Here is a 55,791-nt window from a genome sequence, read left to right on the forward strand (position 1 = left end):
GGTCGAGGGCTTCGACCAGGCGGCGTTCGGTGCGGCCGCCGTACCGGGTCGGGTGCTTGGTCTCAACCGCCAGCTCGACCGGCCGGCCGGCGTCCCGGACGGTCTCGAGCAGCGTCTCCAGGGTGAGAACGGGCTGGACGTCGTCCCCGTTCTTCCACGAGCCCCAGTCGTACCGCTGGAGCTCCGCGAGGGTCATCTTCGACACCACGCCGGTCCCGTTCGAGGTGCGCTCGATCGTCCGGTCGTGGAGGCAGACCAGGTGCCCGTCCGCGGTCAGCCGGACGTCGCACTCGAGCCCGTCGGCACCCATCTCGATGGCTCGCCGGTACGCCGCCTGCGTGTGCTCGGGATGCTCCGCACTGGCTCCGCGGTGCGCGACAACGCGCGGGATCGTCGGCATGGAGAAACTCTTTCACAGCGTCGGCCAAGATGGAGGCCATGGACATGCGGGCGATCGTGCTGGACGGTCCGGTGACGCCGGAGGAGCTGCGGGTACGGCGGGTCCCGGTGCCGGAGCCGCCCGCGGGGTGGGTGCGGATCAAGGTTGGAGGCGTTCGGGCTGAACCGGTCCGAGTACCACCTCCGCGCCGGGCTCGCGAGCAACGCGACGTTCCCGGTGATCCCGGGCATCGAGGCGGCCGGCACGATCGACCTCGCACCGGGCGGCGAGTTCGCCCCGGGGCAGCAGGTGGTCGCGATGATGGGCGGGATGGGGCGCGTACGACGGCGGGTACGCGGAGTACACCGTCGTCCCCGCGTCGTCGGTGATCCCGGTGCGGACCGACCTGGACTGGGCGACGCTCGGGGCACTGCCGGAGATGCTGCAGACCGCCCACGGCTCGCTCTACACGGGCCTGGCGATCGAGCCGGGGCAGTCGCTGCTCGTTCGCGGCGGTACGTCGTCGGTCGGCGTCGCGGCGGCCGTGCCCGCGAAGAAGCATGGGCTGACCGTGCTGTCGACGACCCGCAATCCGGAACGTCTGCAGGTGCTTCGCTAGCTCGGGGTCGATCATCCGATCGTTGACGACGGCAACGTTGCGGAAAAGGTCCGGGCCATTCTCCCGGGCGGCGTCCAGGCGGCGCTCGAACTGGTCGGGACCAACGTTCTCCCCGACACTCTGAAAGCGACAGCGGTTCACGGCACGGTGTGTTTCACCGGAATGCTCAGCGACTCCTGGACAATCCCTGACTTCTACCCGATGGACTACCTCCCGAACGGGGTCCGGCTGACCGCGTACGGCGGCGAGAGCTCCGACCTGCCCGCCGAGGCGCTCCAGCGGTACGTCGTGGTGCGGATCTCCAGGCCATCACAATGAGCGCCCGCGCGGCCCGTTGAGCGGGCGCCCTCGGGGCAGCGGGCGATTGTGATGGCGTGGCGGTCCGGGCCGGGGTCCCGCCACCTGACGGGACCCCGACGGCTCAGGCGGTTGCCTCCTGCAGTGCCGGCGTCCGTCCCGCGGGCCGGGCCAGGCCGTAGTGGTCGCGCAGGGTCGTTCCGGAGTACGCCGTCCGGAACAGGCCGCGGGCCTGCAGGATCGGGATCACCTCGTCGACGAACGTCTCCAGCCCGGACGGCAGTACCGGCGGCATCACGTTGAACCCGTCCGCCGCGCCCGCCTCGAACCAGTGCTGGATCGCGTCCGCGACCTGCTCCGGCGTACCGGTGAACGTCCGGTGCCCGCGTCCGCCGCCGAGCCGGCCGATCAGCTCGCGGACGGTCAGGTTCTCCCGGCGGGCGAGCGTGACGATCAACGTGTACCGGCTCTTCGCGCCCTCGATCTCGTCCTCGTCCGGGAGTTCGGCGGGCAACGGCTGGTCGAACGGCAGGTCCTCCGGCGCCACGCGCAGCGTCCGGGCCAGCTGCAACCGCGCGTACTCGGGCCGGATCAACGAGTCCAGCTGGTGCTCCAGCCGTTCGGCCTCCTCGACCGTCGACCCGATCACCGGCACGATCCCGGGCAGGATCTTCACCGTCGACGGATCCCGCCCGAGCGCCGCTGCCCGTGCCTTGAGGTCCTGGTAGAAGTCCTGCGCGTCCTCCAGCGTCTGCTGCGCGGTGAACACGGCCTCGGCGTACCGCGCCGCCAGTCCCTTGCCGTCCTCCGACGACCCGGCCTGCACGATCAACGGATGCCCCTGCGGCGACCGCGGCAGGTTCAGCGGCCCGCGGACCTGGAAGTGCCGTCCGACGTGGTCGATCGGTACGACGCGGTCCTGCACGGCCCACACGCCCTCGGACTTGTCCGCGATCGCCGCGTCGTCCTGCCAGGAGTCCCAGAGCTCGTACGCGACCTCGAGGAACTCCGCGGCCCGCTCGTACCGTTCCGCATGCGCCGGCTGGTCCGCCAGGTTGAAGTTCCGCGCCGCCTCCGGGCCGGCCGTGGTGACGACGTTCCACCCCGCGCGGCCACCGCTCACGTGATCGACACTGGCGAACCGCCGGGCCAGGTTGTACGGCTCGTTGTACGTCGTGGACGCGGTCGCGATCAGCCCGATCCGCGAGGTCACGGCCGCGATCGCGGTCAGCAGTACGGTCGGCTCCAGCGACCCGGCGGGCCGTCGTCCGACGTTCCCGAACAGCACCGGCGAGTCCGCGAAGAAGATCGAGTCGAACAGTCCGCGCTCGGCCAACTGCGCGAGCTTCTGGTAGTGCGCGACCGACGTGTTCGCGAACGGGTCGCTCTCCGGCAGCCGCCAGGACGCCTCGTGGTGCCCGGTGCTCATCAGGAATGCGTTCAGGTGCAACTGCCTGCTCATACCGAAACTCCCAAGGCGTCGAGAAGCCGCGAGCGAACCGCGGCGAATCCTGGATCGGCCGCACTCCGCGGCGCACTCAATTCGATGGTTTCGGAGGCGACGATCCGGCCGGCCTCCAGCACGATCACCCGGTCGGCCAGCACGATCGCCTCGTCGACGTCGTGCGTCACCAGCAGTACTGCGGGTTGGTGGGCGGCGCACAACTGCCGCAGCAGCGCGTGCATCTTCAACCGGGTCAAGGCGTCCAGCGCCCCGAACGGCTCGTCGGCGAGCAACAGCTCGGGCTCCCGGACCAGCGACCGGGCGAGGGCGACCCGCTGCTGCTCACCGCCGGACAACTCGTTCGGCCAGGCGTTCTCACGACCCGCCAGGCCCACCTCGTCGAGACTCTTCCGCCCTCGGTCGGAGGCACCGCTCAGCCCGAGCACGACGTTGTCGAGCACTCTTGCCCACGGCAACAACCGCGAGTCCTGGAAGACCACCGACACGTTCTCGGGTACGGCGAGCTCACCCGAGCCGTCGACGTCGTAGTCGAGGCCGGCCAGCGCCCGGAGCAGCGTGCTCTTCCCGGACCCGCTCTTCCCGAGCAGCGCCACGAACTCGCCCGGCGCGATGTCCAGGTCCAGCCCGTCGAGTACCGCGCGGTCGTCGTACCGGCGGACGAGGTCGCGGACCTGGACGGTTACGAGGCCAACGTTCGACGCCATGAGAGCGCCCTCCTCTGGATCAGCCGGACGACCGCGTCGGAGAGCAGGCCGAGGACGCCGTACACGACCAGGCCGACGATGATGATGTCGGTCTGCCCGTACGTGCGGGCGAGCTCCATCATGTAGCCGATGCCGCTGGTCGAGTTGATCTGCTCGACGACGACCAGCGACAGCCACGCGCCGGTGACCGCGAACCGCAGCCCGAGCAGGAAGCCGGGCAGCGCCCCCGGCAGGACGACCCGGCGGATGAACTCCCGCTGCGACAACCCGACGGTCTGCGCGAGTTCGACGTACCGGCTGTCGATCGTGCGCAGGCCGTTGTGGGTGTGGATGTAGATCGGTACGAACACGCCGAGCAGGATCGTGACGACCTTCATCGACTCGCCGATGCCGAGCCAGAGGATCAGCAGCGGCAGCAACGCCAGCGACGGGATCGCCCGCTTGATCTGGATCGGGCCGTCGAGCAGCGCCTCGCCGAGCCGGGACAGGCCGGAGATCAGCGCGAGCAGGACGCCCAGCACGATGCCGAGCGCGAGACCGAGCAGCGCCCGTTGCGCGGACGTCCACAGGTTCGACTGCAGCCGACCGTCGGAGATCAGTTCGGCGGCCGTACTGACGACCGTCCACGGCGCGGACAGGATCCGTTGGTCGATCCAACCAGCGGCGGACCCGATACTCCAGATCACCAGCAGCAGCACCGGCCCGAGCGCGGCGCCGAACCGGATCGGCTTCCCCGGCCCGAGCCGCCGGCGGCGGACGACCGGCGTCGCCGCGGTCCGGGTCCGGAGCCCGGGCAGCGTGGTCGCGCTCATTTGGCGGCTCCCTTGATCGCGTCCGCGGCGACGGACTGGAACCGCAGGTCGAACAGGTCCTTCGCCTGGATCACCGGGTTGCCGGTCTCCTTCGCGAGCAGCTCGATCGTCTCCTGCTGGCGCTGGATCGCGGCGCTCCAGTCGGCCGGGATGTCCGGGTGCCCGGCGTTGTCGACGAGCCACTGCCCGTCGGCGGCGCCGAGGCCCTGGTCCTTCACGTAGTACCCCTCGATCCACTCCTTGGGGTGCTGGTCGATCCAGATCTGTGCGACGCCCCAGGCCGCGACGTACGCGCGGATCGCGGCTGCCTTCGCGGGATCCTCGAGCGACTCGACCGGGCCGTACAGGTGGCCGGCGTCGTCGCGCAGCCCGTGGTCGATGGTGGCGGCGCCGTCCTTGCCGTACTTCGCGAGGTACCGCTTGATCTGCACGCCGCCGATCGGGGCGACGTCCACCTGCTTCGAGGCGAGCGCGTTCGAGTAGACGTCACCGGTCGACGGCAGCTCGACCAGCTTCACGTCCTCCTTGGTCAGGCCGGCCTTCTTCAGCACCTTGAGGATCAGGGCGCCCTGCGCCTGCCCCGGGCTGTACGCGATCTTCTTCCCGCGCAGGTCGCCGAGCGTCTTCACCGACACCCCGGGCGCGATGCCGAGCTTGTAGATCGGGTGGCCGATCGGGTCCTGGCGGAACTTCGAGGCGACGATCTTCACGTGCAGGCCGGTCCAGGTCGCGTTGATCGACGGGATCTCGGCGACCGATCCGAGATCGAGCGCGTGCGCCCGGAACGCCTCGGTGGTCTGCGGTCCGCCGCTCAGGTTCGCGAACTGGACGTACTTCGCGACCTTGTCGTACTGGCCGGACAGCTTCAGCGCGACCTCGGTGGCCGGATCGCCGACCACGATCCTGGTGCCGTCCGGGATCGTGGTCGGGAGCGCGGCGTCGAGCGCCAGCTTCTGCTCGGCGCCGGCCTTCGAGGCGCAGCCGGTGACGGCGACCGCGAGCAGGGCGAGGGTGGTCAGGAGACGTCTACTGGACATGGTGGGCTTTCGCGTAGGAGCCGTCGTGGTAGAGCAGCGAGTCGTGCTCACGGCGTTCGGTGTGGGTGGCGAGGCGGGCGACGACCAGGTAGTGGTCGCCGACCGCGAAACGGTGCTCGACCTGCGCACGCAGGAAGCTGGGGGCGTCGTCGAGCGCAGGTTCGCCGGTGGCCAGCCGGGACCAGCGGGTCGGCTCGGCGAACCGGTCGATCCCGCTGGTCGCGAACCGGCCGGCGATCGCGTGCTGGTCGGCGGACAGGAAGTTGATCACCAGGCTGGTCGCCGTACTCACGGTCGGCCAGCTGGAGGCGCCGGTGGCGATCGCGAACGAGACCAGCGGCGGCAGCAGGCTCACGGAGACGAGTGAGGTGGCGGTGAAGCCGACCGGGCCGTGGCCGGCATCGGCGGTGATCACCACGACGCCGGCGGCGTGGCGACGGAAGACGGACTTGTAGACGTCGGCGTCCACGATCCGTTCTTCAGCGCAATCGGGTACGACGGAAAGGGCGGGTACGGACATGACTCTCCCTTGGATAGGAAGGGGTGTGTGGCGAGAGCTCGCCGAGAGACTGGGGGCGCGTCACCGACAGGTGGCGCTCGCCGTCCGCAGCAGATCGATGACGCGACGGCGGGTGAGGTGGGTCGTCGTCATGTCAGCTATCTTCGCACCAATGTCTACTGGCTAACTAGACAATCTCGTGATCCGGACTCACACGCCCGGCGGTGCATGCGTTCTACTTACGTGATGACTACGGGGCTGCCGCCGTTTCAGGCATTGGTCGACGAGCACTGGCGCGACGTCGCCCGGCTGGCGCGGGCGATGGCCGGGCAGGACGGTGACGACGTCGCGCAGCGCGCCTGGGAGAAGGCGTACGCGGCGTACCCGACGCTGAAGTCGGCGAAGAACCTGCGCAGCTGGCTGCTCACGATCACCGCCCGGTGCGCGACCGACGTCCACCGGGCGCGGAAACCACAGCGCCCGCTGGACGACGCGCCGCCGGTCGCGGTCGACGGCCCCGAGGCCGCGGACTGGCCGGACCCGGACCTCTGGCGGGCCGTCAACGAACTGCCGGAGCGGCAACGCTTCGCGATCACGCTGAAGTACGTCGGCGACCTGGACCACCACGGTGTGGCCGCCGCTCTGGACACCACGCCCGCCGCGTCGCGCCGACTGGTCAGCGACGCGCTGGCGACCTTGCGCACGAAACTCGGAGTACACGATGACTGAACTCGAGAGCCGGCTGACCCGGCTGACCACCCCCGACCTACGACCGCCCGTCCTGCCGGACGCCGACGTCGCCTACACCCTGCACGACACGCCGATCGGGACGATGCTGCTCGCGGTCGCGCACGGCCGCGTCGTCGCGAGCTCGTTCGGCGACGAGGAGACGATGACGAACCGGCTCGCCCGGGCGGTGTCCCCTCGGGTACTACGCCAGCCGCGGCCGCTGGACGACGTACGACGGCAGCTGGACGAATACCTGGACGGGCGGCGGCATACGTTCGACCTGGACGTCGACCTGGTGCTCGCGTCGCCGTTCCAGCGGCTCGTACTGGAGGACCTGCCGGAGCACACCAGCTACGGGCGGACCACGACGTACGGCGCCGTTGCCGTCGGCATCGACAAGCCGAAGGCGGCCCGCGCGGTCGGTACGGCGCTGGGCGCGAACCCGGTGTGCGTCGTACTGCCGTGCCATCGGGTGATCGGCGCGAACGGCGCGCTCACCGGGTACGCGGGCGGGCTGGACGCGAAGCGCTTCTTGCTGAATCTGGAAGCAAAACGCTGACATTTCCGGAGTCGTCCGGAATGGATCTAGACTCGCTCCCCAAGGAGCAGATCCCCAGTGTGGAGTGGGGATCTGCTTCTCTTACCTGTCAGGCAGCTGGGGCGTGGATCTCCAGGATGAGCCGACGACGACCGCCCCAGTCGCGTTTGTAGACCTTGTAGTCGTCGATCCCCGCGGCCGCGCAGAGTCGGCCGTAGCTGATCTCGTCGTGGATGAAGTGCACGCTGCTGCGGTTGTCGTCGTGCTCGGTGGTGACGATTCGGTGCTCGGGCCCCTGGCGCATCCCGTTCGCGATCTCACCCGCGGTCGCCGGCCCCCAGACCGGCCCCTCGATGATCGCGATCCCGCCCGGCTTCAGCACCCGCGAGATCTCGCAGATCGTCGAGATCTGCTCGTCCTCGGCGAACAACTCGTGGAACGCCGTCCACAGACAGATCACCGCGTCGAACGAGTCCCACTTGTACGGCAGATCGGTCATCGACCCGATCGCCCAGTCGATCGCCAGTTCCTCCTCGACCGCCTGCGCCCGCCCGGCCTCGAGCAGATTCGGCGAGATGTCCAGCGCCCGGACGACCTTCCCGGCCCGCCGCAACGGCAACGCGATCCGCCCGTACCCACAACACAGGTCAAGCACAGACTCCCGCCCGACCAGCAACTCCTCCACCGCCTTGACAATCACCGCGTCCCGCTCAGGCGTAGTACGCGCGGCCAACCCGTCGGCCCCTAGTTCCGCGTACTCGGCCCGGCTACGCAGTGCGGAGTTCAGCATGAGCGTCAGTATCCCGTTCCCCCCGGGTCAGCTGTCCAGCGGCCCAGCCATACAGAGGAAAGAGAGCGGTGCGACACAAACGCTCACGACCTGGCAGGTTCTTCGGAAGAAAGTTTGCGCCTGGTGCCGGAAAAGTTCCGCAAAGGCGCGGCCAGCCCCGAGTTATCCCCTCTTGGTTGTTTTTCCTACCTGGCCGAGGAGTACGGCGGCGACCATCGAGACCACGATGGAGGTGTACGTCGCGCCTAGCCAGGTGGGGGCTGGGTGGTGGTTGAGGAGGGTTTGTTGGAGGTTGGTCCAGAAGGGGGACCAGACGGCTACGGTGCCGGGGTTGACCAACTGGTAGGCGATGAAGCCGATCAGCCAGGCGGCCGTTGGTTGCCAGCGGAACTTTGCGGTGTTCGAGACGTCCCAGCGCATCTTGCTGACCAGGAAGAAGTCGGCGATGGCGACGGCGAAGAGTGGGATGAAGACCGAGCCGATCAGGTAGAGGAACTGGGTGTAGTTGCCAAGGTCAATGAACATCGCGATGCCGGTGGCGACGACGCCGATGGCGACCGAGATCCAGCGGCGGTCGATGTGACCGACGAGGTTGTGGACCGCCATCGTGGTCGAGTAGACGTTCGCGTAGGCCTCGTCGACCTCGTCGACCAGCAGGACGAACAACGCGATCGCTCCGGCGGGCAGCGTGACGAGGGCGGTGATCACGTTGTCGCTGGTGGTCTGCAGGGTGGCGACGGCAACGACGCCGAGGGCGTAGTACCCGATCGCGGCCAGGCCGTAGCCGAGGGACGAGCCGGCGAAGGCGGCCTTGTTGGTGCGGGAGTGCCGGGTGTAGTCGGCGGCCAGCGGTGCGAACGAGACGACGCCGGCGGCGGCGAGGTCGACGGCCGGCCAGAAGCCGAAGACCTGGTCCTGCGGCAGCGCGTGGGACGGCTTGCTGAGGACCTGGACGAAGAGATAGATCGACGCGGCCAGCACCAGCCAGACCATGAACTTGCGCAGGATCTTCACACTGCCGAGCGGGCGCACCGCCATCGTGGTCGCGATGGTTCCGGCGAGCAGTACGAACAGCCAGCGCCAGCGGTCGCTCGTCACCGCGACCGCGGCCTGCGAGATGACGATGATCTCCATCGTCGCCCAGCCGACGTTCTGCGCGATGTTCAGTACGGTCGGCGCCATCGAGCCGCGCCGGCCGAACAGCCCGCGCAGGCTCGCCATCGCCGGCGCCCCTGTGTGCGACCCGAAGACCGCGGCCCCGCCGAGCACCAGCGCACCGATCGCGCAGCCGACGACCACCGCGAGCAGTCCCTGCCACAGCGACCCGGTGTACGCCGCGACCAGCGCGCCGGTGACCGGGCCGAACAGCGAGATCCCGAAGTTGCCCCAGAGCGTGAACTGGTCGAAGAAGCTCAGTGTCCGCGGCGCGTCCGTGGTGAGGACGAGCGGCGCCTCGGTGGTACCGGCACGACGAACAGCTGTATCGGTCATGAGTGACCCCACTCCCTACGCCGGCATTACCCGGTCAGGTTCAGGCGGTCGGCGACCCAGCTGTCGCCCTCTCAGCCCGCGCTTCTCGGTGCGAGCTCCCGCATAGGTTTTGTGCCTGCCGAGTTTAACGCGTCAGGTACTTTCCGGAAGGGCGGCTGCTCGTTCTATGAGAGCGGCGAGCTCCGGGCCGTTCGTGACGACCGGCATGTGGGCGCCGGTGTCCAGCGTGCGGGCTTCGCCGTGGCTGAGCTGTGCGAGGCGCGCGAGCCACTCCGCCGTACACACCAGGTCGTACCGGCCGCGGACCAGCACGACGGGCGCCCGGACCTGGGGCATCACCGCCGTCAGGTCGTGGTGCCGCGACGCCTCCCCGGCGCGGGCGATCGTCGGCAGCGTCGTCCGGGCGTACTGCGGAGTGATCCGGACCAGCTTCGGGGCGTCCGGGATGGCCGAACCGACGAGCCGGACCGCCCGGTCGACCCAGCTCGACAGGCGGACGTCTCCGGTCGGCGCGATCAGGACGAGAGCGTGGACGAGCTCCGGGTAGCGGACCGCGGTCTCGACGACGACCTGGCAGCTGGCCGAGTGCCCGACCAGGACCGCCCGCTCGCGGATCTTGCCGGACAGCGCGACGGCGAGCGCCCGCGGGTGCAGGTCCTCCCGGGCGCCTGCCGGTTCGCCGTACCCGGGGAGCGTGACCACGTGGTACGGCGTGGTGAGGTGTTCGACTGTCCGTGCGTACGACTCGGGGCCGAGGCCCAGACCGGGTACGAGGACGACCGGCGCGCTCACTCCCAGGGAGCCTTGACCGGCGGCGCCTTGACGACCGGGTTCGGTACGTCGGGACGCAGCTCGCGGTACCCGAGGAAGAACCCGGCCGCGAGCAGCAGCAGTCCGAACCCGCCCCAGCCGTACGCCGTCGGCAGCCGGTGGACGGCGCCGTCGTCGGAGCCGAGACCGGTGGACAGTACGACGACCAGCCAGACCAGGATCGGGATCAGGGACAGCGCCACCAGCCCCAGGCCGACCAGCTCCGGCGGCTTCGGGTTGGCGCCGGTCTTCCGGCGGGCGAGCAGGTCGCGGACCCACATCACGAGCGCGGCGACGCCGACGACCACGAGGAGCAGCTGGCCGATCGCATCCAGTACGTCGGTCCGCAGCGGGTGGTTGAGCGGGGAGCCCGGCGCCTGCGAGATCTCCCGGAGCGCCACCCGCTGGACGGTCAGCACGAGCAGGCCGTAGATCGTCGCGATGAAGGCCGCCAGCGCGAGCACGCGGGAGGTCCGTGGGTCGTGCGCCGCGGTGGGACGCCCGTACGTCGGGAGCTCGTGCGGCTGCGGGTTCGACTCCGGACCGTACGGCGCGCCGGGGCGGTACGCCGGCGGCTGGACGTACGCCGGGTTGCCGTCCGCCAGCGGCTGCTTCCCGTAAGGCTGGGTCCCGTAAGGCTGAGGTTGCGCGTACGGGAACTGCTCCGGCGGCGGCTGGTGCCCCGGGCCGTACGATCCGCCGCCGTACGGCGCTGGGGGAGCGTAGTGGTGCTCCTCGCCGGGCGGCTGCTGCGCACGGGGCTTGTCGTCCCGGCCGTACGTCGGGAAGTCCTGTGACGACATCGGCTGCTCCCTCCCGTCCGTAGTCAGTGTCTCAGGTGGCCTTGACCGTCGGCCAGGCGTTCGGCAGGCAGCCGGCCAGGCCCTTGGTCTGCTGCATCATCACCGGCGCGGGGGTCTTCGGGGTGGTGCACGTCGAGTGCCCGTGGCCGAGCGCGTGCCCGACCTCGTGGTTCACCAGGTAGCTGCGGTACAGCTCGATGTTGCCGTTGTACGCCGGGATCGCGTAGATCCAACGCTTCGCGTTCAGTACGACGCGGTCCTCGACCCGGCAGGAGACCTCACCGCCGGTGTCCAGCGGGAGGCACAGCTTGTCGGTCAGGGACGGCGTCGCGAGGATGATGCGGAGGTCGGCGTCCGGCTTGTCGGTGCGCTCGAAGCTGACCGGGTGCAGCGCCTGCCAGCCGCGCGGATCCGTGAGGGTCTTGTGGATCTTCGCCGCGACCTCGGCGCCGTTCACCGTGACACCCTGCTCGATCTCGACCCGGTACGTCAGCTTGTCGCGGACGCCGTTCGCCTTGCTGAGCCCAGGCACGACCGCGAGCTTGCCGCTGGACACGAACACCTTCGGCTTCTTCGTCAACGACGGCGCCGGCCGCTGCGGCGTGGTGAACTTCTGCGTCGGCGTGGGCACCGGCGTCGGAGTCACCGACACCACCTGCTCCTCGTCCGGCCGGTCGTTGACGCCGGCAACCGCCTGCGCCGCGAGGCTGTTGCGGTGGGTCACGTCCGGATGCGCGACCACGACCGTCGCCAGCACCGCCAACGCGGTCACGACCAGCCACTGTCCCTTATGGGACTTCCGACGACTGTGCTGGCCGCGCCGTCGGGTGGTCATGGCACTTGACCTTACCGATTGCTGCGGGGGCACGAAAGTCGCGTTGTGTTAAGCCGTTCGGGTGCGGAGGAATTTTCCGAAGTGCGGGACGGTGAAGGCGACGGTGCCGCGTTCGGCGGAGAAGACCAGGCCCTTCTTGATCAGGCCGTCGCGGGCCGGGGAGAGCGACTGGGGTTTGCGGTTCAGGGTGCTGGCGACCTCGGAGGTCGGCACCGAGCCGTCGTCGACGCCGATGCCCAGCTCGGCCATCGCACGCATGTACTCGCGTTCGGCCGGGGTCGCGCGTTCGTACCGGGAGCCGAAGAAGCCGACGGTCAGTTCGGCCGAGGCCTCGGGGCCGGCCACGGCGACGTCCTTGATCGTGATCGGCGAGGTCGGGGCGTGGTCCCAGGTGGAGTGCGCGAACGCCTGCACGAAGTACGGGTAGCCGTCGGTCTGCGCGTACAGCTCGTCGAGCGCCTCCTCGTCGTACTGCACGCCTTCGCTCTCCGCGGGGATCATCAGCGCGCGGTCGCAGGCGTCCCGGGCCAGGCGGTCGACCCGGATGTAGCGGAAGAGCCGTTCGGAGTACGACTTGCTGGCCGACAGTACGGCGGGCAGGTGCGGCAGGCCGGCGCCGACGACCACCAGCGGGGCGCTCTGCTGCGAGATCTCGTGGCAGGCGGCACACAGCGCGGACAGGTCATCGGCGCTGATGTCCTGCATCTCGTCGATGAACAGCCCGACGCCGACGGTCAGGTCACCGGCCAGGTCGGCCGCGTCCGTGAACAGCTCGATCAGGTCCATCTCCAGGTCGCCGGAGTCGGCGCGGCCCTTCGCCGCGGCCACGTCGACGGGCGGATGCCAGCGGATGCCCTTGCGGTCGTTGGCCGCCGTACGCAGCGCAAAGGCCTTGAGTACGGCGCTGAACTGGTCGACCTTCTCGTCGTCGCGGTGCCGGTGCCCGAGCTCGCGCATCGCGGTGTGCAGCGCCTGCGCGATCGGCAGCCGGATGCTCTGGTCCGGGCGGGCCTCGATCTTCCCGGTGCCCCAGGCGCGCTTGATCGCCTGTGAGCGGAGCGTGTTGAGCAGCACGGTCTTGCCCACGCCCCGGAGTCCGCTGAGCACCAGGCTCCGCTCCGGTCTGCCTGCCGCGACCCGTTCGAGCACCACCTCGAACTGCCGCACCTCGGTGTCGCGTCCGGCCAGCTCAGGCGGCCGCTGACCGGCGCCGGGCGCATAGGGATTCCGGATCGGATCCATGCTTTCACTGTATGAGGCCGTCTAGCGTTTTCCGTAGATTGACCGATCAACGACCAGAGCGTGTCGCTCGGGCTGTCTACAACTCTCTACCGAAATCACTAGAAAGCGATAGACACCACGATCCAGCGCAAGACCACTATGGTTCCGCCCATGGTGGACTGGGCTCCGCAGGCAGGGGCGTTGTACGAGCGGGTGCATCAGCAGTACGTCGGCGGTGCGCGCAAGCTCGAGTCGCTGATCAACGAGTTGATCGGCGAAGAGGAAGGCATCAACTACCTGAGCGCGACGGCCCGGGCCAAGGACCCGGAGTCGTTCCTCGCGAAGGCGTCGAAGCCGCACCCGGACGACCCGGCCCGGCCGAAGTACGACGATCCGCTGAACCAGATCACCGACCTGGTCGCGGCCCGGGTGATCACGTTCCTGGTGGAGGCGGTGGACCGGGTGTGCGAGGTGATCGAGGAGGAGTTCGAGATCGTCGAGCACACCGACATGGGCGCGCACACCCGGGCGCAGGGCGTCTTCGGGTACGCCAGCAAGCACTACCTGGTCCGGCTGAACGAGCACCGCCGGGAGCTGCCGGAGTACGCCGTACTGAAGAACCTGGTGATGGAGATCCAGGTCCGTACGGCGGTCCAGCACGCGTGGGCGGAGTTCGAGCACGACATCCGGTACAAGCTGGACATCCCGCCGGACCGGAAGCCCGAGTTCGACCGGCGGTTCCTGCTGGCGGCGGCGTTGATGGAGCTGGCCGACAACGAGTTCACCGAGATCGACCGGCTGTACCGCGAACTGGCCGCGACCGCGTCGGACAAGGCTCCGCGGGACCTCACGACGGCCACGTTGACGACGTACCTGAACCGCCGCTACCCGGACGCGCCGCACGCGAAGACCACGCACTACGCGTGGATCCTGGGCATCCTGCACCGCCTTGGCGTCACGACCGAGGAACAGCTCACCGATCTGCTCACGGGCATCGACAGGGAGGCCGTCCAAGCAGCCATGACCCACCGAGCCCCGGCCGGCACCGTACGCCGCCTCGACGACGACCTGCTCGCCGCGAAAGGCCCTGCCTACCTGGACCTGTTCCCGGAGGAAGAGCGCCGCCAGAAGATCCTGAAGGGCCGATTGAAGGCCCTCACCCGCGCGGGGCTCATCCAACCTTGAGGACGGTGCGTCGGGCCCAAGCGCCAGTGGTGAGCAGGCCCAACGCGAGCACCAGCACTCCGCAGCCCGCGATGATGAACCAGCAGACCTTGGCCGCGCTGACGAAGCCTGTCTCGAACGGACCGACCAAACGGGCCGTCAACACAGTCCCAGCGACCGCAACGCCCAGCGACGCACCTACCTGACGACTGGTCGAGGCAATGGCGGCTGCAACGCCGGCCTGAGCGCGAGGCATGCCAGAAACGGCTGCGTTGGTGATTGGGGCGTTCAGCATGCCGAAACCGAGCCCGAACACCAGATAGGCGACCAGCAGGTGCAGTGTGGTCGTAGTGGTGCTGATCTGCGACAGGATCAGCCCGGACACCGCCAGCATCGTCCCGGCGACCGCCAGCGGTATGCGCGGACCACGGTGACCCACCAGCCACCCGGAGATCGGCGCGAACACCACGGTCATCGCTGCCATCGGCAACGTGAGCAGGCCGGCGTGTAGCGCGGTAAAGCCGCGTACGGTCTGCAGATAGAGCGAGTTGAGGAACAAGAACCCCGACAACGCCGAGAACCCGCACACCGCGATCAGCGTGGCCCCGGAGAACGGTGCGCTCCGGAAGAACCGTGGATCGAGCAGGGGCTCCTCCCTGCGGCTCTCGTAGTACACCAGCGACACCAACGCTGTCACGCACACGACGAAGCACCCGATGATCAGCGGCGAGCCCCACCCTGCCGACCGTCCCTCGATGATCCCGTACGTCAGCCCGCCGAGCAGCAGTACGACGAGCACCTGCCCGACCGGGTCGATCCGCCGCGGTACGGCGGCCCGCGACTCCGGCACGAAGAACGCGGTCAGCAGTACGGCGGCCACCGCGACCGGCACGTTGATCCAGAAGATGAACCGCCAGCCGGCCGCGTCGACGAGCGTGCCGCCGACGACCGGGCCGACCGCCATGCTCAGCCCGACCACGCCGCCCCAGATCCCGATCGCCTGGGCGCGCTCCCGCGGGTCGGTGAACGTGTTGGTGATGATCGACATCGCGACCGGGTTCAGCATCGACCCGCCGACCGCCTGCAGCACCCGGAACAGGATCAGCAGGTCGATCGTCGGCGCCACCCCGCAGAGCAGCGACCCGATCCCGAACAGCACCAGCCCGGCCTGGAACGTCCGCCGCCGGCCGATCCGGTCCGCGGTCGAACCGGAGACCATCAGCAGGCTCGCGAGCACCAGCGTGTAGGCGTCGATCGTCCACTGGAGCTTCGCGACCGAGGCGCCGAACTCGGCCCGGATGGACGGCAGTGCCAGGTTCACGATCGTCGAGTCCAGCCCGACGATGAACAGACTCGAACAGCAGATCGCCAGCACCAGCAGCCGCCGCCCGCGGCTGGTCTCGTTGTTCATCGCCCACGAATGTATAACGTTGAACAACTTGACCGGCCACGGGCGGCGGATCGTCTCAGCGGACGCCGACCAGCGAGTCGATCGTCTGCGTGACGGTGTTGCCGTTCAGATCGGTCGCCTCGACGTGCACCGACACCGTCGCCGCGCCCCGCGGCGGCGTCAGCAGCGCCTGGTACGACGTCCGCAGGTTGGCGCCCACCACGGGTTTCCAGGTCGCCCCGCCGTCATAGCTGGCGGTCACCTTCACCGACCTGAACGCCGCCGTACCACCTGTGGTGGAGCGCTCGTAGTACGGCTTGAGCTGCAGCGGGACCACCCCGTGGCGCACGGTGTTGGTGCCATCGGTCGGGGCGGAGTATCTGAGGTAGAGCAGTTGTTGCGGGGAGCAGCTGACACCGGACTCGGCGTACGCCTGGACGCACGTCGTGTTGCCCATGGTCGACGTCGAGGAGTGGGCCGAGCCGAAGGTCCACTCGCTGTGCTGCTTGGCGCCGTACTTGTACAGGTTGAGCCCCTTCTGCGGGCCGGTGTTCAGGTCCGAGTCGAGCACCAGCCGGTACCGGCCCTGGCCGGGCGGCAGTGTGAAGGACGGGAAGCCACCGAGGTACATCGTCCCCGGGAGCTCCTGCCCGTCGCGGTACAGCTTGGCCTGCGCTCCGCTGACCAGCAGCGTCGCGTTCACCAGCGGATCCGGCCCCGCGTACTCCGGTACGACGATCAGCCGGTCGCCGTCGCGGCACGCGAAACAGAAGCCCATGTGGCCCGTGTTCGTCGACACCGGCGGCACGTCCGACGGCCCGAGCGCGCGGGGTGCGGCCAGCCAGCGTTCGTCCGGGTTCCGGCCCTGGTGGAGCGTCGTCCGCCGGTCCTCGAGCGTGTTCTGGCGGGTGTCCATCCCGGCCGCGCGAATCCACTGCACCTTCGGCCCGACCGGCCCGTACAACTCCTCGCGGGCCTGTGGATAACGGTCGAGGTGGTTCGGCCAGATGAAGAAGGTGTGCGGCTCGTCGGCCGAGTCGAACCGGCTGCCGACGAGCTCCTGCCCACCGCCGTACGGCGTCGGCTGCCACTCCGGCGTGTAGCTGGTCCGGACCCGGGCCATGTCCCGGTCGCGGACCTGGAACGTCGCGGAGTCCGGGAACCGCCCGGACGACAGCTGCGACACGTGGTACACGACCGGCGAGTTCGGCGTACCGGTCAGCGAGACCGTCACCGGACCACGCGCCAGTACGTCCCGCAACTGCTGGCCCTCGGTCGCGTCGATGCCGGCGACCGGGAGCACGACCGGGGCGTCCCACGCAATCGGCACCGGGTACAGGTCGCAGCTCCCGGCCTCCTGCAGTACGCCGACCGCGCCGGCCGCCTTCAACGCCGCCAGGTCGTCCTGGTGCAGCTCGCACTCCCACCCGCCGTGCCCCCAGGTGAACGACATCAGCACGAGCTTGCCGCGGACCTTGGCCAGCTCGTCCGGTTCGAGCGACCAGCCGACGTCGATCAGCGGCAGCTTCCGGTACCGCCCGTCGAAGCGCACCGACGGCGGGACGGCGTCCCAGTAGCTCGGGTCCATCGCGAGCCCGCGGCCGTTGGCCGAGTCCACAGCCAGCTGGACCGGCGGCACGGCGCGGGTCGCGCTGAACTTGATCGAGAACAGCCCGGCCGTCACCTTCTTGGTCGGCGCCACGAAGAAGTCACCGTCGCGGTACTTCGTGAACGGGTAGGTGACCGTCAGCCGATCGGTCCCGTCGGCCGTCGTCCGGTAGGCGGCGACGCCACCGCCGACGCTCTGCGTGTGGATGTCGGTGTCGACCCGGTACGGCACGGCGTCCTTGTCGTCGAACGTCAGCGACACCGGTCCCTGCACGGACAGCTCGGGCTCGGAGAACATGACGTTCTCCAGCCGCTTGCTCGCCGGCTCGCGGTCGTGCGTCACGAAGAGCGCCCACCGTCCGGGCACCAGGTTGAGCGTGAACGAGCCGCTCAGCCGGTCCGGCGCGATCTGCGCGTCCCGCAGCACCACCGGCGGGGCCGTGTGGTCGTCGAGGTTGATCGCGCTGATCAGTGCTCCGAACATCACCTGCGCACTGAAGTTCACCTGCACCTTCACCTGGTAGCTCAGGCGCGCCTTGTTCATCGCCACCGCGGTCCGTACCTGTACGCCGTCCGCGGTCGCCACCACCGCACCGGACGAGAACCCGGTCTGCAGCTGAGCCGCGTGGACGGTCACGTCGACGCTCGCGGTCGAGTGCGCCGGTACGACGACCTGCCCGGGCACGCTGGCCGCGGGCAGCGACGTGCTGAGGTTCAACGTGACGTCGGAGTCGCCGTCGTTGCGGTAGCTGATCGGCCGTACGACGTCTCCCTCCTCGGTGTCGACGATCCGTCCGAAGTCGACGGCCCCGGTCACGCCGTACACGTGCTGCGAGACGGCGCGGGCGACGTCCACCCGGCCGGCGCCCTGCTCGAACACGGAGTACCCGTCGTCCTTGCTGCTGCTCATCAGTGCGGCCTTGAGTTGCGCGGCCTGCCAGTCCGGGTGCTCCTGCGCGAGGATCGCGGCCGCGCCGGCGACGTGCGGGGTCGCCATCGACGTACCGGAGAGTGAGGTGTAGTTCGCGTCGACCGGGTCGCCGAGGCTGGTACCGGCGGCGCGGGCGGCGACGATGGCCGAGCCCGGTCCGGCGATGTCGGGCTTGCTGACCCGGTCGGGGTAGAGCAACGGTCCGCGGCTGGAGTAGTAGGCGAGCTTGTCGCTCTTGTCGACCGCGGCGACCGTCAGCGCGGACGCCGCGACGCCCGGCGTGCTGACGGTCGAGGTCGCGCCGTTGTTGCCGGCCGCGACCACGAACAGTGCGCCGGTGGCGGCGGTGATCCGGTCGACGGCGAGCGCGCCGATGTCGTCCGCCTCGTCGACGGTCGGGTCACCGCCGAGGCTCATGTTGATCACCTTGGCGCCCTGCGCGGCCGCCCACTCCATCCCGGCGATGATGTCGGAGTCCTGGCCGAAGCCCTTGTTGCTCAGCACCTTGCCGATCAGCAGCTGGACGCCGGGCGCGACACCCTTGTACTTGCCGCCGGACGCCGCGCCGGAGCCGGTGATGATCGAGGCGACGTGGGTGCCGTGGCCGAACCCGTCGGAGGTGTCCGGGTCGGCGGTGAAGTTCTTCGACTCGACCACCTTGCCCTGCAAGTCCGGGTGCTTCGGGTCGAGGCCGGTGTCGAGGATCGCCACCTTGACCCCCTTCCCGTCGTACCCGGCCGCCCAGGCCTGAGGTGCGCCGATCATCGGCACGCTCTGGTCCAGCGTGGCGTGCAGCTTCCGGTCGAGCCAGACGTGCGCGACGCTCCGGCCGAACGCCCGCTGCCCGGTCTGCGCGATCGACCCCCAGAACGCACTCGCCTGACTCTTCGGTACGTCGGCAGCCGTCGCGTGCACGCTGTCGAGCTGCACCGTGGGCTTCAGACCCGGTACGGCGTCCGCCTGGGCGCGGAGCTTCGCCGTCGGGACGGCCGTGGACAGCTGGGTGATCACGGGCAGCTGGGAGGTCGCGTCGTCGGCGTACCCGTTGGCGACGAGGTAGTTGACGTCGAACAGGCTCCGGTCGAGCACACCGGCCGACAGGTACGGCAGGGCGTCGTCGGGGACGACCAGGCGCTGCTTTGTGGTCTCCACCATCTGCAGGTGCGGCATGTATCCGTTGGGGCGGGCAACGGGCTGCAACTGGACCTGTGAGGTCCCGTCCGGGTCAGGGGTCAGCGTGACCTTGTCGCCGGTCACCAGGGTGACCGTGGTCGGCTTGGCGACGTGTGTCAGCTCGGGTGCGGCCTGCGGTGGAGGTGGCGCAGCGGCGGTGGGATCAGGGCTGGACAGGATGCTAGCCAGCAATACCGCGCTAAGGACGGCGGACAGGGCTGTGCTTGACATGGGCGGCTCCTGCGATATCGATTTCCCAGGAGCATCAGATGCCGCGTCAGCGGTGTAAAGCGGTCTCCGCGACCTGTCTAGGCCAATGGCTGAGATCGGTCATACGCTGATCCGGTGCTGGAGCGGCTGGGGATCGACGCGGAGCAGGAGCAGGCGTACGAGCACGTGCTGATGCGCCCGGGTCGTACCGCGAAGGAGCTGGCTCTCGGGGACCTGCCCCTCGACGCATTAGTCGCCAAGGGACTGCTCCGGGTGGACGGCGGCCGGTACAGCGCCGTACCTCCGGCCCTGGCGTTGCAGGGCCTCCTGGACGACCGGCAGCTCGAGCTGGACCGGGCCGCGGCGCGGGTCCGCGAGCTGGAGCGGCTGCACAGCGCCGCGCCGTACGGCGGTCGGCCGGCACCGGTCGAGCTGGTGGCAGGTCCCCAGGCACACGACTACCTGCTGGCGATCCACCGCGCAACACGGTCCGAAGTACGGGCATTCGAGACGCCACCATATGTGAAACCCATCTCAGTCGAGGACGCACAGCCGGTGGCTGACGCGATACAGCACGGCGTCGCGCACCGGATCGTGTACAGCCGCGCGGCGGTGGACGAGCAGGGGCTGGACACGCTGCTCGTCACGCTGTCCGTCGGCGAGCAGGCCCGGGTGACCGGCGACGTCCCGCTGCGGCTGGCGATCTACGACGACCGGATCGCGACCCTGCCCGCGGTCACCGGGACCCGGACCGACGAAGGGCTGCTGGTGGTCCGGCCGAGCGCCCTGCTGGACGCCCTGATCGCTTTGTTCGAACGGGTTTGGGCCTCGGCGCTGCCGCTCACGCTGACCGCCGACGAGCCCGCGGAGGCGGCCGAGGCCGAGGACCGGATCCTGGTCGCGCTGCTGTCGGCCGGGATGACCGACCAGGCGATCGCACGACAGCTCGGGATCAGTCTGCGGACCGTCGGCCGGCGGATCCAGCGGGTCCAGAACGGGCTGCACGCGCAGACCCGGTTCCAGGCCGGCGTCGCGGTCGGGCTGGCCCGATCCGGCACCGATCCGGAAGCCGGCTGAAAAGAGTTTGACGGGCTGTCGGCGGCGGCACCTAGGCTTGATCCATTCGCCTGGTCAGGCCCCTCTTTCAACCCTTCTATGCCCTCATTGCGAGACGTCATGTCCTTGCGCCTCATTCCCTTCGCCGATCCGGGTGTGCCCGACACCCGGTCCGGCCTCCGACTCATCCTCTGGCTGGAGCACCAGCAGCTCCGCGGGCAGTTGCTCGCGGTGTTCTGGGGACTGGTGTACTTCGGCGGGATCGCCGCCGCTCCGGTCGCGGTCGGGCTCGCCGTGCAGGCGGCCATCGACCTGTCGTGGTCGAAGCTGATCCTGTCCGGCGTGCTGCTGCTCGCCTTCGGCGCCGCCAAGGCCGCCGCCGACTCGTTCTTCCACCGGGCCGTGGTGACGAACTGGATCAGTACCGCGGCCCGCCTCCAGCAACTGCTGTTCCGCAAGGCCGCGGAGCTCGGCTCGCTGCTCACCCGGCGGATCGCCGCCGGCGAGGTCGTGCAGGTGAGCAGCGGCGACGTCGAGAAGATCGGCTGGTTCGTCGAGGTGCTCGGCCGGTTCGTGGCCGCCCTGCTGACGTGCTTCGCGGTCGTCATCGGCCTGCTGCTGTACGAACCCCGGCTCGGGCTGGTGGTCGCCGTCGCCGTCCCGGTGCTGGCGTTCTCGATCGTCCCGCTGATGGGTCCCGCGGAGCGCCGCGCGGACGAGCAGCGGGCCAAGGGCGGCCGGGCCACCGAGCTCGCCGCCGACACCGTCGCCGGACTGCGCGTACTGCGCGGCATCGGCGGTGAGCAGCTGTTCCTGGAGCGGTATCGCGCGGCCTCGCAGGACTACCGGACCAGTGCGGTCCGGAGCGCCCGGATGTGGTCGCTGATCGCCGCGCTGCAGGTGCTGTTCTTCGGGCTGTTCCTGGTCGTCGTGGTGTGGATGGGCGTCCGGCTGGTGACGTCCGGCCACATCTCGGTCGGCGAACTGGTCACGACGTACGGCTTCATCACGTTCATGATGGTGCCGCTGCACACGTTCGAGGAGACCGCGAGCGCGTTCATCTTCTCGAAGGTCTCGGCCCGCCGGGCCGCGCGGGTGCTGTCGCTGCAGCGGACCGACGAGACCAAGGCCACCGGCGAGGCGCAGCTGCCGTCCGGCGACCTGCTCGACCCGGTCACCGGGCTGCACGTCCCGGCCGGGAGCTTCACCGCGGTCGTCAGCGGCGACCCGGACGCCGGCGGTCTGCTGGCCGACCGGCTGGGCGGCCACAGCCCGACGGCAACCGACGAGGCCTCCGTGCAGCTCGACGGTGTCGCGCTGGACGACCTCCCGCTGGACTCGGCGCGGACCGTGGTGCTGGTCCAGGACAAGGACCCGGTGTTGCTGTCCGGCTCGGTCCGCGACCTGTTCGACGTACCGGCCAGTGGCGCGGTCTCTCCGGAGACGGCCCTGGACGCGGCACAGTGCGAGGACATCCTCGACGTACTGCGGCAGACGCTGCCTACCGGTGAGACCGACGCGATGAAGGCGGTGCTGACCGAGCGGGGCAGGTCCCTGTCCGGTGGTCAGCGGCAGCGGGTCGCGCTGGCGCGGTCGCTGTACGTCGACCCGCAGGTGCTGGTGCTGGACGAGCCGACCAGTGCGGTCGACGCGCACACCGAGGCCCGGATCGCCGACGGCCTGCAACTGCTGCGCCGTGGCCGGACCACCGTGGTGTTCACGTCCAGCCCGCTGATGCTGGACCGCGCGGAGCGGGTGGTGTTCGTGCCGGACGGCCAGGTGGCCGCGGTCGGTACGCATCACGAGCTGCTGGACAGCAACCCGCAGTACCGCGCTGTCGTCACCCGTGAAGAAGAAGCAACGTTCGAGGAGTCGGTGTGAAGCGCCCGGAGTACGACCCGGCAGCCCCGCAGGAAGTAGTGCGGCTCCCGGTGGCGCAGGGCACGACCGTCCGCGCCTACATCAAGACGCTGTTCCGCCGGCACCGGCGGCAGTTCCTCTGGCTGACCGTGGTGAACGCGGTCGCCGCGCTGAGCGGCATGGTCGGTCCGTGGCTGCTCGGCAACGTCGTGCAGAAGCTGTCCGAGGGCCGGACCGACGTCAAGCTGCCGTCGGTCGTGATCGGGTTCGTGATCGCGCTCGCGGTGCAGACGGTGTTCACCCGGCTGACCCGGCTGCGCGGCGCGGTGCTCGGTGAGGAGATGCTCGCGGACCTCCGCGAGGACTTCCTGGTCCGCGCGGTCGGCCTGCCGCCGGGCGTGCTGGAGCGGGCCGGGACGGGCGACCTGCTGTCCCGGATCACCACCGACATCGACCGGCTGTCGCACGCGATGCGGGACGCCGTACCGCAGCTGACGATCGCGGTCATCTGGGCGTCGCTGCTGATCGGGGCGTTGATCGTGACCGCGCCGGCGCTGGCCGTTGCGGTCGTGATCGCGGCGCCGATCCTGATCCTCGGCGGCCGCTGGTACTTCCGCCGGGCGCCCTCGGCGTACCGGTCGGAGGCAGCCGGGTACGCCGCGGTCGCGTCCGGGCTGGCCGAGACCGTCGACGCCGGCCGGACCGTCGAGTCGCACCGGCTCGGCCACCGCCGGATCGCGCTCGGCGACACCCGGATCGGCCAGTGGGTCGCCTGGGAGCGGTACACGCTGTACCTGCGGATGATTCTGTTCCCGATCATCAACATGACCCACACGGTGGCGCTGGCCGCCGTCCTGGTCATCGGTGGCGGGTTCGCGATCCAGGGCTGGCTGACGGTCGGTGCGCTGACCACCGGCGCGCTGTACATCCAGCAGCTCGTCGAGCCGGTCAACATGATGATCCGCTGGTACGACGAGTTGCAGGTCGCGCAGGTGTCGCTGTCGCGGCTCGTCGGCGTCCGCGAGGTCGAGACGGAAGCCACGACCAGCGAGGACGAGCCGGACGGGCGGACCGTGCTGGCCGACGACGTGCGGTTCGGGTACCTCGAGGGTCGCGACGTACTGCACGGCGTGACGCTCACGGTCGAGCCCGGCGCACGGGTGGCGCTGGTCGGGCCGTCCGGGGCGGGCAAGTCGACGCTGGGCCGGTTGCTGGCGGGTATCTACTCGCCGCGGGTCGGCGACATCACCTTGGGTGGTGCGGCGCTGGACCGGATGTCGGCGGAGCAGGTCCGCAGTCACGTTGCCCTGGTCAACCAGGAGCACCACGTCTTCGTGGGCAGCGTGCGCGACAACCTGCGGCTGGCCAGGCAGGGCGCGTCCGACGCGGACCTGTGGGCGGCGCTGCGGTCGGTAGATGCCGACGGCTGGGTCGCTGGGTTCGACGAGGGCCTGGACACCGAGGTGGGGTCCGGCGGCGTCTCGCTGACGCCGGCCCAGGCGCAGCAGGTAGCCCTGGCCCGGCTGGTGCTGGCCGACCCCCACACGCTGGTCCTGGACGAGGCAACCTCACTGATGGACCCGCGGGCCGCCCGGCACCTGGAGCGGTCGCTGGCCACCGTGCTGGAAGGCCGTACGGTGGTGGCAATCGCCCACCGCCTGCACACCGCGCACGACGCCGACGTCATCGCAGTCGTCGAAGACGGCAAGATCGTCGAGCTAGGCGGCCACGACGAACTGGTCGACGCCCAGGGCGCCTACGCAGCCCTCTGGCACTCCTGGCACGGCGACCGCTGAGCGAGGATCAAGTAAATAAGTTGAAGAACAAGAGCAAAGAAGAAAGAAGAGAGATTTAGAGTGGTGGCTGGCTTCAGCGACCGCAGCGGCGGCCGTCGCAGGGGCGGCCGTCTGAGGGGTTAGCGTCTGAGATGTCGGGTTACCTACCCGCATACCGGCCGCAAACCCGGCAACTCAGGCGCCAACCCCTCGAGAGGATCTGCGAAGCGGCCACGGGGCGGTGGCGCCGATGCAGGCGGCGTCGGCGTTGCGATACCGCATCGACCCACCTGCATGAAGTTCTGACCCGCTGACATCGCTCAACCAACCCTCGGTTGACTACCGAAGTCAGCCACCATTCAAATCTCTTTCCTTCGCTGATCTTTCCTCTGCTTGTCTTTATTTCCCTTCTCCTGATGCTTCTCGTCTTCTTTGGTCGGGTGTGTCCGGCGGACGCCCTCCGGGTCGTGTGAGGATGAGCGGGTGCTGCTGACGACGCTGTTCTCTCTGCCCACGACCCTGGCTCTGGACATCGACGACGTCGGTCGGATGCTGGTGCTGTACGACGGGACCGGGACCCGGCAGGTCAACGAGGTCGCTCCGGATGGGAGCTGGCGTGCGTTGACCGATCTGGGGGACACCTGTCGTGGGGCGCGGTTTGTCCCGGGTAGCAGTCGGGTTGTTGTCGAGCACGACGCCGGGGGCAACGAGCGCGGGCAGCTCTCGATGCTCGATCTCGCCGACGACGGGCTCCCGGCGCTGACCCCGCTGGTGCACGGCGCGGAGTACATCCACCATCTGGTGGCCGCGCGCGCCGGCCGGATCCTCTACACCACGAACCGTCGCAACGGCGTCGACTTCGACCTGGTCGCCCGTGACCTGGCGACCGGCGCCGAGACCGTGCTGTACGACGCGGGCGGCTGGGTGATGGGCGTGCACCCGTCGCCCGACGACAAGTGGGTCGTCCTGTCGAAGGCCAGCAGCCCGGCGAACTCGATACAGCTGCTGCTCGTCGACACCTCCAGCCGGTCGGTCACCGAGCTGACGCCCGCGGACGGCCACAACGACCAGGGCCCGGTCGCCTGGCTGCCGGACTCGTCCGCGTTCCTGGTGTCGACCGACACCGACCGCGACCGGAAGGCGGTCCGCCGGTACGACGTGGCCGACGCGGCGTGGAGCGACGTACTGGTCGACGACGCGCGGGACGTTGCCGCCTGGCCGTCGCCGGACGGCGTACACCAGCTGGTCGGCGTACTGGAGGACGGCGAGGTCACGCTCGCGCTGCACCGCGCGGAGGACGGCGAACTGGTCGCGCCGGTCGGTCTGCCCGCGGGCGGTTGCGCGGCGTTGACGATGATGACGCCGGACCCGATCTGGTCGGCGGACGGCGCGTTCGCGGCGATCACCTACAACTCCCCGGTCACCCCGCCGACCGTGTACCGGTACGTGCCGAACGGCGAGCTGACCGCGATCGGCCCGGTCGAGGTACCGGTCGCGCTGGAGCACCCGGAGAGCCTGCGGGTGCCGTCGTTCGACGGTGAGCAGGTGCCGGTGTTCGTGTTCCGGCCGACCGCACCGGACCTCGGCTCGACGGTCGTCCACGTGCATGGCGGACCCGAGGGCGCCGCGATGCGGATCTGGAGCCCGATCATCTCGTCGCTGGCCGGCGAGGGGCACACGGTCGTCGTACCGAACGTCCGCGGCTCGGCCGGTTACGGCAAGCGCTGGTACTCGCTGGACGACCGCGAGCTGCGGCTGGACTCGGTGAAGGATCTGGCCGCGATCAACGCGTGGCTGCCGACGATCGGCGCCGACCCGCGGAAGGCCGCGCTCTGGGGCGGCTCGTACGGCGGGTACATGGTGCTCGCCGGTGTCGCGTTCCAGCCGGACCTGTGGGCGGCCGGCGTGGACATCGTCGGGATCGCCTCGCTGGTCACGTTCCTGGAGAACACGTCGGACTACCGCCGGGCGATGCGGGAGCGCGAGTACGGGTACCTGGCCACCGACCAGGAGTTCCTGGAATCCGCGAGCCCGCTCAGCCGGGTCGACGACATCCGGGCGCCGCTGTTCGTCATCCACGGCGCCAACGACCCGCGCGTCCCGTTGTCGGAGGCCGAGCAGATCACGGCGGCGCTCACGAACCGCGGCGTACCGTGCCAGCTGCTCGTGTACCCGGACGAAGGCCACGGCCTCGCCAAGCTCGCGAACCGCCTGGACGCCTACCCGCAGGCGTTCAGCTTCCTGCGAGACCACCTGGCGTAAGGGTCCCGGCGGTCGCGTCGAGGCTTACCGGAAGCCCGAGCGGTACGGCGAGGTTCAACGGCTCGTGCCCGATCGCCGCGCCCTCCACCATGGGGAGACCGAGCGGTTCGAGCCGCTCGCGGATGGTGTCGTCGAGCCCCTCGCCGCCCTGGCTGAAGTCACCGATCACCAGCCCGGTCACCCGGTCGAACCATCCCGCGCGCAGCAGCTGCGTGAGCAACCGGTCCGCCTGGTACGCCTCCTCGTTGACCTCTTCGAGTACGACGACCCCGGCCGGCGGCGCGTACGTCGGCGTACCCACGCTGGACGCCAGCATCGCCAGGTTGCCCCCACGCAACGGCCCGTCCGCCACACCACCGACGACCGTGCGAGCACCCCGCAGGAGGTCCGTGACGGTCTCCGGCTCGAACAGCAACGCCCGCAGCCGCGCCCGCCCCACGTCGTCCGCCAACTGCTCCACGGCCGCGGCCATCGGCCCGTGCATCGTCACGAGCCCCCGCGCGTTCAACGGCTCGTGCAACGCCGTGATGTCGCTGAACCCGACGAACCACTTCGGTACGGCGACCAGCTCGTCGAAGTCGAGGTACTCAAGCATCCGCTGTACGCCGTAGCCGCCACGCGCGCAGAACACCGCGGCGTACTGCGGGTCGAACCACGCACTCTGTAGGTCGAATGCCCGCGCCTTGTCGTCCGCGGCCAGGTACTTGAACCGCTCGTGTCCGGCCAGCACCGACGGCATCACGTCCACGTCGATGCCCCACGCCCGGAGGTACTCCACCCCGGCCCGCAGCCGCTCGGCGTCCACCCGCCCGGACGGCGCCACCACAGCGACCCGATCTCCACTCCGCAGCCGCTGCGGCAGCACCACGTCGTTCATTCCGCTGACGCTACCAACCGACCTGGATCGTCGTGCTCTTGGAGACGCCGTTGACCGTGACGCCCAGCTGGGCGGTGCCCGGACGGAGCGCGGTCAGCCGGCCGGTGGCCGGGTCGTACGCCGCGACCGCCCAGAACGGGGCGCTCTTCGCGGAGCCGATGTACATCGTCCGCGAGCCCCACCAGTCGGCCGAGACCGGGAACGACACCGGCACCCGGCGGTTCTCCTGGACGACGGTCGCCGACGCCGAGGCGGTCTGGTTGCGGCGCATCGTGGCCGGCGCGGCCAGCTCGAGCGCGTCGACGTGCGGGCGCATCTCGACCTGGAACCACGGGCGGCTGGACTCGGAAGCGGAGGTGGAGATGCCGACGAGGGCCCAGCCGGTGAAGCCGCCGGCGTCCGGTGCGGCGGCCGGGCTCTTGCCCGAGTTGCCGGTCAGCGGCAGCAGGACGCCGTCGGTCCGGGTCGCGGCGAACGTCCCGGCGTGCCCGGCCATGTAGGCGGCGCCCTTGCCGGTGGACTTCCGGAAGTCGGCGAGCCACTTGACGATCATCGCGGCTTCCTTGCGGTCGCCGAGCTGCGAGTTCTGCGTCGGCGACGGGTCGTCGATCGGATGGTGCGCGAACACCACGACGTTCCGGATCGTACGGTCCTTGGCGGCGGAGTCCAGCTGCTTGCGCAGGTCCGCGATCTGGTCGAACCCGCCGGCGCGGAGCGAGCCGAGCGACGAGTCCCGCAGGACGAACCGGGTGCCCTTGTGGTCGAACGTGCTGGTCGGGTTGCCGAAGACCTTCTTCCACTCGGACAGGTCCCCCGGGCCGTACGTCTCGTGGTTGCCCGGCACGTAGTGCACCGGCACCTTGCCCGCGACCTCCTCGTCGATGATCTGCTTGGCCAGTGCGATGTCCGGCCCGAACGCCCGGTCGACGAAGTCGCCGTTGATCACCAGGAAGTCCGGGTTCTGCGCGAGCGCCTCGCGGATCGTCCGGCGGGCCTGCTGCACGTAGTCCGAGTTCGGGTCGTCGGCGGTGAACTGCGCGTCCGACATCACCGCGAACCGCCAGCGGCCGGCCGTCGTCAGGGTTCCGTCGGTGACCACCATCGGGTCGATCACCCTGGCCGGCGGATCCATCGTCACCGGCGGCGCGCTGCGGACGGTCAGGTCGTCGATCACGATCCGGCCGGAGTACTGCCGGGTCGGCGAGGTCTCGACGACGTAGATCCGCCAGAACCGCAGCGGGTACGTCAGCCCCGGCGGGATGTCGGCCTCGACGTACTTCCAGCCGGTCCAGTCGACGGCGGCCGCGAGGTTGAGGGTCTGCGCCGTACCGCCCGCGGCGTCGTAGGCGTTCGCGCGCAGCCAGGCGCCCTTGCCGTCGCCGTACACCCAGGCGCCGAGCTTCTGCGGCTGGCCGGGCAACGTCTGCTGCGGGGTCTGCGAGAGGTACGCCGCCCGCGTGGCAGTGCTGCCGGTCAGCGAGTAGTCGAGCGCGATCGCCTGGCCGCCGTCATGCCCTTCGGCGGCGGAACGGGACGCGGTCGCGGCGCCGGCCGGGACCGCGTTGGCGGCCCACTTGGACACGTCGTCGAGGCTGTCGACGACCGTGCTGGTCAGGCCGGCCGTGATGCTGAGCTGGGTGCTGAGCGTGCCGACCGTCGCGGTCACCACGGTCGACACCGCGTCGTTGCCCAGGGCATTGACCTCGAACCCGTTGCCCTTCGCAACCACCTTGACCTTGTTGGCGTCGTAGCTGAGCTTGACGTCGCGCGGCTCGATCCAGGTGGAGAACCCGTCGGCGTCGTACCCGTCGACCTCGAAGAAGCCCTTCGCGTTCGAGTCCGACAGCGACACCTGGCGGGTGGACGGGGCCAGGCGGGTCGGCGTACCGAGGACAGTCATCGGGAACCTTCCGTTCGCCGTACCGCGGGTCGCGGTGACGATCACGTCGCCCGCGCGGCGGCCGGTCACCACGCCGTGCTGGTCGACGCGGACGTTGCTGCCCGCGTACCAGGACGGCGTACCGGCGGCGGGGGCGTACGTCTCGTCGTACCCGGTGCCCTCGAGGACGCGGGTGAGGCCGGTGAGGACGCGGGAGCTGCGGGAAATGTCGGCGTCGGGGCCTGCCTCGGCGGTGCCGTTGGCCTCGACGCGGAAGCCCTTGAGCTTGCCGCTGCCCTTGACCGGGAGCAGGCCGAGACCGTTCGGGATCAGCCGCTCGTTGCCGTCGGACGGGTCGTTGACGACGTCCGGCGCGACCTTGCCCGGCGTCCGGGCGAGCATCGTCGAGGAGCCGCCGCCGTCCAGGTTCAGCGCGTCGTCCGCGCCGAGGCTGATCATCAGCTGACCCATTTCCTTCAGCGACAGACCGCGCGATCCGGTCGCCCGGCCGTCGACGGTCAGCAGGATCATCCGGCTGCCGTCAGCGTCGAACCCGATCGCGGTCCGCGGCGCCAGGTCGGCGTCCGGAACGCTGTCCGGCACCTTGCCGTCCTTCGCGAGCTGGTAGTTGCCGCTCACCGCGGCCGCGACGTTCGCCGCGTCGGGGCGCAGGCCGTAGGAGATGTCGACCTTGTCGCCGGCATGCAGCGCGGTGAGCGCGTCGGCGCCGGCCTCGCGGCCGATCAGCGCCTGCTCGTTCGCGGCCAGCGGAGTGGTGGCCGGAGTGGTGGCAGAGGAGACGACCACACCGTCGCGAAGGATCACCTCGCGGACGGTCGGCAGGCCGTCCACGGTCCGGGTCCGGGCCGCATCGCCCCACTCCGGGGTGTAGAGACCGATCCCGCCGGTGTTCACGGCCGGCGAGTTCAGGTTGGTCAGCTCGAGCTTGGTCGCGCCATCGGTCGCGGTGCCCTGCAGAAACAGCTGGGCGATCTTGCCGAGCCCGTCCTTGCCGATCACCGCGGTGTCGTTGTGCCCGGCGGCCGGCGCGTTCGTCAGCTTGCCGGACTCGACCCCCACACCGAGCGGCGCGTTGGTGTCGTTGATGTCGAAGAAGTCGCCGTTCACACCGGCGATCGCGCCCCGGCTCGCCAGCTGCTGGCTGAGCGGCTGGGCGCCGGACACCTTTCCCGCCTTCACCAGGTCGACCGTCACGCCGTGCTTGCTCAGGTCGGTGTCGAGGATGTCGCCGCGCTGCCAGCCCTGCGGGTCCAGCCGCTCGAACGACGTGTAATCGACGCCGGGAGCGACCGGGCTGTCGGACCGCGACGTCAGTACGCCGTTCTCGGCGATCGCCGCGTCCGGGATGCCCGCGGGCTGCCCGACCGCGGGACTGACCAGCACGCCGGCCAGCAGGCCACCGATGCCGATCGCTGTGGTCAACGGACGGATGAGCGACACAGGAGCCTCCCCACGGTGGACGGACGCGGTCATCCGACGCCGCGCGCGCTACCGCCTCATGAGCCGCAGGTGTACGCCGATCGACCGACCGGTGACAAAGTAACGCCTACGGTCACCGTGTGGAAGGTTTTCTTCTCAGACTGTTAGTTGGTACTCACTGGGCGGCCGGAGATCTCCCAGGCGTGCATGCCGCCGTCCAGGTTGATCGCCTCCCGGCCGACCTGGTTCAGGAACTGGGTGGCCATCCCGGACCGGCCGCCGACCGCGCAGACGCAGAGCACCTTCTGGTCCAGCGGCACCTCGCCGACCCGCTCCTGGAGCTCGCCGAGCGGGATGTGGGTGGCGCCCGCGATGTGGCCGCGGTCCCACTCGTCCGGCTCGCGGACGTCGAGGACGAACGCCTCCGCCAGCAGCGCGTCGTCGAGCTCGCTCACCACGACCGAGGGAATCTCCTGGTTCCGGAACATGCCCCCAGCATGTCAGACACCTGCCCCGGTCCGGAACGCGGTTGCCCGGCCGGAAGATAAAGCGTTGACCCCGGCGGGCGGATCTAGGACCGTGGCTGGCAGGGAGGTCGCGGGTGGCGCTGATTCAGGGGATCCCGGGGGAGTTCGAACCGCAGCCGTGGGGTGAGGCGATCGTACGGAGCCGCGAGCTGTTGCTGCTCCGGATCGCCTGCCGGCCGCCCGATCACGAAGTACGACTGCCCGGTCTGGTGACCATGCCGCGGCACGTTGTCGAGGACGCCACCGGCCGGGCGCTGACCTGGCGGCGCGACGGCGACGACCTGGTGGTCCGATTACCCGAGGCCGGTGAACCGCCGGTGGTCCGGGTCGCGCTGAGCGGGAAGCTGCGGATCGTGCCGCAGGACACCGTCACCGCGAACGCCGACGGCGTCTGGGACCTGACCCCAGCCGGTACGACCGCCCATCTGGTGGCGCGGCGGGCGGCCGACGTCGCGGTCCGGTACTTCGGACTGGCCGAGCCGGACAGCCGGCACCAGATCCGGCTCGCCGGCCGCCGGTACGGCGTCACCGGCCACGAGCTCACCCGCACCACGATCGGCCCGTTCCCGATGCCGGAGCTGCGCGTCGTACCGCTGGCGGTACCGGCCGGCGTCCGCCGGATCCTCGTCGCCCCGGTTGGCACGGTGCTGGCGTCGATCCACCCCGGCCGCGGCGAGCTGACCGTCGCGGTCACGAACTTCGGCCGGACGTCCGCCCGCGGCGAGGTCGACCTGCCGCTGCCGCCGGACTGGTCGGCGTACGAGCAGGTGTGGCGGTTCGACGGGCTGGAGCCGGGGCGGTCGATCGGCTGGGCCGTCCGGGTCACCGGGGACGGCGTCCACGAGTTGCGGGCGCGGCTCGACGCGGGACGTCGCTCGGCGTCCTCACCGTACGTCGTACACCTGTGACCGCTTGCATTCTGAGAGCGCTTCCCCTCTACTGGCAGTGATCGATCTACCGCCCCGATCGAGGAGTCCTGCATGCGTACAACGCCCATCCGCCTGCTTGCCGCCGGGATCCTGCTCGCCGCCGGCGCCACCGTCACCCCGGCGACCGCCGCCGTACCGGCCGCTGACGCCACCACCGCCGTCCGCGCACCCGCTCTGCCCGCGAAGGCCCGGGCCGGTGCGCTCGACGCCACCGGGTACTGGACCGCGGAGAAGCTGCGGAACGCGATCCCGGCCGATCTTCCGACCGGTACGGCCGCCGGAACCCCTGCGAAACAAGGGACTTCGAGCGGTGTCGCGTCCAAGCCGGTCGCGCCGCGCGCCGGGTACAAGCTCGCCAACGACACCGTGCCGAGCACGGCCGGCAAGCTGTTCTTCACTGACAACGGGCTCAACTACGTGTGCTCGGCGTCGACGATCAACAATGGCTACAAGAACCTGATCATCACCGCGGGGCACTGCGTGCACAGCGGCCAAGGCGGCGGCTGGCACTCGAACATCGTGTTCGCGCCGGCGTACTACAACGGCCAGTCCGGGTACGGCCTGTGGAACTGGAGCCAGGCGCGGACGTTCAACTCGTGGATGAACAGCAGCGACTTCACCCACGATCAGGCGTTCGTCACGCTGCAGCAGCGCAACGGCGCGAACCTGATCGACGCCGTCGGTGGCAACGGCCTGGTCTGGGGCAACGGCCAGGCCCAGGCCGGTACCCGGATCTGGGGCTGGCCGGCCGAGGCGCCGTACAACGGTGAGGTGCCGTACTACTGCGACGGCACGACGTACGCGTGGGGCGGCTCGGACGCGGCGCTGACCTGCTCGATGAACGGCGGCGCGAGCGGCGGGCCGTGGCTGAAGGACCGGATCGACGCGAACCTCGGATACGTGTTCGCGGTGACCTCACGCCGGACGACGAGTGGTACGCCGACGTTGCTGTCGACCCCGAACACGGCCGACGTCAAGACGATGTTCGATCAGATGACGACGTAGCTTCCTGCTCGGTCTTCGCGGGCAGGCACTTGCCCAGGTTGATGAAGAAGAAGATCAGGCCGAGCGTGATCGTGACGTGCCCCAGCCCGGAGATGCCGTCCAGCGCGGCGCCGGGCTGGTGGCCGAGCACGACCATCGTCCCGCGCAGCAGCATCATGCCGACGGTCAGCGCGAGGCCCGCGTTGTAGACCCAGAAGAACGCGGTGAAGAGCTTGCCGTCGGACAGGGTGAACAGCTTCTCCAGCGCGAGCACGATCAGGAAGAACAGCATGCCCAGCGCGAGGATGTGGGTGTGGACGACGCCGAGCTGCGAGTCGCCGGTGAAGTCCTTGGCCTTGGTCAGCTCGCGGTAGTACAGCCCGCTGATGAGCCCCAGAATCATGTAGACGTGTGCTGCCACGTAGATCTTCCGCATGCGCGGGAACCTACTTCAGCAGCTTCGACAACCTCCGGTCGGCCAGCGGTTTGCCGCCGGTCTGACAGGTCGCGCAGTACTGCAACGAGGAGTCGGCGAAGCTCACCTCGCGGACGACGTCACCGCAGACCGGGCACTTCTGGCCCTTCCGGCCGTGCACCCGCAGGCCGGACTTCTTCTCCGACTTCAGGTCCTGCACGGCGAGCCCGGCGGACCGGTCGACGGCGTCCTGGAGGGTCTCGCGCATCGCGTCGTACAGCGTGGTGAGCTCGTCGTCGGACAGGTTCGAGGCCGGTTTGAACGGGCTCATCTTCGCGACGTGCAGGATCTCGTCGGAGTACGCGTTGCCGATGCCGGCAATCACGGACTGGTTCCGCAGGACGCCCTTGAGCTGGACGCGGCCCTCGCGTTTCAGGATCGCGCCGAAGTCGTCCCGCGACAGCGTGAACGGGTCCGGCCCGAGCCGGGAGATCCCCGGCACCTCGGCCGGGTCGCGGACGACGTACACCGCGAGTTTCTTCTGCGTCCCGGCCTCGGTCAGATCGAACCCCGACCCGTCGTCCAGCACGGTCCGGAGCGCGATCGGGCCCTTCCCCGGCCGGACGAGCCCCGTGTTCTGCTCGTCCTTCCACCGCAACCAGCCGGCCCGCGCCAGGTGGATCACCAGGTGCACGCCCTGCGCCGAGATGTCCAGGAACTTCCCGTGCCGCTGCACGTCGTCGATCAACAGCCCGACCATCGCCGTGATCGGCGGGTCGTAGGTCTTCAACGCGCTGATCGCGGTGACGTCCGCCCGCACGAAGGCATGCCCCACCGCGCGCTCCCGCAGAAACACCGCCAGCGACTCAACCTCCGGCAACTCAGGCATGCCCCTAGTGTGCCCGACGCCAGGGACAGTTCCGGTGGATCACCCATGGAGGAGGGTTGTCACCGCCGGTAGCGTCGAGGACAACAGACTAGGGAGGCCCTGATGGGGTTCGTGAAGACGTTGGTAAAGGGCGCCGTGGTCGCCAAGCTCGTCCAGGTCGCACAACGCGAACTGAGCAAGCCGGAGAACCAGGCAAAAATCAAACAAGCTTTCCAAAAGGTCCAACAGCGCCGGGCCTCGTAGGCGTCCGCACCCGCGAGGGTAGAGCTAGGTCCACCCTCGGGGAGGATTCAGCGTGACTGCTTTCCGCGGCGCGCGCTGATGTGCTGGGGGCATGGGTCAGGTTGCGGAGCGGGTGCGGATCCAGGATGTGGATGCGCTGCGGGGGTTTGCCCTGTTGGGCATCTTGGTTGTGAATATTACGTTCGCGGCGTCCGGGTATCCGATTCATGTTGCGGAGGATCCGGCGTACGGCTCGTGGCTGGATCATGCGGTTCGGTGGTTGTCGTCGGTGTTCGTCGACATGAAGTTCTATCTGCTGTTCTCGTTCTTGTTCGGGTACAGCTTTCAGTTGCAGATGCGGGCGGCGCAGCGAGCCGGGGCTGCGTTTCGGCCGCGGATGTTGCGCCGGTTGGGCGGGCTGTTCGTGCTGGGTGTGCTGCACGGCGTCTTTCTGATTACCGGGGACATCTTGAGCGTGTACGCGATCATCGGGCTGGTCCTGGTCGCCATGCGCAAAGTGAAGGACCGTACGGCGCTCCTGGTGGCGGGGGCGATCTACGCGTATCTGTTCGTCACCCTGGCGGCCGCAGCACTCTTCCTGGACACGACGGCGGTGCTGGACCCGACGACAGCAGTAACGGCCGCACAGGGGACGGCCGCTAATCTCGCGGGCTCGTTCAGTGACGTTATCGGGGAGCACATCCGCGCAATGCCGACGTACGGGCTCTCGCTGCTCACCGTGCAGGGCCCGACCACCCTGGCTGCGTTCCTGATCGGCATGGTCGCCGGCCGGCGCCGGCTGTTGCAGAACGTCGACGGGGCCGACGCACTGCTGCGGCTGATCCAGCTGGTCGGTTTCGCGATCGGTATCACCGGCGGGATCGTCTACGCGTCCGGCGGCAACGGTGACACCAGGGCCGTGCTGATGAGTGTGATGACGGCGCCGTTCCTGACAGCGGCGTACGTCGCCTCGCTCCTGCGGATCATGCACTCCGACCGCGGCGAGGACGTACGGCGGCTACTGGCACCGGCCGGGCGGATGGCGTTGTCGAACTACCTGGGCCAATCAGTGGCCACGGTGCTGATCTTCACCGGCGTCGGCTTCGGGCTGGTCGGCCAGGTGTCGCCGCTGGAGACCGTGGGCTTCGCGGTCGGGATCTTCGTCCTGCAGGTGATGCTGAGTCACGCCTGGCTGAGCAGTTTCCGCTACGGCCCGGTCGAAGGCGTGCTGCGGGCGGTCACGAACGCGACCGCCCCCAGCTGGCGGGTTCAGGCCGCGTGACGGCCGTCGTGCAGCCGGGCGGTGCGGATGCTGTGCACCGTGCCGGTGGTCGAAGCAGGCTTGTGGGTGAAGGGCTTGGCCGACGCGCCGAGCGCGAGCAGGTCGAGCTTGGTCCGGGCCACGTCACGGTCGTCGGTCGTCCAGGAGCCCCGCGGTCCGGCGGACGGACCGGTCGAGTGGCGCCTGTTGCTGACCTCCAGGGCCGCGATCACGGCCAGTACGAGAGCGAGAAGAACGAAGTATCCGGTCATGGCAGTAATCTTGCTATCTCGCAGATCCTGCCACCAGTGGCGCTATTGACATAGTCCGATAAGATTCTGCCATGCTCCGGAAGATCGCGGTCGTGCTGATGGAGGACGTCGCCCTGTTCGAGTTCGGCGTGCTCGCCGAGGTCTTCGGGCTGGACCGCACCGACGACGGGGTCCCGGCGTTCGACTTCAAGGTCTGCTCGACCACCCCGGGCGTCCCGATGGAGACCAGCAGCCACTCCCAGGTGGTCGCGCCGTACGGCCTGGAGGAGCTCGAGGACGCCGACCTGATCGGCATCCCGGCGACCACCTGGCGGCACGCGTACGACGAGCGGATCCTGGACGCGCTGCGCCGGGCCGAGGCGCGCGGCGCGATCCTGCTGACGGTCTGCTCCGGCGCGTTCGTGCTCGGCGCCGCCGGACTGCTCGACGGACGGTCCTGCACCACGCACTGGCGCTACATCGACAAGTTCACCGACCAGTTCCCGACCGCGAAGATCGACCCGGACGTGCTCTTCGTCGACGACGGCAACATCATCACCAGCGCCGGTACGGCGGCCGGCATCGACGCCTGCCTGCACCTGGTCCGGCGTGAACTGGGCAGCGCGGTCGCGACCCGGATCGCCCGCCGGATGGTGGTCCCGCCGCAACGCGACGGCGGCCAGCGGCAGTACGTCGAGGTCCCGGTGCCGGAGTGCTCCGCGGAGAGCCTGCAGCCGGTGCTGAACTGGATGATCGACAACCTCACCACCGAACACACCGTGCCCGCACTGGCCCGCCGCGCGCAGATGTCCGAACGCACCTTCGCCCGCCGCTTCGTCGCCGAGACCGGTACGACGCCGCTCAAGTGGGTCACCACCCAACGCGTACTCCGCGCCCGCACGCTGCTCGAGCAGACCCGGATGGGCATCGAGCAGATCGCCACCGAGTCCGGGTTCGGGACCGCGGCGCTGCTGCGGCACCACTTCCGCCGCGTGGTCGGCGTACCGCCGCAGGACTACCGGCGGACCTTTCAAACCGCCGGCTGATGTGAGGAAGCCATCACCGAGTCGATTTGCATCGGCACCCCCCGATCTGCCTAAGGTCACAAGGGGGTAACGAGCGACGCGTAGATGGAGTGGTTGTGACGACGCCGGACCGCCCTCCGGGAAGAGCCGCACGCAGGCTGAGCTGGGACGTCGTGCGCGTCCTGTCGGTGCTCGCCGTGATGTTCACCCACACGACCTACATGGGTCCGTTCCTGCACCCTGAGCTCGGCACCCCGCTCGGGAAGTATCCCTTTCAGGTCGGCGCCAGCATCCTGCTGGTGATCAGCGCGTACTTCGTCTGCGTGACGGTCCGGAAGGGCTCCACGCCGCGGTGGCTGTGGCGCCGCGCCTGCCGGGTGCTCCCGCCGTACATGGTGGCCGTCTTGTTCACGTACATGCTGCTGCTCTTCCTGGGGCCGCGGAACTGGACACTGCCGACCCGGCACGACCTGTGGGGCAACCTGACGCTGGCCGCCTCGTTCGACCCGACCGTGCAGCTGATCGACGGCTCGTACTGGACGCTCCCGCTGCAGCTGATGGCGTTCGCCGCAGCGGCGCTGCTCTGGCCGCGCGGGATCGGTCCGCGGATCACCACGATGCTCTGGGTGATGATCCTCGCGCCGGTGGCCCTGCAGTGGAACGGGCGGATCGACCACAGCCCGGTCTGGGTGATCCAGCTCTGGAACGGCCTCGGCATCCACCGTCTGCAGCTGTTCGCGATCGGGATCGCGATCTGGCTCTGGTCGAAGCACCGGATCGGCGCGCTGCATCTCGGCGCACTGATCGTCGCGACGGTCTTCGCACAGCACGCGCACACGTCGGACCTGCCGTCCTCGCTCGGGATCGGCGTCCTGCTGCTGCTCGTCGCACTGGCCGCCCGTGGCCCGGACTGGACGGTGTTCGCGCGATTCAAGCGGCCGATCCAGTTCCTGGCGCGGATCTCGTTCGCGCTGTACCTGCTGAACCAGGTGATCGGCTACCTGATCGCGTACCGACTGATGGAGCTCGGCGCGGACCGGCTGACCCAGATCGTCGGCGCGACGGCCGGCGTCATCGGTCTCGCCTGGCTGCTCACGAAGTACGTCGAGGAGCCGACGTACCGCGCGCTCGCGACGCTCCCGGTGCGCGGGCTCGGGGCGCGGGCGTTCGCCTGGCTGAATACTTGACATCGGATACCCGTGAGCTAATACTCGATTTCGAGTAATCGAGATCGAGGGGGTGTCATGGCCCGACGCAAGGTCGGCAATCCGCTGGCGTTCGCCGTGCTCGGCAGTCTCGGCGAGCGGCCGATGCACCCGTACGAGATCTCCACGATCCTCAGGTCCCGCGGCAAGGACCAGAGCATCAAGGTGAACTACGGCTCGCTCTACTCGGTCGTGTCCAGCCTGGAGAAGCACGGCTTCGTCGAGGCGCAGGAGACGGTCCGCGAGGGCAACCGGCCGGAGCGCACCGTGTACCGGATCACCGACGCCGGCCAGGCCGAGTTCGAGGACTGGCTGACCGAACTCGTCGGTACGCCGTCGCGCGAGTTCCACCCGCTGGAGGCGGGGCTGGCGTACCTGCCCGCTCTGCAACCAGACCGGGCCGTCGAGCTGCTCGAGCAGCGGCTGGCCGTCGTCGACGCCGAGATCGCGGACGCGGTCACGGCGCACGAGCAGATGGAGGCCGTCGGCTTTCCGCGGATTTTCTGGGTCGAGTCGGAGTTCCGGCTGGCGCTGCTGCGCGCGGAGTCGGCGTACGTCCACCAGCTCGCCGAGGAGATCCGCACCGACCGGCTCGGCGGGGCGAACTTCTGGCGGATGGCCTGGAAGCGCTACCTGGAGGACGGCATCGCCCCGAGCGAGCAGCTGAAGGATCCGGTGAAGTACTTCGGGGAGGAGTTCGCCTGGCTGCAGGCGATGCCGCCCGAATCGCGATAACGCAGGGCGGCCCTCGCTCCACGGTGCGGCAACACCGGGACCAAGGGCCGCAGTTCCTCGAGTCGGTCCGAAGACCTGGCACCCAAGGCGCAACCATCAGGATAGCCAGCCCGACGACCGGCTCCCGCACCCACAAGGGAGTCACCTGATGGCTACGCATGCCGTCGAAGCGGTCGACCTGGTCAAGACGTACCCGGCCGGCCGGAAGAATCCGCCGCTGCGCGCCCTCGACGGGCTGACCGTGCGCGTCCCCGAGGGCGTCGTCCTCGGCCTGCTCGGGCCGAACGGCGCCGGCAAGTCCACCACCGTCAAGATCCTCACGACGCTGTCCCGGGCCGACTCCGGTACGGCGAGGGTCGCCGGGTACGACGTGAACCGCGACCAGGACAAGGTCCGGCACGCGATCGGGTACGTCCCGCAGAAGTCCAGCTCGGACCCGATGGCGACCGGCCTGGAGAACCTCGTCCTCAGCGGCCGCATCTTCGGGCTGTCCCGACCCCAGGCCGTCCAGCGGGCCCGCGAACTGCTCGGCAGCTTCGACCTGGACGGATCGCGGACGGTGAAGACGTACTCCGGCGGCATGCAGCGGAAGCTGGACGTCGCGCTCGGGCTGGTCCACCGGCCCCGCGTGCTCTTCCTGGACGAACCGACGACCGGTCTCGACCCGGAGGCGCGGGCCGATCTGTGGAACGAAGTACTGCGGTTGTCCGGGCAGGAAGGGCTGACCGTGCTGCTCACGACGCACTACCTGGAGGAGGCCGATCAGCTGGCCGGGCAGCTGGCCATCGTCGACCACGGCAAGATCGTTGCCGAGGGCACCCCGGAGTCACTGAAGGCCGCGTTGCGCGGCGACTCGGTGCAGGTCGAGCTCGTCGAGCCGGACACCGACGGGGCGGTGCGCGCGTTGATCGGGCAGTTGCCGGGCGTCGGCGAGATCGTTGTCGAGGGCAACACTCTGCGGGCCCGGGTGGACCGCGGGGCGACCGCCGTACCGGCGGTGCTGGGAGTCCTGGAGGACAACGCGATCCCGGTGGTCGCGGTCACCGTGTCGCGGCCGTCGCTGGACGACGTGTACCTGCAGCACACCGGCCGGTCCTTCAAGGTTGCGGAGGCGGCGGCATGATCACGCATACGGGACTCGTCCTCGGACGCTGGACGCGGGCGTCGTACCGGCAGCCGGCGTTGATCGCGTTCACGTTGATCCAGCCGGCCATCTGGCTGCTGCTGTTCGGGCAGCTGTTCCAGGGCGTCGTCCACCTGCCCGGGTTCGGGAACTCGACGTACATCGCGTTCCTGACGCCGGGGATCGTGATGATGACGGCGCTGATGACGAGCGGCTGGAGCGGTACGTCGTTCGTCCAGGACATGGAGCGCGGCGTGATGGACCGGATGCTCGCGTCGCCGATCAGCCGTGGCGGGCTGATGGCGGGGCAGCTGCTGAGCAACGCGTCGACCACGTTGATCCAGACGATCCTGGTGTTCGCGATCGGGTTCGCCGCGGGCGCCCGGTACGACGGCGGGATCGGCGGCTACCTGATCACGATCCTCGCGTCGGTGCTGGTCGGGCTCGGGTTCGGGTCGCTGTCGAACGCGGTCGCGCTGCTCACCCGGCAGCAGGAGGCGCTGATCGGGATCTCGCAGTTCGTCTCGCTGCCGCTGACGTTCATGTCGTCGATCATGATCGACCCGAAGGTGGCACCGCACTGGGTGAGCGTCGCGGCCCGCTTCAACCCGGTCGACTGGGCCACGATCGCCGCCCGCCAAGCCCTGGCCGCCTCACCGGATTGGTCATCAGTCTGGCGGCACTGCGCTTATCTGTTGGCTTTCACCCTCATCGTGGGTTGGCTTTCCACGCGTGCGTTCCGCACTTATCAGAGATCAGTGTGAGTCGTACCAGGGCTTGATGGTGTTGTTGATGATCGCGAGCCGCTCGTCGAAGGGGAGGAACGCCGACTTCATCGCGTTGATCGCGAACCAGCGCAGATCGGCGAGGTCGTAGTCGAACGCCTCCGCGAGCAGGGCGAGCTCGCGGCTCATCGACGTACCGCTCATCAACCGGTTGTCGGTGTTCACGGTCACCCGGAAGCGCAGCTCGGTGAGCAGCCCGATCGGGTGCTCCGCGATCGACGCGGCCGCACCGGTCTGCAGGTTCGAGCTCGGGCACATCTCCAGCGGGATCCGGCGGTCCCGGACGTACGCCGCGAGCCGCCCGAGCTCGACCTTGTCGCCGTCGTCGAAGATGTCGTCGATGATCCGGACGCCGTGCCCGAGCCGGTCCGCGCCGCACCACTGGATCGCCTGCCAGATCGACGGCAGCCCGAACGCCTCGCCGGCGTGGATCGTGAAGTGCGCGTTCTCCCGCTGCAGGTACTCGAACGCGTCCAGGTGCCGGGTGGGCGGGAAGCCCGCCTCGGCGCCGGCGATGTCGAACCCGACCACGCCGGCGTCCCGGTACGCGACCGCGAGCTCGGCGATCTCCATCGACCGCGCCATGTGCCGCATCGCGGTCAGCAGCTGCCGTACGACGATCGGCCGCTCGGCGACGGCCATCCCGTGCTCGAACCCCTCGCGGACGGCGTCGACGACCTGCTCGAGCGTCAGCCCCCGATGCAGGTGCTGCTCCGGCGCGTAGCGGATCTCGGCGTACACGACGCCGTCCGCGGCCAGGTCCTGCACGCACTCGCTCGCCACCCGCTTGATCGCCTCGGTGGTCTGCATCACCGCGACCGTGTGGTCGAACGTCTCCAGGTACCGCTCCAACGACCCGGAGTCCGCCGACTCCACGAACCACGCCCCCAGCTCGGCGGCGTCCGACCGCGGCAATGCGTGCCCGATCTCGCGCGCCAGCTCGACGACGGTCGCGGGCCGCAGGCCCCCGTCCAGGTGGTCGTGCAGCAGCACCTTCGGCGCCGCACCCAGGTCCTCAGGCGTGATCATGCGGCCATAGTGCCATCCGGCAAACGTTCAAGACTTCTGTCGGTCGCGGGTGTCATCGTGAGGAGATGGTGAGTCGGCTGCGGGCGCGTCCCGAATGGCAGTTCTTCGCGGTGTTGCCGCGGGCCGATCGCGGGCTCGCGACCGCGTGGTGGGTGCTGCTGATCGCTCGCGGTGCACTGCCTGCGGTGTTCGCGATCGCGATGGGGTGGCTGGTCGGCGCGGTGCAGCATCGGTCCGCGCTGGCCGCTCCGTTGAGCTTGATGGGCGTGACGTTCGTGCTGTTGCAGGTGCTGACGCCGGTGCATCAGGCGGTCAGCGCGAACCTCGGCAACCGGGTGTCGGCGTACCTGAACGACGCGCTCGCGAAGGCGTGTGTCGGGCCGCCGGGGATCGGGCATCTGGAGGATCCGGAGCTGAGCGAGGACCTGACGGTGGCGCGGGAGTTCGACCGCGGGCAGACCGGGCCTCCGATGTACCTGAACGTCGACTTCGTCGCGGGCAGTCTGGTGGAGCTGGTCGGCGGGTTCGCGTCGGCGATCGTGCTGTTCGGGTTCACCTGGTGGGCGCCGATCGTGCTGGTCGTCGGATGGGTCGCCACGCATTGGCTGCTCCGGGAGAGCGGTGTCTGGAAGGACCGGAACACGGCCGAGGTCCGCTCGGCGCAGCGGCACGCGACGTACGCGTACGAGCTGGCTGTCGAGCCGGGCGCGGCGAAGGAGCTGCGGCTGTTCGGGCTGGCGGACTGGACGGTGCAGCGGTTCACCGAGCGGCGCCGGCGGCTGTTCGAGCTGCAGTATGCCGCGACGCGCTTGCGGGAGCGGCCAATGATCTGGAGTCTGCTGATCATCGTGGCGGCCAACGGCCTGGTGTTCTGGGCGCTCGGCGCGGCCGCGATCGGCGGGAGCCTGCCGCTGGATCGGCTGGTGGTGTTCGCGCAGGTCGCGATCGGTGTCGGGATGATCGCCTTCGGAGGGCTCAACTGGGCGCTCGACGGCGCCGCAGCACCCGTTGCGGCCGTACGTCGTCTGCAACCGGCAATGGCTCCGGCCGGATCGCTGCCGGCCGGTACTCGCGCGGCAGGCGGCGGCGCGGTGGAGGTCGTGCTTCGAGGGGTGCGGTTCGGTTATCCACAGGGCGAGCGGCAGGTGTTCGAGGGGCTGGACCTGACGATCCCGGCCGGTTCCTCGCTGGCGGTCGTCGGGCAGAACGGTGCCGGCAAGACCACGCTGGCGAAGCTGTTGTGCCGCCTGTACGACCCCGACGCGGGCACGATCCGGGTCGACGGCGCGGACCTGCGCGACCTCGACATCGACGGCTGGCGGACGCGCGTGACCGCCGTCTTCCAGGACTTCCTCAAGCTCGAGTTGCCGTTGCGGGACAACGTCGCGCCGGCCGGTGCGCCCGAGGAGGACATCCGGGCCGCGCTCGCGGACGCCGGAGCGTCGGACCTGGCCGATCTCGACACCCGGCTGGCGACCGGGTACGGCGACGGTACCGACCTGTCCGGCGGACAGTGGCAGCGGATCGCGCTGGCCCGGGCGTTGTGCGCCGTACGGCAAGGGGCCGGGCTCGTCCTGCTCGACGAGCCGACCGCGCAACTGGACGTCCGCGGCGAGGCGGCGATCTTCGACCGGATCCTGACCGCGACCCGGGACGTGACCACGATCCTGATCTCGCACCGGTTCTCGACGGTCCGGCACGCCGACCGGATCTGCGTCCTCGAACACGGCCGGGTCGTCGAGCTCGGCAGCCACGACGAACTGATGGCCCTCGGCGGGCGGTACCGGACGATGTTCGACCTGCAGGCGCAGCGGTTCGCGGCCGAGGTCGACGAGGAGGGGCTGAGCTATGACACGCTCTGACGATCTGCCGAAGGCGATCCCCGCGATGTGGCGGCTCTGCAAGCTCGGGTACCAGCACGAGCCGTGGCTGCTGGTCGCCGCCTTCGCGATGACGCTGCTGGCTGCCGTACCGGATGCGCTGCTGGCGTTGTGGCTGAAGATCCTCGCGGACGGCGTACTGCACGACGACCGGCGCGCGGCGTTGCTGGCCGCCGGCGGGCTGGCGTTGTCGGTGACGGCGACCTGGTTCCTGCGCACGCTGTCGACGCGGATCTCGCGGCGGTTCCGGGACCGCGTGACGATCATGCTCGAGGCACATGTCGCCCGGCTGCAGGCGTCGGTCGCCACGGTCGAGCACCACGAACGACGCGACTACCTGGACCGGCTGTCGGTGCTCCGCAAGCAGGTGTTCGTGCTGGACCACATGTACATGTCGCTGTTCTCAACGTGCGGCTGGATCCTGCGGCTCGGCGTGACCGTCGCGCTGCTCGTCTCGATCCACCCCGCGCTCGCGTTGCTCCTGCTCTTCGCGCTGCCGACCGTCCTCAGCTCCAGCTGGCGTCCTGGGGTCGAGCGTCAGGTCGAGGAGAAGTACGCCGCCCACTTCCGGCTGGCGGAGCACCTGTTCAAGACCGCGACCACACCCGCACCAGGCAAGGAGGTCCGGGTGATCGGCATCGGGCCCGACCTGGTCACGGGTCGGCGCCGCGAGTGGGAGCAGTGGTACCGGCCGATGGCTGCCGCGCGCTGGGCCAGCGCTGTGTGGCACGGGATCGCCTGGGCGGTGTTCGGGGCGGCGTACGTCGGTGCCGTGCTGTTCGTCGCGGTGGGGCTGCACGGCTCGGTCGGCAACGTACTGCTGATCCTCGCGGCCGGTGCGCGGCTGTCGTCGTACATCGGGGCGACGGTCGGGGAGATCGGGTTCCTGCGCGGCATCTGGCTGGACGGGTCGCGGCGGCTCGTGTGGCTGGAGCAGTACGCGGCGTCGTTCGACAAGTCCGCGGATCAGCCGGCGCCGGAGCAGCTCGTCGACGGCATCCGGCTGGAGGACGTGTCGTTCACGTACGCCGGTTCCGATCGCCCGGCGCTGGAGCACGTCGACCTGCGACTGCCGGCCGGCAAGGTGATCGCGGTCGTCGGCGAGAACGGTGCGGGCAAGTCCACGCTGGTGAAGCTGATCTGCAAGCTGTACGAGCCGGCCGACGGGCGGGTGTTCCTCGACGACCGACCGCTGGACCGGATCCCGGCGGAGGCGTGGAGGGCGAAGATCGCGGGCGCGTTCCAGGATTTCTTCCGGTTCGAGTTCCGGGCGGCGCACAGCGTCGGACTGGGCGACCTGCCGCGGCTGGACGACGTACCGGCGGTGACGACCGCGGTCGGGCGGGCCGGGGCGGAGGACGTGCTCGCGCGGCTGGAGTCAGGGCTGGACACGCAGCTCGGCGCGACCTGGCCGGACGGGGCGGAGATCAGCTTCGGGCAGTGGCAGAAGCTGGCGCTGGCCCGCGGGTTCATGCGGGACCGGCCGTTGCTGCTGGTACTCGACGAGCCGACCGCGGCGCTGGACGCCGAGACCGAACACGCCCTCTTCGAGCGGTACGCCGAGGCCGCGCGGGGCGGGGCCGACGGCCGGATCACGATCCTGGTGTCGCACCGGTTCTCCACGGTCCGGATGGCCGACCTGATCGTCGTCCTGGACGGCGCTCACGTCGTCGAGACCGGGACCCACGAGGAGCTGATGGCCCGCAACGGGCACTACGCCGAGCTGTACCGGATCCAGGCGGCGGCGTACCACTAGCTGATCTTGAAGACCGGGACGCCCGGGGCGACGTGCCGCAGGACGTCGTCGGACGAGTTCTTCGTGACGTCGCCCTCGAAGAACGCGCCGACCTCCCACGCCCACTTCTTCAGGTACATCCGCAGCGCCGGCAGCTTGTCCGCGTCGGCGAGCTCCTCGGCGTGGAACGTCTCCACCTTGCCGCCGAGCTGCAGCCGGCCGGTGCCGCTGGCGCGCAGGTTCTTCACCCACTGGGTGTGACCGCGCGGGGCGACCAGGTACCGCTGGCCGTCGACGGTCAGCAGGTTGACCGGCGTGCTCCGCCACTCGCCGGACTTGCGGCCCTGGACCGACAGCACCCGGCTGCCCATTAGGCTCACGCCGAGCTTCGTCAGCCGCGCGACGATCCGGTTGAAGACCCGCATGCTGCCCTCGTTGGCGGTGATCACGCGCTTGCTGTCGTAGGTCTGCTTGTACTCGGTCATGGCGAGGATTCCCTTGCGCTCGGCGAGAGCGGTGCTCTCTGTTGTGATCAGTGAACATCGGATCGCTGCTCACTGTCAAGAGCACTGCTCTCGGTTTTGTGGCACACTGGCTTCCATGAACGCCGGACGTACTGCCCGTGACCGTGCCCGGGCCGAGCTGACCGACGAGATCAAGACGGTCGCCAGGCAGCAGCTGGCGACCGTCGGCGCGGAGGCGCTCTCGCTGCGGGCGATCTCCCGCGAGCTCGGCATGGTGTCGTCGGCCCTGTACCGGTACTTCGCGAGCCGCGACGAGCTGCTCACCGCGCTGATCGTCGACGCGTACAACTCGCTCGGCGCGGCGGCCGAAGGCGCGGTGGGCGGTGGCGAACCGGTCGACGAGTGGCTCGCGATCTACACCGCCGTCCGGGGCTGGGCGCGGACTTATCCACAGGAGTACGCGCTGATCTACGGCTCCCCGATCAGCGGGTACCAGGCGCCGCAGACCACGGTGGAGCCGGCGTCGCGGGTGCCGCTGGCGCTGCTCGGGTTGCTGCAGCGGGCGCAGGCGGCCGGGCGGCTCGACGTACCGGAGGATGCTCCGGCGCCCGACGGAGCGCTGGCGCGGCAGACGGAGGTGCTGGTCGCGCTGGCGCCGGGCGTGCCGCCGGCGGTACTGGTGCGGGCGGTGATCGTGTGGACGCAGCTGTTCGGGATGATCAGCTTCGAGCTGTTCGGTCAGCTGGTCGGGTCGATGGACCCGGCGGACGAGTTCTTCGCGTCGACGGCCCGGCAGATGGCGGCGTTCGTCGGGCTCAGGTGAAAGCCTTCGGCAGCGGTACGCCGACGGCGCGGGCGACCCGGCGTACGTAGGTCTCCCGCGGGATCGACACCGCGCCGAGGGTGGCGAGGTGGTCGGTCACCCACTGGATGTCGAACACCCGGTCGGCGGCGTACTCGTCCTGCAGCAGCTCGATCGTGCCCGCGACGGCCGCTTTCGAGCCGTCGGTCTGGTGGTGGAACATCGACTCGCCCGCGAACAGCCCGCCGATCGCCACGCCGTACAGCCCGCCGGCCAACTGGTCGCCGTTCCACGCCTCGACCGAATGCACCCAGCCGAGCCGGTGCAGCTCGGTGTACGACGCGATGATGTCGCGGTCGATCCACGCCCCCGGACGCCGCGGGTCCGCGCAGGCGCGGATCACCTGGTCGAACGCGGTGTTCACCCGGATCTCGAACTTCCCCCGGGCCCGCCGCAGCGACCGCGACGGCTGGTACCCGGCGACATCGATCACACCCCGGTCGACCGGCGACCACCACAACGTCGAGCCACGATGGTCCGGCATCGGGAACAACCCCCGCCGGTACGCCGCCAGCACCGTCCCCGGCGCCAGGTCCGCACCGCCCGCAACCACATCGCTGCTCCCCGCCACAGCCACCGGCGGGAACTCCCACTGAGTCGGAGCAGGTTCGATCGGCACGACACCATCCTGAACCATGCGGACCGCCAGGCCATCACAACCGTTCCGTGGCGGCGCTCTCACGCTGCGGCGTACTCGTCCGGCCGCGATTGTGATGGCCTTGGCGTCCGCACTAGGGGACACCTAGGGGTTCTCCCGAGTGGCGAGGGGCGGGGAGCCACGTACAGTTGAGGCACGTCCGGGTTCTGACGCGTGGGGCCGGGCGGGAAGGAGCACCGTGGCCGGAGTAGCCAGGTTCGTCGCCAGTAGTCTCGCGCCCGCGGCCCAGCGGTTCGCCCCGACGGCAGCGGGCGGCGTGTTGCGCCAGATCCTCGAGATCGCTATCGACGGGTACCAGCGGTTCCCGGGCGCGGAGCGGATCGCGGACCACAAACTGGAGCGCTGCGACGGCGACGTCACGCACGCGATCGACGCGGTCATCGACCAGCACATCCGGCTGGCCGGCGTGCAGGGGTTCGCGACCAGCATCGGCGGTCTCGTCACGCTCCCGGTCGCACTGCCCGCCAACCTGACCGGTCTCGCGGTCGTGCAGTGCCGGATGGTGGCGGCGATCGCCCACCTGCGCGGCTACGACCTCGACGATCCCCGGGTGCGGACCGCGGTGATCACCTGCCTGCTCGGCGAGGAGGGCGTGACCGCGCGGCTGAAGAAGTCCAGCCTGGTGTCCTCACCGCTGGCGATCGCGACCGCGCCGGTGTTCGACCCCGAGCTCGACCGCCAGGTGTCCGGCGAGGTCGTCGCGGAACTGATCGGCCGGATCAGCGGCAAGCGGATGGCCCTCACGGTCACCCGCCGCGTCCCGCTCCTCGGCGGCGCGGTCGGCGCCGGCGTCGACGGCTGGTCGACGTATCGGGTCGGCCAGTTCGCCGACAAGAGCCTGATCCGCCGCATCCGCCGCCCGATCGAGCCGTAAGCCACCTGACGCGCGCCGGTCAAGCCGTGACGGCTTCAGGCGGGTCGGTCTGCAGTCGTGCGGCGGGTGCGCGGGAGTTTGGCGCGGGTCTCCTCGTCGGCGGGGGTTTCCACGAACAGCACCAGGTCGGGGTGCGCGGAGACGGCAAGCTCGGTGACGATCAGGTTCAGCTCGCCGACCTGCGGGTTGTCGAGCCGGCGGCGCCGCGACGTACAGGCCGACACCTCGTGCCGCGACCAGAGCAGCTCGAACTCGGGGCACATCGACCGCAGCCGCGTGAGGTCCGTCTCCCAGTCCGGATCGCCGACATGCTCGCCGTACGCCGACCGCAACCGGCCGACCAGGTACGGCACCTCGGTGTCGTAGTTGAGCAACTGCTCACGCGCGGACGGCTCGGTGATGATGCACCAGAGCAGGTTCTGGTGGATGCAGGGCAGTTGATGCCAGTCGTGGAACAGATCGTGGTACGCCGCGTTCGCCCGCACGATGTCGAACCGGGTGTTGGTGATCACCGCGGGCAGCGGATCGAGCCCGTCGACGATCTCCTCGAACACCGCCTCGCTCGCGCAGTCCGTCACCCGCGGCAACCGCACCGGCGTCGCCTCGGCCAGCCGGTACAGGTGCTCGCGCTCCACCGGCGTCAGCCGCAACGTCGACGCCACCGCGTCCAGCACCTGCCCGCTGGCGTTGATCGGCCGCCCCTGCTCGAGCCACGTGTACCAAGTCACGCCGACGCCCGCGAGCTGCGCCAGCTCCTCCCGTCGTAACCCCGGCGTCCGCCGCCGCCCGCCTCCAGGCAGCCCGACATCCTCCGGTGCGACCCGGGCTCGCCGCGCCTTCAGGAACTCCCCGAGCTCAACCCGCTGCGCACTCACCCGCCCAGTCTCCCGGGCCCCACCGACACTTTCAGCCGGCCAGCGCCTGGACCACCCGGCTCGGGGACGGTTTGCCCAACTGCTCGGCCATCCAGACGGACGTGGTGACGAGCTTTTCGAGGTCGACACCGGTCTTGATGCCGAGGCCGTCGAGTTGCCAGAGGAGGTCTTCGGTAGCGAGGTTGCCGGTGGCGCTCTCGGCGTACGGGCACCCGCCGAGGCCACCGGCGGAGCTGTCCACAGTGGTGACGCCTTCGCGGAGCGCGGTCAGCGTGTTCGCGAGCGCCTGCCCGTACGTGTCGTGGAAGTGCACCGCGAGTTTGTCCACAGGTACGCCGGCCGCGACGAACGCCCGGACCAGCGCGGTCACCTGCCCTGGTGTCGCGACTCCGATCGTGTCGCCCAGGGAGAGCTCGTGGCACCCAAGCTCGACGAGCCGCGCGCCGACCTTCACAACCTGGCCGATCGGTACGTCGCCCTCCCACGGGTCGCCGTAACACATCGACACATACCCGCGGACGGTCAGCCCGGCGTCGAGCGCCCGCTGGATCGTCGGCGTGAACATCGTGAACTGGTCGTCCAGCGTCGAGTTCAGGTTCTTCGCCGCGAACGTCTCGGTCGCGCTCGCGAAGATCGCGATCTCCCGGACACCCGCGGCCAGCGCCCGGTCGAGGCCGCGCTCGTTCGGGACCAGGACCGGGGCGCGGACGCCGTCGGGCAGGTCGAGCCGCTCGAGGAGCTCGGCCGCGTCGGCCAGCTGCGGGACCCACTTCGGATGCACGAAACTCGTCGTCTCGACCGTGGTCAGCCCGGCGTCCACCAGCCGCCGGATGAACTCCGCCTTCACCGCCACGTCGACGATCGCGGACTCGTTCTGCAACCCGTCCCGTGGGCCGACCTCGTAGATCGTCACCCGGTCGGGCAGTCCTTCGGCCGTGACCAGCTGCGGTTCGCGCATCCTGCTGCCTCCTCGGCGGTCGAGCGGGCCGCGGGGTCTCCGCGACAATGCTCCTGATGACAACTCTTGCTGCCATTCTGCGTGCCGCCGAGCGGGGAGTCTTCCCGCCCCCGGATCTCGGTGTCTCGGTCGTCCCGCCGCCGTCGGAGCGGGAGTCGTGCGTGGTGGCGTTCACCGGCCACATCGTGATCGCCGCGGACGTCGACCCGGCCTGGGTCGCGGAGCGGGTACCGGAAGGCGACCTGTGCGCGCCGACGAACCCGCCGTTCCTGTCCGCGCTGGAGGAGTTCACCGGCCGCCGGGTGACCTCGCTCGACGCGATGCTGCTCGCCCCCGCGCTCACCGACCCCGCGGAACGCATCGCAGCCACCGCCGGCCTGACCGAACTCCACGACCCCGACCACCCCCGCGTCGACCGCGCCTGGCGCTACCGCGACGACGTCCGGGTGTACGTCGACGCCCACGAAGGCCTGGTCCTGACCGGCCGCGGCCTGGCGGACCGCCTGGAGTGCGCCCTCGAAGTACCGGCGAACGCCCGTCGGCAGGGCCACGGCCGACGCCTCGCGACAGCCGCCCGCGCACTGATCCCGCCGACGGCCTCGATCTGGGCCCAGGTCACGCCCGGCAACGCCGCCTCCCTCCGCACCTTCCTCGCCGCGGGCTACCAACCCGTCGGCTCCGAGGCTCTCCTGGTCAAGGAAGACCACTGATCCACAGCTGTGGATAACCCTGGGGAAACCGCTCGCCTGGCATGGCTACGCCCCGGTGGGACCGACGGGCTCCGGGGTGGCCTCATGGGCGGTTGGACTCGAGGTATGGCTGCGGCTGGGACGCGACGCACGGTGGGCCGATCGGCCGGCCATCGGGCCGCTGGCGGACGACGGCGTGACGGCACCGCCGCCGGACTCGCCGGCCGAGTGCGAGGCAGCTCCGGAGACGCCACCGGCCGCCTTCCGCGCGGCCGCCAGGCCGACGCCCGCCGAGCTCGCGGCTGCCCCGGCGGCCTTCCCACCGGCGAGCGCTGCACCGGTCGCACCCCCGCCACCACCTGCCGAGCTGCCGGTCGCGCCCGCGGCTCCGCGGGCCGATCCGGAGGCAGAGCTGCCGACGCTCACGGCCCCGGTCGCCATACCGCCCGGATCCGCGACCGAGCTGCCCATCGCGGAACCCCCACCGGCCACGGCCGCCGTGACCGGCACCATGAACCGCAGCAACGCCGGCAGCGCGGCGATCGCGAGCAGCAACATCATCATGCCGGTCATCGCCGGCACCAGACCGTTGCCACCGGCGTCGCCGCTGCCGACGGCATGGTCGTGAGCGAGCTTCATCGCGGCGGCGTAGACCAGCGCCGCAGCCGGCTTGTAGGCGATGAACGCCAGCGACCAGCCGCAGAACTTCCGGAACCAGTTCCGCCCGATCTCGGTGTTGGTCGCGGCGGCGGCCAACGGGAACGCTCCGGCGAGCAGCACCAGCAACGCCGACCGCACCAGCATCAGCACCATCTGGATCAACGAGGCGACGATCACCGCCAGGCTGCTCACGATGGCCAGCACCGCCGGCATGGTGTCGGCGACGATGCTCCGCACCTTGCCGTCGCCGTCCACCGGGCCGCCGAACGAGGCCGCCAGCGACATGTCGTGGGCGACCTTGTCGATGATCGCGACCGAGAACGAGTCCGACCACGAGATCAGCAACTGCAGGGTGGCCGTCCCCATCCCGGCCACGACCACGAACGTCAGCATCGCCTTCAGCAGGTCCTGCAACGGCTTCGCGCGCTGCTCCCAGGCCATCCGCATGCCGGCGATCACGATGGCGATCGCGAACACGGCTCCCGTGACCCCGAGCAGGCTCGAGTGCAGGAACTCGACCGTGCCGCTGCTCGCCCAGGTGTGCTCGTTGGCGAGCGCCGGGGTTTTGGGCTGGAGCCAGAAGGTCATCGAGTCCAGCGTGCTCAGCGCGCTCTTGGAGACCTGCTCGCGGAGCTGGTCCATCGCGCTGGTCGCCACGGACTGGAAACCGTCCTTGATGTAGCAGCCGAGATCCATCTTTCCGCACATCAGACACCACTCCAGGCAACGAAGTCGGACAGGTCACGGTGCTGGGCGAACGGTGCTCCGACCGGATCGCCGGGGGCCGGTGGCTGCAGGTGCCAGTCACCGGCATGCCAGACGAGCGTCAGCGTGAGGCTCATGTAGGCGGTGTCGACGGACGTCGCCAGCATCAGGGTCACGCGGTCGGCGCCGGCGTCGATGATCCGGTAGCCGGCGAGCTGCGGCACGCTGTAGCCGCTGGTCGTCCGGTCGGCCTGGACCTCCCGGACCAACGCCTCGGTGTCCGGGCCGGGGACCATGAGCTTGCGGGCGGTGGCGACGACCTTCTCCTGGTCGGCCATCGCCGCGTAGGCGCTGTACGCGGCGTAGACGGCGCCGGTCGGTGAGTGCGCGAAGCACCGGCGGAACCCGTCGCCGTCGGTCACGGCCGGACCGTACGCCGAGGCTCGCGGGACGACGATCCGGCTGCTGACCTCCCAGCTGTCGACGGCCGGTGCCTTACCCGGAAGCGCCTGATCCGCGGCGGCCGGACCGCAGCCGCCGGACCGCTGCGGTCGCGACGTGGTTGCCGAACCGCCTGGCTGAGCGGAACCGACCGGCTGCGCGGGCGCGGTGGGCTCCTCCGCGGAGCTGATCGTCCCGGCCGCCTGCTGGGCGGGGGCTGCGGTGGAGGTCGACCGGCCGCCGACGATCAGCAAGGCACCACACAGCACCACGGCCCCGATCACGATGCAGGCCGCGACGAATCCGCGCCCGAACGGTGACTGCTCCTCGCTGGTGTCGCTCATCTGACTCCCCGATCCGCCGGTTGAGAACCTCTTGGATCAAGGGTGGCAAAAATCGGCCGGGCGCCGCGGAAGTTATCCACAGGCCCGAATCGTCAGCTCCCGGGGCTCGTGTATCTCGGCATCATCTTGGAAAAGAAGCCGTAGCCGAGCGCCAGGACGAGCGCACCGGCCACGGGAGAAGCCGTGGTCAGCCAGGTCGGAAGAGGGACCTCGGCGGTGCGATCCAGGAGGACGGTCGCCGGCAGGAAGGAGATAAAAGCCATCGGGAACGCAGTACAGAACGCGTAGAACACCGGCCGGCCGAACATTGTCAGCGGGTATCCGGAGAATTGGGTGATCGAGCTGTCGGCGAAGATCCGAAGGGAGAACGTGGAGGTGGCGACGAAGCTCAGGCCACAGAAGAAGGTCGCGATGCCGGTCTCGATCAGGCTGCCGCCGACCACCGCCAGCAGCAGGTAGGCGACCTTGACCGCGTCCCAGTCGACAGGTGCTTGCCGGCTGAAGATGACCAGCGCGCCGAAGCCGAGCAGCGCGTCGCCGAGAGCCATCAGCGAGAACCGCCGGGTGACCAGCTGCAGGAACGGGTTCACCGGTCGCAGCAGGACCCGGTCGAACTCGCCGTCGCGCACCATCTCGTCCGTCAGCATCAAGGCCCCGAACGGCACCACGTACAGCGCATGCGATGCCAGCCGCATCGCGAACACGAAGGCGATCTCCGGAAAGCCCCAGCCCGCGATCACACCGAACCGACCGAGGAGGACACCGAGGAACAGCAACTGCGTGCCCTGGAAGGCGACGCCGCCCATCAGCGTCGTCCAGAAGTTCGTCCGGTACTGCAACTGCGCCCGCAAGGCGGCGCGCTGAAGGATCACGTAGTGCCGGAGCCACGAGTGCTCAGCCACCCTGCACCACCACCTTGTGACGCGCCCGCCGCCACACCAGCTCGAGGAGAAACGCCAGTACGACGACCCACACCAACTGCACGCCGACCAGGGCCAGTGCCTCGCCGCCGCGCAGCCGGCCGAGGTAGATCGACACCGGCGTGTAGACCTGAGCCTGGAACGGCAGCCACTCGACCGACGACCGCAACCAGCCCGGCATGAACCACAGCGGGATCAGCGATCCGGACAGGAACGCGCTCCCGAACCGGTACACGATCAGCGGCCCGCTGACCTCGAACGTCCAGAACGTCACCATCGACACGATCAGGTTGCACAACATCGCCACCACGACGCCCATCGCCGTCGCCAGCAGCGAGAGGAGGAACGCAGCCCAGCTCGGGGGCAGCAGCACGGCGCCGATCAGGCCCGCGCCCGCGAGCCCGATCGCGCCGAGCGGCAGCCGGCCGAGCAGGACGCCGAAGTTCTGGCCGAGGACCTGCCACATCAGGCCGAGCGGCCGGGTGAGGTCGGTCGCGATCTGGCCGTTGCGGATCCGCATCGGCAACGACGAGAACTGCCACGGAAGGAGCACCGACTGCAGACACGCAGCGATCGCCGCGTACGCGACGGCCGTACGCGCGTCCACACCGGCGACCGGACCGCGGTCGCCGTACACGATCCGCCAGACCGCGACCGCCAGCACGACCTGGATCACCAGCGTGACCGCGCCGGTGATCAGATCGCCGCGGTAGATCAGGACGGACCGGGTGCCGGCCCGGGTCATACCGCGGAACGCCCTGACCTGCTCGGCCGTGCTCACGTCAGGAGTCCGTCGTACAGCTGGGAGATCACGTCGGTGAGCCGTGGGTCCACGATCGACAGCTCGTCGACCTGGTAGACCTGCGACGCCCGCGCGATCAGCTCGGGCGTGGTGATCTCCCGCGGGTCGAAGCGCAGTACGACGCTGCGGTCCGGGTACGGCAGCACCGTGCCGACCGCGGCGGCGTCCACCTCGGTCGCGAACGGGATCTCCGCGACCCGGCGGATGCTGCGTTCGGCGAGCGTGAGGACGACGAACCGGTACGGCATGAAGCGTTCCTTCAGCCGCGACAGGTCCCCGTCGTACAGGACCGTGCCGGAGTCGATCACGATGATGCGCTGACAGAGCCGCTCGACGTCGTCCATGTCGTGGGTGGTCAGCACCACCGTCGTGCCCGCGGTCCGGTTCGTCTCCGCGATGAACTCGGTCAGCCGCGCCTTCGCGACCACGTCCAGCCCGACCGTCGGCTCGTCGAGGAAGAGGATCGACGGCTCGTGCAGCATCGCGGCGACCAGATCGCCGCGCATCCGCTGGCCGAGCGACAGCGAGCGCACCGGTGTGTCCAGGAAGTCGGACAGGTCGAGCAGTTCGGTGAACAGCCCGACGCGTTTCCGGTAGGTCGACCGGTCCAAGTTGTAGAGGTCCGCGAGTACTTCGAACGAGTCGCGCAGCGGGAGGTCGTACCAGAGCTGTGTGCGCTGGCCGAAGACCACGCCGATGTTGCGGGCGTTCCGGGCACGGTCGCGGGACGGCTCCAGCCCGGCGACCCGGCAGACGCCGGACGTCGGGGTGAGGATCCCGGTCAGCATCTTGATCGTCGTCGACTTGCCGGCGCCGTTCGGGCCGAGGTACCCGACGAGTTCGCCCGGCTCGACCTCGAAGTTCACGCCGTTGACCGCGCGGGTGATGTC

General features: G+C 69.7%; 53 protein-coding genes, 1 pseudogene and 1 riboswitch (2 of these 55 running past the window's edge). Of the genes and pseudogenes, 23 read left to right on the forward strand and 31 right to left on the reverse strand.

Features of this window, described 5'->3' with window-relative positions; genetic code table 11:
- Positions 1 to 400, reverse strand: the 5' portion of a protein-coding gene (locus ACXJJ3_RS21420) for a glycerophosphodiester phosphodiesterase (RefSeq protein ID WP_458163445.1). 380 nt of this gene lie to the left of the window's left edge; only the first 400 of its 780 coding nucleotides appear in the window; it begins with the start codon at positions 398 to 400; its stop codon lies beyond the left edge, outside the window.
- Between the two features lie 144 nt (positions 401 to 544).
- Between ACXJJ3_RS21420 and ACXJJ3_RS21425 the strand changes: the two are divergent.
- Both ACXJJ3_RS21425 and ACXJJ3_RS21430 read left to right on the forward strand, forming a co-directional pair.
- Positions 545 to 706: pseudogene (locus ACXJJ3_RS21425) on the forward strand (alcohol dehydrogenase catalytic domain-containing protein); the annotation flags it as partial.
- Between the two features lie 67 nt (positions 707 to 773).
- On the forward strand, positions 774 to 998 hold the full coding sequence (locus ACXJJ3_RS21430) for a hypothetical protein (protein WP_458172024.1): 225 nt from the start codon (positions 774 to 776) through the stop codon (positions 996 to 998).
- Positions 999 to 1,419: 421 nt separating this feature from the next.
- Here ACXJJ3_RS21430 and ACXJJ3_RS21435 read toward each other — a convergent pair whose 3' ends face one another.
- From ACXJJ3_RS21435 to ACXJJ3_RS21460, 6 genes are read right to left on the reverse strand one after another with little or no spacing between them, the layout of a single operon-like run.
- A complete protein-coding gene (locus ACXJJ3_RS21435) occupies positions 1,420 to 2,757 on the reverse strand; it encodes an LLM class flavin-dependent oxidoreductase (protein ID WP_458163447.1) in 1,338 nt (445 codons plus the stop codon).
- The gene (locus tag ACXJJ3_RS21440) at positions 2,754 to 3,464 is read right to left on the reverse strand and encodes an ABC transporter ATP-binding protein (protein ID WP_458163449.1); all 711 of its coding nucleotides are present in this window, start codon (positions 3,462 to 3,464) and stop codon (positions 2,754 to 2,756) included. The genes ACXJJ3_RS21435 and ACXJJ3_RS21440 overlap by 4 nt, the downstream gene beginning before the upstream one ends.
- Positions 3,440 to 4,276 (reverse strand): ABC transporter permease, encoded by an 837-nt coding sequence (locus tag ACXJJ3_RS21445; RefSeq protein ID WP_458163451.1) that lies wholly within the window; start codon positions 4,274 to 4,276, stop codon positions 3,440 to 3,442. Before ACXJJ3_RS21445 ends, ACXJJ3_RS21440 begins: the two co-directional genes overlap by 25 nt.
- Positions 4,273 to 5,313 (reverse strand): ABC transporter substrate-binding protein, encoded by a 1,041-nt coding sequence (locus tag ACXJJ3_RS21450; protein ID WP_458163453.1) that lies wholly within the window; start codon positions 5,311 to 5,313, stop codon positions 4,273 to 4,275. The genes ACXJJ3_RS21445 and ACXJJ3_RS21450 overlap by 4 nt, the downstream gene beginning before the upstream one ends.
- Complete coding sequence (locus tag ACXJJ3_RS21455) at positions 5,303 to 5,833, reverse strand: flavin reductase family protein (RefSeq protein WP_458163455.1); 531 nt, start codon at positions 5,831 to 5,833, stop codon at positions 5,303 to 5,305. Before ACXJJ3_RS21455 ends, ACXJJ3_RS21450 begins: the two co-directional genes overlap by 11 nt.
- 60 nt (positions 5,834 to 5,893) lie before the next feature.
- Positions 5,894 to 5,965: a putative leader peptide gene (locus ACXJJ3_RS21460; RefSeq protein ID WP_350281628.1), complete on the reverse strand. Its 72-nt coding sequence runs from the start codon at positions 5,963 to 5,965 to the stop codon at positions 5,894 to 5,896.
- 93 nt (positions 5,966 to 6,058) lie between these two features.
- On the opposite strand from ACXJJ3_RS21460, the gene ACXJJ3_RS21465 reads away from it, so the two are divergent.
- Together ACXJJ3_RS21465 and ACXJJ3_RS21470 are read left to right on the forward strand one after the other, a co-directional pair.
- Positions 6,059 to 6,541: an RNA polymerase sigma factor gene (locus ACXJJ3_RS21465; protein WP_458163457.1), complete on the forward strand. Its 483-nt coding sequence runs from the start codon at positions 6,059 to 6,061 to the stop codon at positions 6,539 to 6,541.
- Entirely contained in the window at positions 6,534 to 7,100 is a 567-nt protein-coding gene (locus ACXJJ3_RS21470; protein ID WP_458163459.1) for a methylated-DNA--[protein]-cysteine S-methyltransferase, read from the forward strand. Before ACXJJ3_RS21465 ends, ACXJJ3_RS21470 begins: the two co-directional genes overlap by 8 nt.
- An 88-nt stretch (positions 7,101 to 7,188) precedes the next feature.
- Here the strand turns inward: ACXJJ3_RS21470 and ACXJJ3_RS21475 are convergent, their stop codons facing one another.
- From ACXJJ3_RS21475 to ACXJJ3_RS21500, 6 genes are all read right to left on the reverse strand, one after another.
- Positions 7,189 to 7,869 carry a class I SAM-dependent methyltransferase gene (locus ACXJJ3_RS21475; protein ID WP_458163461.1) on the reverse strand — a complete coding sequence of 227 codons (681 nt, stop codon included), beginning with the start codon at positions 7,867 to 7,869 and terminating at the stop codon, positions 7,189 to 7,191.
- 162 nt (positions 7,870 to 8,031) lie between these two features.
- Positions 8,032 to 9,360, reverse strand: coding sequence for a purine-cytosine permease family protein (locus ACXJJ3_RS21480; RefSeq protein ID WP_458163463.1), 1,329 nt, complete (start codon positions 9,358 to 9,360; stop codon positions 8,032 to 8,034).
- Positions 9,356 to 9,472: riboswitch (TPP riboswitch) on the reverse strand. Its footprint overlaps the gene before it by 5 nt.
- Positions 9,473 to 9,492: 20 nt before the next feature.
- The gene (locus ACXJJ3_RS21485; RefSeq protein ID WP_458163465.1) at positions 9,493 to 10,152 is read right to left on the reverse strand and encodes an alpha/beta fold hydrolase; all 660 of its coding nucleotides are present in this window, start codon (positions 10,150 to 10,152) and stop codon (positions 9,493 to 9,495) included.
- Positions 10,149 to 10,973: a hypothetical protein gene (locus ACXJJ3_RS21490; protein WP_458163467.1), complete on the reverse strand. Its 825-nt coding sequence runs from the start codon at positions 10,971 to 10,973 to the stop codon at positions 10,149 to 10,151. The genes ACXJJ3_RS21485 and ACXJJ3_RS21490 overlap by 4 nt, the downstream gene beginning before the upstream one ends.
- Positions 10,974 to 11,004: 31 nt before the next feature.
- Positions 11,005 to 11,745 carry a DUF3152 domain-containing protein gene (locus tag ACXJJ3_RS21495; protein ID WP_458163469.1) on the reverse strand — a complete coding sequence of 247 codons (741 nt, stop codon included), beginning with the start codon at positions 11,743 to 11,745 and terminating at the stop codon, positions 11,005 to 11,007.
- 111 nt (positions 11,746 to 11,856) lie between these two features.
- Complete coding sequence (locus ACXJJ3_RS21500) at positions 11,857 to 13,050, reverse strand: ATP-binding protein (protein WP_458163471.1); 1,194 nt, start codon at positions 13,048 to 13,050, stop codon at positions 11,857 to 11,859.
- A gap of 150 nt (positions 13,051 to 13,200) precedes the next feature.
- Here ACXJJ3_RS21500 and ACXJJ3_RS21505 point away from each other — a divergent pair, with 150 nt between their 5' ends.
- Positions 13,201 to 14,214 (forward strand): GTP pyrophosphokinase, encoded by a 1,014-nt coding sequence (locus ACXJJ3_RS21505; protein ID WP_458163473.1) that lies wholly within the window; start codon positions 13,201 to 13,203, stop codon positions 14,212 to 14,214.
- On the opposite strand, the gene ACXJJ3_RS21510 is transcribed toward ACXJJ3_RS21505, so the two are convergent.
- On the reverse strand, positions 14,201 to 15,604 hold the full coding sequence (locus ACXJJ3_RS21510; protein ID WP_458163475.1) for a DHA2 family efflux MFS transporter permease subunit: 1,404 nt from the start codon (positions 15,602 to 15,604) through the stop codon (positions 14,201 to 14,203). The two genes, ACXJJ3_RS21505 and ACXJJ3_RS21510, sit on opposite strands and share 14 nt — an antisense overlap.
- 55 nt (positions 15,605 to 15,659) lie before the next feature.
- Positions 15,660 to 19,526, reverse strand: a complete 3,867-nt coding sequence (locus ACXJJ3_RS21515; protein WP_458163477.1) for a S8 family serine peptidase — start codon at positions 19,524 to 19,526, stop codon at positions 15,660 to 15,662.
- A gap of 114 nt (positions 19,527 to 19,640) precedes the next feature.
- On the opposite strand from ACXJJ3_RS21515, the gene ACXJJ3_RS21520 reads away from it, so the two are divergent.
- From ACXJJ3_RS21520 to ACXJJ3_RS21535, 4 genes are all read left to right on the forward strand, one after another.
- On the forward strand, positions 19,641 to 20,582 hold the full coding sequence (locus ACXJJ3_RS21520; protein WP_458163479.1) for a helix-turn-helix domain-containing protein: 942 nt from the start codon (positions 19,641 to 19,643) through the stop codon (positions 20,580 to 20,582).
- Between the two features lie 99 nt (positions 20,583 to 20,681).
- Complete coding sequence (locus tag ACXJJ3_RS21525) at positions 20,682 to 22,442, forward strand: ABC transporter transmembrane domain-containing protein (protein WP_458163481.1); 1,761 nt, start codon at positions 20,682 to 20,684, stop codon at positions 22,440 to 22,442.
- Positions 22,439 to 24,217 carry an ABC transporter ATP-binding protein gene (locus ACXJJ3_RS21530; protein WP_458163483.1) on the forward strand — a complete coding sequence of 593 codons (1,779 nt, stop codon included), beginning with the start codon at positions 22,439 to 22,441 and terminating at the stop codon, positions 24,215 to 24,217. The genes ACXJJ3_RS21525 and ACXJJ3_RS21530 overlap by 4 nt, the downstream gene beginning before the upstream one ends.
- Positions 24,218 to 24,679: 462 nt before the next feature.
- The gene (locus tag ACXJJ3_RS21535; protein ID WP_458163485.1) at positions 24,680 to 26,458 is read left to right on the forward strand and encodes an alpha/beta fold hydrolase; all 1,779 of its coding nucleotides are present in this window, start codon (positions 24,680 to 24,682) and stop codon (positions 26,456 to 26,458) included.
- Here ACXJJ3_RS21535 and ACXJJ3_RS21540 read toward each other — a convergent pair.
- The 3 genes from ACXJJ3_RS21540 to ACXJJ3_RS21550 all read right to left on the reverse strand — a co-directional run bounded on the left by ACXJJ3_RS21540 (position 26,430) and on the right by ACXJJ3_RS21550 (position 31,142).
- A complete protein-coding gene (locus tag ACXJJ3_RS21540; RefSeq protein WP_458163486.1) occupies positions 26,430 to 27,335 on the reverse strand; it encodes a S66 peptidase family protein in 906 nt (301 codons plus the stop codon). The genes ACXJJ3_RS21535 and ACXJJ3_RS21540 overlap by 29 nt on opposite strands.
- A 10-nt stretch (positions 27,336 to 27,345) precedes the next feature.
- Positions 27,346 to 30,675, reverse strand: coding sequence for a phosphodiester glycosidase family protein (locus tag ACXJJ3_RS21545; RefSeq protein WP_458163488.1), 3,330 nt, complete (start codon positions 30,673 to 30,675; stop codon positions 27,346 to 27,348).
- A 143-nt stretch (positions 30,676 to 30,818) separates the two neighbouring features.
- Positions 30,819 to 31,142 carry a rhodanese-like domain-containing protein gene (locus ACXJJ3_RS21550; RefSeq protein WP_458163490.1) on the reverse strand — a complete coding sequence of 108 codons (324 nt, stop codon included), beginning with the start codon at positions 31,140 to 31,142 and terminating at the stop codon, positions 30,819 to 30,821.
- A gap of 113 nt (positions 31,143 to 31,255) precedes the next feature.
- Here ACXJJ3_RS21550 and ACXJJ3_RS21555 point away from each other — a divergent pair, with 113 nt between their 5' ends.
- Entirely contained in the window at positions 31,256 to 32,089 is an 834-nt protein-coding gene (locus ACXJJ3_RS21555; protein WP_458163492.1) for a hypothetical protein, read from the forward strand.
- Between the two features lie 72 nt (positions 32,090 to 32,161).
- Complete coding sequence (locus ACXJJ3_RS21560) at positions 32,162 to 33,115, forward strand: trypsin-like serine peptidase (protein ID WP_458163494.1); 954 nt, start codon at positions 32,162 to 32,164, stop codon at positions 33,113 to 33,115.
- On the opposite strand, the gene ACXJJ3_RS21565 is transcribed toward ACXJJ3_RS21560, so the two are convergent.
- Positions 33,084 to 33,530, reverse strand: coding sequence for a DUF2871 domain-containing protein (locus ACXJJ3_RS21565; RefSeq protein ID WP_458163496.1), 447 nt, complete (start codon positions 33,528 to 33,530; stop codon positions 33,084 to 33,086). The two genes, ACXJJ3_RS21560 and ACXJJ3_RS21565, sit on opposite strands and share 32 nt — an antisense overlap.
- Positions 33,531 to 33,540: 10 nt before the next feature.
- Positions 33,541 to 34,398 (reverse strand): DNA-formamidopyrimidine glycosylase family protein, encoded by an 858-nt coding sequence (locus ACXJJ3_RS21570; RefSeq protein ID WP_458163498.1) that lies wholly within the window; start codon positions 34,396 to 34,398, stop codon positions 33,541 to 33,543.
- A 102-nt stretch (positions 34,399 to 34,500) separates the two neighbouring features.
- Between ACXJJ3_RS21570 and ACXJJ3_RS21575 the strand changes: the two genes are divergently transcribed.
- Both ACXJJ3_RS21575 and ACXJJ3_RS21580 read left to right on the forward strand, forming a co-directional pair.
- Positions 34,501 to 34,641 (forward strand): hypothetical protein, encoded by a 141-nt coding sequence (locus ACXJJ3_RS21575; protein WP_344188875.1) that lies wholly within the window; start codon positions 34,501 to 34,503, stop codon positions 34,639 to 34,641.
- Positions 34,642 to 34,732: 91 nt separating this feature from the next.
- The gene (locus ACXJJ3_RS21580) at positions 34,733 to 35,902 is read left to right on the forward strand and encodes a DUF418 domain-containing protein (protein ID WP_458163500.1); all 1,170 of its coding nucleotides are present in this window, start codon (positions 34,733 to 34,735) and stop codon (positions 35,900 to 35,902) included.
- On the opposite strand, the gene ACXJJ3_RS21585 is transcribed toward ACXJJ3_RS21580, so the two are convergent.
- Positions 35,890 to 36,153, reverse strand: coding sequence for a hypothetical protein (locus ACXJJ3_RS21585; protein WP_458163502.1), 264 nt, complete (start codon positions 36,151 to 36,153; stop codon positions 35,890 to 35,892). The two genes, ACXJJ3_RS21580 and ACXJJ3_RS21585, sit on opposite strands and share 13 nt — an antisense overlap.
- A 71-nt stretch (positions 36,154 to 36,224) precedes the next feature.
- Here ACXJJ3_RS21585 and ACXJJ3_RS21590 point away from each other — a divergent pair, with 71 nt between their 5' ends.
- The 5 genes from ACXJJ3_RS21590 to ACXJJ3_RS21610 all read left to right on the forward strand — a co-directional run bounded on the left by ACXJJ3_RS21590 (position 36,225) and on the right by ACXJJ3_RS21610 (position 40,984).
- Entirely contained in the window at positions 36,225 to 37,178 is a 954-nt protein-coding gene (locus ACXJJ3_RS21590) for a GlxA family transcriptional regulator (protein WP_458163504.1), read from the forward strand.
- A 152-nt stretch (positions 37,179 to 37,330) separates the two neighbouring features.
- Entirely contained in the window at positions 37,331 to 38,344 is a 1,014-nt protein-coding gene (locus ACXJJ3_RS21595; RefSeq protein WP_458163506.1) for an acyltransferase family protein, read from the forward strand.
- A gap of 57 nt (positions 38,345 to 38,401) precedes the next feature.
- On the forward strand, positions 38,402 to 39,097 hold the full coding sequence (locus ACXJJ3_RS21600) for a PadR family transcriptional regulator (protein WP_458163508.1): 696 nt from the start codon (positions 38,402 to 38,404) through the stop codon (positions 39,095 to 39,097).
- Positions 39,098 to 39,245: 148 nt separating this feature from the next.
- Positions 39,246 to 40,220: an ATP-binding cassette domain-containing protein gene (locus ACXJJ3_RS21605; protein ID WP_458163510.1), complete on the forward strand. Its 975-nt coding sequence runs from the start codon at positions 39,246 to 39,248 to the stop codon at positions 40,218 to 40,220.
- Positions 40,217 to 40,984, forward strand: a complete 768-nt coding sequence (locus ACXJJ3_RS21610; protein ID WP_458163512.1) for an ABC transporter permease — start codon at positions 40,217 to 40,219, stop codon at positions 40,982 to 40,984. Before ACXJJ3_RS21605 ends, ACXJJ3_RS21610 begins: the two co-directional genes overlap by 4 nt.
- Here ACXJJ3_RS21610 and ACXJJ3_RS21615 read toward each other — a convergent pair.
- The gene (locus ACXJJ3_RS21615) at positions 40,976 to 42,034 is read right to left on the reverse strand and encodes an adenosine deaminase (protein ID WP_458163514.1); all 1,059 of its coding nucleotides are present in this window, start codon (positions 42,032 to 42,034) and stop codon (positions 40,976 to 40,978) included. The two genes, ACXJJ3_RS21610 and ACXJJ3_RS21615, sit on opposite strands and share 9 nt — an antisense overlap.
- Before the next feature lie 65 nt (positions 42,035 to 42,099).
- On the opposite strand from ACXJJ3_RS21615, the gene ACXJJ3_RS21620 reads away from it, so the two are divergent.
- Positions 42,100 to 43,896: an ABC transporter ATP-binding protein gene (locus ACXJJ3_RS21620; protein WP_458163516.1), complete on the forward strand. Its 1,797-nt coding sequence runs from the start codon at positions 42,100 to 42,102 to the stop codon at positions 43,894 to 43,896.
- Positions 43,883 to 45,670: an ABC transporter ATP-binding protein gene (locus ACXJJ3_RS21625; RefSeq protein ID WP_458163518.1), complete on the forward strand. Its 1,788-nt coding sequence runs from the start codon at positions 43,883 to 43,885 to the stop codon at positions 45,668 to 45,670. The genes ACXJJ3_RS21620 and ACXJJ3_RS21625 overlap by 14 nt, the downstream gene beginning before the upstream one ends.
- Here ACXJJ3_RS21625 and ACXJJ3_RS21630 read toward each other — a convergent pair.
- Positions 45,667 to 46,134 (reverse strand): nitroreductase family deazaflavin-dependent oxidoreductase, encoded by a 468-nt coding sequence (locus tag ACXJJ3_RS21630; RefSeq protein WP_458163520.1) that lies wholly within the window; start codon positions 46,132 to 46,134, stop codon positions 45,667 to 45,669. The genes ACXJJ3_RS21625 and ACXJJ3_RS21630 overlap by 4 nt on opposite strands.
- A gap of 115 nt (positions 46,135 to 46,249) precedes the next feature.
- Here ACXJJ3_RS21630 and ACXJJ3_RS21635 point away from each other — a divergent pair, with 115 nt between their 5' ends.
- Positions 46,250 to 46,936, forward strand: coding sequence for a TetR/AcrR family transcriptional regulator (locus ACXJJ3_RS21635; protein ID WP_458163522.1), 687 nt, complete (start codon positions 46,250 to 46,252; stop codon positions 46,934 to 46,936).
- Here the strand turns inward: ACXJJ3_RS21635 and aat are convergent.
- A complete protein-coding gene (gene aat / locus ACXJJ3_RS21640; RefSeq protein WP_458163524.1) occupies positions 46,929 to 47,594 on the reverse strand; it encodes a leucyl/phenylalanyl-tRNA--protein transferase in 666 nt (221 codons plus the stop codon). The two genes, ACXJJ3_RS21635 and aat, sit on opposite strands and share 8 nt — an antisense overlap.
- Positions 47,595 to 47,811: 217 nt before the next feature.
- Here aat and ACXJJ3_RS21645 point away from each other — a divergent pair, with 217 nt between their 5' ends.
- Positions 47,812 to 48,507 (forward strand): EcsC family protein, encoded by a 696-nt coding sequence (locus ACXJJ3_RS21645; protein WP_458163526.1) that lies wholly within the window; start codon positions 47,812 to 47,814, stop codon positions 48,505 to 48,507.
- Between the two features lie 35 nt (positions 48,508 to 48,542).
- Here ACXJJ3_RS21645 and ACXJJ3_RS21650 read toward each other — a convergent pair whose 3' ends face one another.
- Complete coding sequence (locus ACXJJ3_RS21650) at positions 48,543 to 49,382, reverse strand: helix-turn-helix transcriptional regulator (RefSeq protein WP_458163528.1); 840 nt, start codon at positions 49,380 to 49,382, stop codon at positions 48,543 to 48,545.
- Positions 49,383 to 49,413: 31 nt separating this feature from the next.
- Positions 49,414 to 50,340 carry a hydroxymethylglutaryl-CoA lyase gene (locus tag ACXJJ3_RS21655; protein ID WP_458163530.1) on the reverse strand — a complete coding sequence of 309 codons (927 nt, stop codon included), beginning with the start codon at positions 50,338 to 50,340 and terminating at the stop codon, positions 49,414 to 49,416.
- Between the two features lie 56 nt (positions 50,341 to 50,396).
- On the opposite strand from ACXJJ3_RS21655, the gene ACXJJ3_RS21660 reads away from it, so the two are divergent.
- Entirely contained in the window at positions 50,397 to 51,050 is a 654-nt protein-coding gene (locus tag ACXJJ3_RS21660) for a GNAT family N-acetyltransferase (RefSeq protein WP_458163532.1), read from the forward strand.
- A gap of 45 nt (positions 51,051 to 51,095) precedes the next feature.
- Here ACXJJ3_RS21660 and ACXJJ3_RS21665 read toward each other — a convergent pair whose 3' ends face one another.
- The 5 genes from ACXJJ3_RS21665 to ACXJJ3_RS21685 all read right to left on the reverse strand — a co-directional run.
- Positions 51,096 to 52,397, reverse strand: coding sequence for a hypothetical protein (locus tag ACXJJ3_RS21665; protein ID WP_458163534.1), 1,302 nt, complete (start codon positions 52,395 to 52,397; stop codon positions 51,096 to 51,098).
- Positions 52,397 to 53,179, reverse strand: coding sequence for a hypothetical protein (locus tag ACXJJ3_RS21670; protein WP_458163536.1), 783 nt, complete (start codon positions 53,177 to 53,179; stop codon positions 52,397 to 52,399). Before ACXJJ3_RS21670 ends, ACXJJ3_RS21665 begins: the two co-directional genes overlap by 1 nt.
- Positions 53,180 to 53,271: 92 nt before the next feature.
- A complete protein-coding gene (locus ACXJJ3_RS21675; RefSeq protein ID WP_458163538.1) occupies positions 53,272 to 54,081 on the reverse strand; it encodes an ABC transporter permease in 810 nt (269 codons plus the stop codon).
- Positions 54,074 to 54,880, reverse strand: a complete 807-nt coding sequence (locus ACXJJ3_RS21680; RefSeq protein WP_458163540.1) for an ABC transporter permease — start codon at positions 54,878 to 54,880, stop codon at positions 54,074 to 54,076. The genes ACXJJ3_RS21675 and ACXJJ3_RS21680 overlap by 8 nt, the downstream gene beginning before the upstream one ends.
- Positions 54,877 to 55,791 carry the 3' portion of an ABC transporter ATP-binding protein gene (locus ACXJJ3_RS21685; protein WP_458163542.1) on the reverse strand. The gene runs 102 nt beyond the window's last position, so only the last 915 of its 1,017 coding nucleotides appear in the window; its start codon lies off the right edge, out of view; its stop codon occupies positions 54,877 to 54,879. Before ACXJJ3_RS21685 ends, ACXJJ3_RS21680 begins: the two co-directional genes overlap by 4 nt.

It is taken from the genome of Kribbella sp. WER1, from assembly GCF_054189145.1.

Bases quoted from the DNA above. Each gene is read 5' to 3' on its own strand.
- ACXJJ3_RS21630 (WP_458163520.1), bottom strand. From the start codon at position 46,134: ATGACCGAGTACAAGCAGACCTACGACAGCAAGCGCGTGATCACCGCC.
- ACXJJ3_RS21565 (WP_458163496.1), bottom strand. From the start codon at position 33,530: ATGCGGAAGATCTACGTGGCAGCACACGTCTACATGATTCTGGGGCTC.
- ACXJJ3_RS21635 (WP_458163522.1), top strand. From the start codon at position 46,250: ATGAACGCCGGACGTACTGCCCGTGACCGTGCCCGGGCCGAGCTGACC.
- ACXJJ3_RS21665 (WP_458163534.1), bottom strand. From the start codon at position 52,397: ATGTGCGGAAAGATGGATCTCGGCTGCTACATCAAGGACGGTTTCCAG.
- ACXJJ3_RS21620 (WP_458163516.1), top strand. From the start codon at position 42,100: ATGGTGAGTCGGCTGCGGGCGCGTCCCGAATGGCAGTTCTTCGCGGTG.
- ACXJJ3_RS21605 (WP_458163510.1), top strand. From the start codon at position 39,246: ATGGCTACGCATGCCGTCGAAGCGGTCGACCTGGTCAAGACGTACCCG.
- ACXJJ3_RS21625 (WP_458163518.1), top strand. From the start codon at position 43,883: ATGACACGCTCTGACGATCTGCCGAAGGCGATCCCCGCGATGTGGCGG.
- ACXJJ3_RS21505 (WP_458163473.1), top strand. From the start codon at position 13,201: ATGGTGGACTGGGCTCCGCAGGCAGGGGCGTTGTACGAGCGGGTGCAT.
- ACXJJ3_RS21515 (WP_458163477.1), bottom strand. From the start codon at position 19,526: ATGTCAAGCACAGCCCTGTCCGCCGTCCTTAGCGCGGTATTGCTGGCT.
- ACXJJ3_RS21610 (WP_458163512.1), top strand. From the start codon at position 40,217: ATGATCACGCATACGGGACTCGTCCTCGGACGCTGGACGCGGGCGTCG.
- ACXJJ3_RS21510 (WP_458163475.1), bottom strand. From the start codon at position 15,604: ATGAACAACGAGACCAGCCGCGGGCGGCGGCTGCTGGTGCTGGCGATC.
- ACXJJ3_RS21600 (WP_458163508.1), top strand. From the start codon at position 38,402: ATGGCCCGACGCAAGGTCGGCAATCCGCTGGCGTTCGCCGTGCTCGGC.
- ACXJJ3_RS21580 (WP_458163500.1), top strand. From the start codon at position 34,733: ATGGGTCAGGTTGCGGAGCGGGTGCGGATCCAGGATGTGGATGCGCTG.
- ACXJJ3_RS21475 (WP_458163461.1), bottom strand. From the start codon at position 7,869: ATGCTGAACTCCGCACTGCGTAGCCGGGCCGAGTACGCGGAACTAGGG.
- ACXJJ3_RS21525 (WP_458163481.1), top strand. From the start codon at position 20,682: ATGTCCTTGCGCCTCATTCCCTTCGCCGATCCGGGTGTGCCCGACACC.
- ACXJJ3_RS21585 (WP_458163502.1), bottom strand. From the start codon at position 36,153: ATGACCGGATACTTCGTTCTTCTCGCTCTCGTACTGGCCGTGATCGCG.
- ACXJJ3_RS21470 (WP_458163459.1), top strand. From the start codon at position 6,534: ATGACTGAACTCGAGAGCCGGCTGACCCGGCTGACCACCCCCGACCTA.
- ACXJJ3_RS21480 (WP_458163463.1), bottom strand. From the start codon at position 9,360: ATGACCGATACAGCTGTTCGTCGTGCCGGTACCACCGAGGCGCCGCTC.
- ACXJJ3_RS21465 (WP_458163457.1), top strand. From the start codon at position 6,059: ATGACTACGGGGCTGCCGCCGTTTCAGGCATTGGTCGACGAGCACTGG.
- ACXJJ3_RS21540 (WP_458163486.1), bottom strand. From the start codon at position 27,335: ATGAACGACGTGGTGCTGCCGCAGCGGCTGCGGAGTGGAGATCGGGTC.
- ACXJJ3_RS21615 (WP_458163514.1), bottom strand. From the start codon at position 42,034: ATGATCACGCCTGAGGACCTGGGTGCGGCGCCGAAGGTGCTGCTGCAC.
- ACXJJ3_RS21550 (WP_458163490.1), bottom strand. From the start codon at position 31,142: ATGTTCCGGAACCAGGAGATTCCCTCGGTCGTGGTGAGCGAGCTCGAC.
- ACXJJ3_RS21660 (WP_458163532.1), top strand. From the start codon at position 50,397: ATGACAACTCTTGCTGCCATTCTGCGTGCCGCCGAGCGGGGAGTCTTC.
- ACXJJ3_RS21590 (WP_458163504.1), top strand. From the start codon at position 36,225: ATGCTCCGGAAGATCGCGGTCGTGCTGATGGAGGACGTCGCCCTGTTC.
- ACXJJ3_RS21455 (WP_458163455.1), bottom strand. From the start codon at position 5,833: ATGTCCGTACCCGCCCTTTCCGTCGTACCCGATTGCGCTGAAGAACGG.
- ACXJJ3_RS21575 (WP_344188875.1), top strand. From the start codon at position 34,501: ATGGGGTTCGTGAAGACGTTGGTAAAGGGCGCCGTGGTCGCCAAGCTC.
- ACXJJ3_RS21655 (WP_458163530.1), bottom strand. From the start codon at position 50,340: ATGCGCGAACCGCAGCTGGTCACGGCCGAAGGACTGCCCGACCGGGTG.
- ACXJJ3_RS21445 (WP_458163451.1), bottom strand. From the start codon at position 4,276: ATGAGCGCGACCACGCTGCCCGGGCTCCGGACCCGGACCGCGGCGACG.
- ACXJJ3_RS21440 (WP_458163449.1), bottom strand. From the start codon at position 3,464: ATGGCGTCGAACGTTGGCCTCGTAACCGTCCAGGTCCGCGACCTCGTC.
- ACXJJ3_RS21670 (WP_458163536.1), bottom strand. From the start codon at position 53,179: ATGAGCGACACCAGCGAGGAGCAGTCACCGTTCGGGCGCGGATTCGTC.
- ACXJJ3_RS21560 (WP_458163494.1), top strand. From the start codon at position 32,162: ATGCGTACAACGCCCATCCGCCTGCTTGCCGCCGGGATCCTGCTCGCC.
- ACXJJ3_RS21500 (WP_458163471.1), bottom strand. From the start codon at position 13,050: ATGGATCCGATCCGGAATCCCTATGCGCCCGGCGCCGGTCAGCGGCCG.
- ACXJJ3_RS21435 (WP_458163447.1), bottom strand. From the start codon at position 2,757: ATGAGCAGGCAGTTGCACCTGAACGCATTCCTGATGAGCACCGGGCAC.
- ACXJJ3_RS21450 (WP_458163453.1), bottom strand. From the start codon at position 5,313: ATGTCCAGTAGACGTCTCCTGACCACCCTCGCCCTGCTCGCGGTCGCC.
- ACXJJ3_RS21570 (WP_458163498.1), bottom strand. From the start codon at position 34,398: ATGCCTGAGTTGCCGGAGGTTGAGTCGCTGGCGGTGTTTCTGCGGGAG.
- ACXJJ3_RS21490 (WP_458163467.1), bottom strand. From the start codon at position 10,973: ATGTCGTCACAGGACTTCCCGACGTACGGCCGGGACGACAAGCCCCGT.